We start from the raw sequence: 56,309 nt of genomic DNA, 5'->3' as shown, positions 1-56,309 counted from the left end.
GCTTTCGCCGACCTTGAGACGATCCCGGGGGAGCATCGGCGCCAGCGTTTCGCTGGCGGTCAGCGTGGTCTCGAAGGTGCGCAGATTGCGGTTGTTGATGCCGATCATCGGCGAGCGCAGGTTCAGCGCGCGTTCCAGCTCCGGCTGGTCGTGGATTTCGATCAGCACATCCATGCCCTGGTCGATGGCGGCGTCTTCGATGTCACGCGCCTGCGCATCGTCGAGTGCTGCCATGATGATCAGGATGCAATCGGCGCCATGGGCGCGGGCCTCGACCACCTGATAGGTGTCGAACATGAAGTCCTTGCGCAGCACCGGCAGTTTGGTCGCGGCGCGCGCCGCGACCATGAAGTCGAGATGCCCTTCAAAGGACGGCGTATCGGTCAGGACCGAGAGACACGCGGCGCCGCCGGCCTCATAGGCCTTGGCCAGCGTCGGCGGATCGAAGTCCTCGCGAATGAGCCCTTTGGACGGCGAGGCCTTCTTGATTTCGGCGATCAGCGCGAACTCGTTCTTGTCGAGCTTCTTGTGGATCGCGGTCATGAAGCCGCGCGGCGCCGGCGCAGTCTTGGCCAGCGCTTCGATGGAAGCGATGGGATGGGCGCGTTTCGCCGCCGCGATTTCTTCACGCTTGTAAGCTTCGATCTTGGTCAGGATGTCGGACATCGTCGTCTCACAGGTTGGCGTTGGAGACGGCGACCAGTCGCTTCAGCTTCTCCAGCGCCGCGCCGCTGTCGAGCGACTTCTGACCGAGTGCCACGCCTTCCTTCACGTCCTTGACCTTGCCGGCCACGATCAGGGCCGCGGCTGCATTGAGCAGCGCGACGTCACGGAAGGCGCTCGGCTTGCCATCGAGCACGGCCTGCAGTGAGGCGGCGTTCTCCTGGGCGTCGCCGCCCTTCAGGGAATCCGGACCGGTGCGCGGCAGGCCCGCGTCCTCGGGCGAAATCTCGAAGCTGCGGATATTGCCGTTTTCCAGCGCCGCCACGAAGGTCGGGCCGGTGAGGGTGATCTCGTCGAGGCCATCGGAGCCGTGCACCACCCAGGCGGATTCGGAACCGAGATTCTTCAGCACCTGTGCCAGCGGCAGCACCCACTGCCGCGAGAACACGCCAACCATCTGCCGGGTGACGCCGGCGGGATTGGACAGCGGCCCAAGCAGATTGAAAATCGTGCGGGTGGCGAGCTCGACACGGGTCGGGCCGACATTCTTCATGGCCGGATGATGCGCCGGCGCGAACATGAAGCCGATGCCGGTTTCCTTGAGGCAGCGGCTGACGTCGTCGGGCGTGAGGTCGATCTTGACGCCAAGGGCGGCCAGCACGTCCGCCGCGCCGGAGCGCGACGACAGCGCACGATTGCCGTGCTTGGCAACAGGCACACCGCAGCCGGCGACGATGAAGGAGGCGCAGGTCGAGACATTCACGGAGCCGGAGCCGTCGCCGCCGGTACCGACCACGTCAACAGCGCCGGCCGGTGCGTCGACCCGCAGCATCTTGGCGCGCATCACCTCAACTGCGCCGGTGATTTCGTCCACGGTCTCGCCGCGCACGCGCAGCGCCATCAGCAGGCCGCCCATCTGCGAAGGCGTGGCTTCGCCCGACATCATGCTGTCGAAGGCCGCCGAGGCTTCCTCACGCGAGAGGGAGGCGCCGGTCGCGACCTTGGCAATGATTGCCCTGAGATTGTCCATCGGATGCTTTCAGAGTGATGCACATGTCATTGCAGGCGACATCTGCGACGAAGCCATCCAGCCTTTGCTTGTTGCTTCTGGATGGCTTCGCTGCGCCCGCAATGACGACGTGGGTTTCCTAATTGGTGTTGCTGTTCGCGGCACCAGTGGCGATCGCAACGGCTTCCGCGTTGATCTTGGTGCCGATCTGCGTCTCGAGCCTGGTGACATACTGCGCGACTTGTTCGTCGGTCAGCCCGCGCTGCAGCGTCTCCTTGAGCTTCTTGGCATCTTCGGATGCCATATCAACCGCAGGCGCGGTGACATCGGTGATCCGGTAGACGATCCATTCCGACGGCGTGGCACCCTGCGCCTGTCCGGCCGAATCCTTGACGCCGCGGAATACGGACTGGATGACGCCGGCCGAGAGAGCCGGATCGCTCGCGTCGCGCTTGAATGGCGCGGAGGTCACGACCTTGAGTCCGGCTGCCGCGGCTTCGTCGGCGAGCTTGGCGCCGCTTTCGAGCTTCTTCGCCATATCGACGGCCTTGTCGCGCAGGCGCGTGGTGATCTGCTCTTCGCGCCAACGCGCCTCGACCTGCGGCTTCACTTCGTCGAGCGTGCGGTCGCGCGCCGGCGTAACACCGAGCACGTCGTACCAGATGTAACCGCCACCGGCCTGCAATGCGTCGTTGTCGACGCCGACATCGCTGTTGAAGGCCTGGGTCACGACGTCCACACCCGTGGGCAGGCCGGCAACGGGCTGGCCGTCGGGGGTGCGACCGGAGCGATCGACCGCCTCGATGGTGACGGCAGTGAGACCGAGCTTCTTGGCTGTATCGACGACATTGGCTCCGCCACCGCGTTCGTCCTCGATCTTGTTATGCATGTCGGACACGACGGCGCGGGCGCGCTCGATGGCGATATCGCGCTTCAGGTTGGCGGCAACGCTGTCATAGCTCGGCGTCGTGCCGGCCTGAACCTTGCCGACCTTGACCAGCGTCACGCCGAACCGTCCGGTGATCGGCTGGCTGATGCCATCCGGTGCCAGCGAGAAGGCAGCATTGGCGACGGAGGGATCGATGATGCCTGCTTTGGCAACCATGCCGAGATCGATGTCGGAGGCGGACAGGCCGCGTTCCTTGGCGAGGTCCTCGAACTTGAACGTATCGTTCAGCTTGGCGCGGCCGGCTTCAGCGTCCGCTGCATTCGGGAAGACGATCTGCGAGATCTGGCGCTGTTCCGGCGTGGAGAGTTTGTCCTTGCGTTCCTCGAACACTTTCCTGGCGTCGTCGTCCGACACCGTCGACCACTTCGCCATCTCGTCGGGCGTCAAAGCGAGGAAGGCAATCTTGCGATATTCGGGGGCGCGGAACTGGGTCTTGCGCTCGTCGAAATAGGCGGCGAGGGCTTCGGGCGAGGGCGCCTCAATGGCCCCGGCCTGCGCAGCATCGAGCTTCACGTAGTCGATGGTGCGGGTCTCGTTCTGATAGCGGCTCAGTGCCTCGATCATCGTTTTCGGCGGCTCGACGCCTGACGTGACCGTGCCGGCGATCTGGCGGCGCAGAGAGACCTTGCGCTGTTCGGCGATGTAGCGCTGTTCGGTGAAGCCCAGCGAGCGGATCAGCTGCTGGAAGCGCGGCGCATCGAAGCCGCCGGTCGGGCTCTGGAAGTTCGGATCCGCAATGATCTGCCGCATCACCTCGGCGTCGCCGACACCGAGGCCCTTGCGACGCGCGTCCTCGTCGAGGGCGGCTTCGGCGACGACCTGCTGCAGAACCTGGCGGTCGAGCCCGAAAGCACGGGCCTGATCCGAGGTCAGCGGGCGGCCGAACTGGCGGCCAATCTGCTGCAGCTTGTCGTTATAGAGCTGGCGGAACTGCTCGGTCGTGATCTCGGTTGAGCCGATGGTGGCGAGCTTGGATTGCCCATAGCCCTTGAACGCGTCGGCGATACCCCAGATGCCGAAGCTGACAATCAGCACGCCCATCACGACGGCCATAATCGTCTTGCCAATCCAGTTGGATGAGGCTTTGCGCATTCCTCGAAGCATAGGGTCTTCTTATCTGTCAGGAGGGGAATCGGCTCGCACCAGCAGCCCATGGGGCCGGAGGGCGTCGCCAAATAGGAGGCGCATCATAAAGTGGCAAAAGCCCGGTCGCAACCGGCTGGGGCGGGGCGGATTGAAGCGGTTTCCGGCGCTACCGCGAGGCATTAGCGGCCTATGGAACTTTCCGGCCCGCTGCTGCTTTGTTGAGCGGGCGTTCAGGCCTGCCGGGAGACATCATGCGCATCGGTTGGCGATCGGGAGTTGCCGCCTGCGGCATCTGGATGGCGCTCGCGCCGGCAGGCGCGCAGCCAAATCCGGCGATGCAGAAGCCCACGGTGACGGAGTCGACGAATTCGCAGCCGACAACAGAAACGCCGCCACTTCCCGGCGCCAATAGTTTCACTGAAGGTCAGGCTCGCAAGTCGTTGGAGTCACAAGGCTATGTCGACGTGTCGCCGCTGGTGAACGACAGCCAGGGGATCTGGCGCGGCACTGCGATGAGCGGATCCAAGAAGGTCCATGTCAGCGTCGACTACAAAGGCAACGTCTCGGCGAAGCCGGAATGACCGTGGGGATAGCGCGATGAGCAAGGTGACGATCTCCCGGCTGTTCGACGACTACGCCGACGCGCAGAAGGCCGTTATCAACCTTCGTGAAGCCGGTGTGCCCGAGGACGACATCAGCATCATCGCCAACAATGCCGACAAATGGTACGCGCCCGACTATGCCGCGGGCGCCGGCAAGGGCGCCGCGATCGGTGCCGGTTTTGGCGGGGTCGGCGGACTATTGGCTGGCCTCGGACTGCTGGCGATTCCCGGACTCGGACCGGTCGTGGCTGCCGGATGGCTGGCAGCGGCCGCAGCGGGCGCCGTGGCCGCGGGCGCCGCTGGTGGCGTGATCGGGATGCTGGCCGAAGCCGGCGTCGCCGTGAACGATGCCGAGGTCTATGCCGAGAGCATCCGCCGCGGAGGTAGCCTCGTCAGTGCCAAGGTGGAGGCGGCCGACAGGGACAGGCGGGAGGCGCTGCTGCATCCATCCTCGGTCGATATCGCCCAGCGCCGCAGCGACCTGGCCGCAACGGGCTGGAGCAAGTTCGATCCCTCGGCCCCTGACCTCACGGCTGACCAGATCAAGCAAGAGCGCGGGTTGCGGGTCTCCAAACCTGCCTGAACTCCAAGCCTGCCTGAACTCCAGGTCGGCTTGAGCTGATGGATCGCCTCTGTTAGCTCAGATAACCTCTTTCAAATGACAGGATATCCTCATGACTGATGCCGTTCGGCCGCTGATCGCGGGCAACTGGAAAATGAACGGCCTCATGGCGTCGATGACCGAGTTCGAAGCGATGCTGCGCGGTGCGCCGGATGTGCTGGACAAGGCCGATCTGCTGGTCTGTCCGCCGGTCACGCTATTGGCGACGTTTGCGTCGAAGGCATCGAGCTTCGGTCAAGAGGGCAGCCATGTCGTCTCAGTTGGGGCGCAAGATTGTCACAAGAACGTCTCAGGAGCGCATACCGGCGATATCGCGCCCGAAATGCTGGCTGATGCCGGCGCGACCGCTGTTATCGTTGGACATTCCGAGCGCCGCGCCGATCACGGCGAGACCGATGCCGTGGTTCGTGAAAAGGCACTGGCCGTCTGGCGCGCCGGGCTCACGGCGATCGTCTGTATCGGCGAGACCCAGGCCGAACGTGATGCCGGCAAGACCCTCGACGTCTGCGGCACCCAGCTGAAAGGCTCGCTGCCGGATGATGCCACCTCGGGCAATCTGATCGTGGCCTATGAACCGGTCTGGGCGATCGGCACAGGATTGACGCCGACAGCCCAGGATGTTGAGCAAGTTCATAAGTTTATCCGGGATCGTTTGACTGAACGCTTTAAGAACGAGGGGGACTCGATCCGGATCCTGTATGGCGGTTCGGTCAAGCCATCCAACGCCAGGGAGTTGATGGCGGTTCCTCATGTGAACGGTGCGCTCGTGGGCGGCGCCAGCCTGAAGGCCGCCGATTTCCTTGCGATCGCGGCGGGCTGTCCTTAACTAGCTCGAATTGTTGGACTACGCGGGAAGCAATGCCAGCTCTGGGAGCGTTCCCTTCACATGGGAGCGTTCAAAGGCTGGCCCCTCCGGGGGTGACAATCCCCCGGTCGATCGTGTAGACACCGCTGGATTCAAACCCCGCAAGCCATGACTGCAGCCGGCGATCGGCGCTGCGTGCTTGCGATGGAAGGACACGATGCAAAGCGTCATTATCGTTATCCACCTCATGATCGTCGCGGCTCTGATCGGGACGGTGCTGCTGCAGAAATCCGAAGGCGGCGGCCTGGGCGTCGGTGGCGGCGGCGGTGGCGGCTTCATGTCCAGCCGCGGCACGGCGAACCTTCTGACACGCACCACCGGCGTTCTTGCGGTGGGCTTCTTCCTGACCAGCCTGTTCCTCTCGTGGCTCGCGACCTATGAGCGCAAGCCGACTTCGATCCTGCCGGGCTCGACCGCGCCGGTGTCGCAGCCGGGCTCGCCGCTGGCTCCGCCAACCTCGGGCGGCCTGCTGGATACGCTGAAGAAATCCGACGAACAGCAGGCTCCTGCAGCCCCGGCACCGCCACGCTCGCAATAAAGCAGAGGCGCCATGCAGGACGGGGACTACCGTCCTGCATCAGCAGATCCCATCAAGGGGCTGCAATCATTTCGTTTTTCAAGTCACCCACAGCCTCACCGATTCTCGGCTGACGGCTGCGATTCGTTTTGGCGAATCGGTTTCGGAGCCTTAAAGGTTAAGTCCCATGGCGCGGTACATTTTCATCACCGGCGGCGTGGTTTCCTCGCTCGGTAAAGGTCTGGCTTCAGCGGCGTTAGGCGCGCTGTTGCAGGCGCGTGGCTACAAGGTCCGGCTTCGCAAGCTCGACCCCTATCTCAACCTCGATCCCGGGACGATGTCGCCGTATCAGCACGGCGAAGTGTTCGTGACCGATGACGGCGCCGAGACCGATCTCGATCTCGGCCATTATGAGCGTTTCACCGGACGGCCTGCCACCAAGCAGGACAACATCACCACCGGGCGAATCTATCAGGACATCCTCACCAAGGAACGTCGCGGCGATTATCTCGGCGCCACCATCCAGGTGATCCCGCACGTCACCAACGCCATCAAGGACTTCGTTCTGTCGGACAATGACGGCTACGACTTCGTGCTGGTCGAAATCGGCGGCACCGTCGGCGACATCGAAGGCCTGCCGTTCTTCGAAGCTATCCGCCAGTTGCGCAATGACCTGCCGCGCGGCGACACCGTGTTCGTGCACCTGACGCTGCTGCCTTACATTCCGAGCGCCGGCGAGTTGAAGACCAAGCCGACCCAGCATTCCGTCAAGGAGCTTCGCTCGATCGGTATCCAGCCCGACATCCTGCTGTGCCGCTGCGATCGAGATATTCCCAAGGAAGAGCGCCGTAAATTGGGGCTGTTCTGTAACGTCCGCGAAAGCGCCGTGATCGAGGCGCGCGACGTCGACAACATCTATGCGGTGCCGGAGGCCTATCACGTCGCCGGGCTCGACGACGAAGTGCTGGCCGCATTCGGCATGACGCCGAAGGCGCTGCCCGAGCTGAAGACCTGGAACACCATCAACGAGCGTATCCGCCATCCGGAAGGCGCGGTGACCATCGCCATCGTCGGCAAATATACCGGCATGAAGGACGCCTATAAGTCGCTGACCGAAGCGCTGTCCCATGGCGGCATCGCCAACAAGGTGAAGGTCAATCTCGACTGGATAGAGAGCGAAGTCTTCGAGAACGAAGATCCGGCGCCGTTCCTCGAACACGTCAACGGCATCCTCGTGCCCGGCGGCTTCGGCCAGCGCGGCGCCGAAGGCAAGATCCGCGCAGCGCAGTTCGCCAGGGAGCGCAACGTGCCGTATTTCGGCATCTGCTTCGGCATGCAGATGGCGGTGATCGAAGCCGCGCGAAACCTTGGCGGCATCAAGGACGCCAACTCCACGGAGTTCGGCGAGACCAAGGAGCCGGTCGTCGGCCTGATGACCGAATGGCTGCGCGGCAACGAACTCGAGAAGCGCCACAATGCGGGCGATCTCGGCGGCACCATGCGTCTCGGCGCCTATCCGGCGACGCTGACCAAGGGCAGCAAGGTCTCGGACGTCTATGGCGGCGCCACCGAAATCTCCGAACGCCATCGCCATCGCTACGAGGTCAACACGGCCTACAAAGACCGTCTCGAAAAGCATGGGTTGAAGTTCTCCGGCCTGTCGCCGGATGGCGTGCTGCCGGAGATCGTCGAATACGAGAACCATCCGTGGTTCATCGGTGTGCAGTATCATCCCGAGCTGAAGTCGCGCCCGTTCGAACCGCACCCGCTGTTTGCGTCCTTCATCAAGGCTGCGGCGGCGCAGAGCCGGCTGGTGTGAGACCGGAGGAGCGGATTTGGCGAAGCTGTAATCCGCCGTCGGCGTGTGTGGGACGGAAGGATGGCGGATCACGCTTCATCAATCCGCCCTACGACCGAGTTGCCCATGTCGCTGCGCTCATAAGGGCTGCGCAGACTGCCGATTGATCGGCAGAAACCAATCATGCGAATGATCCCTGAGGCGTCGGTCTTCTGACCGGCCGAACGGACAGAGGGATGATCCATGCGCGCTTTCTATCACCCGGATCAGGCAATTCATTCGCCGCAGCAATTCATGCGTTACGGCCGCTTCGTGCCCATCAAGGATTCGCCGGTTCGCACCGAACGACTGATCGGCGCTTTGGCGCGGCACGAGATCACGCCTGAAAAGCCGGCGGAGTACGGCACTGCGCCCGCGCTGACGGTGCATACGCCGGCTTACGTACGCTTCTTGGAAACCGCGTGGGATAATTGGGCGCAACTGCCTGACCACGGACCGGAAGTGTGGCCGCAATATTTCCCGTATTGGAGCGGACGCCCGGAAGAGGCTGCACGGCGGGATTGCCCGGCAACCGGATTTATCGCTCAGGTGGGCTGGTATCTCGGCGATCTGTCGGTGCCGATGGGCCCCGATAGCTGGCGTTCCATCCTGCGCTCGTCGGAAACAGCGGTCACTGGCGCAGACGCTATCGTCGGCGGGGACCGCGCTGCCTATGCGCTGTGCCGGCCGTCGGGCCATCACGCGCGCGCCGATCGCGGCACAGGCTTCTGCTACCTGAATAACAGCGCGATTGCCGCGCAGCGATTGCGCAGTCGCTTTGGAAAGGTGGCGATCATCGATGTCGACGTTCATCACGGCGATGGCACGCAGCAGATTTTCTATAATCGTCCAGATGTGCTGACGATCTCGATCCACGGCGACCCTACGAATTTCGTGCCGTTCTATACGGGCTATGCAAGCGAGACCGGCCATGGTGCCGGCGAGGGCTTCGATCTCAATCTGCCCTTACCGCCCGGTGCCGGTGGCGCTGAGATGAATGCAGCGCTCGACACGGCGATCGAACGCGTTCGCGCATTTGGCGCCGATGCCCTTGTCGTGGCGCTCGGCTTTGATGCCCATCGCGATGATCCGATCGGCATCCTGAAGCTTGACGCAAAGGACTTCGGGAGCGTCGGCACCAAGATGCAATCGCTGGGTCTGCCGACGCTCATCGTTCAGGAGGGCGGATACGGCATCGATGCGATCCAGGACTGCCTCGATTCCTTCCTGACTGGCTTCAGGCAAGCGTAGTTCGGATGGGATCGCGTAGGGCGGATTACGCTTCGCCCCACGGCTCAGCCACAGGTTTCAGCTCTCGAAGAATACAAACGCCGCCCAGACCGACGGGTCTTTGGCGGCTGTGATCTTGCCCTGGATCGCTTCGATGCGGACCTTCCGGAGGGCGCTGGCGTAATCGAGTTTCTCGTCGGCCAGCACCTGATAGAACCGCGCCATGAAGTTGGCGGTGCCTTCGTCTGCGACCTCCCACAATGTCAGCAGCGAACGCCGGGCGCCGGCGATGGCAAGGGCGGTGGGCAAGCCGCGCACGCTGCCAATCCGGCTGGGATCGCCGAGCGCCGTCTGGCAGGCGGATAGCACGACAAGGTTGGCCGACGACAAATCCCAGTTCATCAGCTCGTGCGCATAAAGTACGCCGTCATTGTCGTCGCGCTGCGGCGGGCGGCTGAGATTGGGGCGCGAGGCAACGAGGCCGCTGCGCCAGAGCGCGTCGGTGCGGTTGGAGGCGGTCTTGTAGAAGCCGTGGGTGGCGAGATGGATCAGGGACGCGCCTTTGGCGTCGGCGCGGATCGTCGCTTCGCCGCTGTCGCTGCCCGAGAGGATGGTAACGACAAGGTTGCGCTTCTTCAGATCGGCGCTGACCGTATCGACTTCGGTCTTCGTCGAGGGTAGCTCATTGGCGGCGCCGGCATAGTCGAGCCCGCCGACCAACAGCGCCTTGTCGCCCGATGCAAGCCTGTTGTCGTTGTTCGCAAAGAACAGCGCGTCGGCGCGCGTCATGATCCGGGTGTCGTAAATCTCGTCGAGATAGCGGCCGCCCGCATCCTGCAGCATCGCGAAGGGCAGGCTGTAGAGTTCGGCATCGGGGACAAGAAACAGTCGTTTCACGTCGGCGAGCTGCGGTTTCAGTGGTCCGAGCAGCGTGTCATGGAGGCGACGGAAGAGCTTTGCGTGATCTGGCGCCGTCGCATCGACTGCGAGGAAGCTGTCGAGCGGGCCGAGATCGACCAGTGCTGGCGCAGTGTCGTGGCGGCGGATCACGGCCTGCAGCCGCATCTCCGGTTTTGGCGCGATCGGATTAACGCGGTTGCGGCGGCCGCTGACGAAGAAGTCGACCAGCGCGTCGCTGCGTTCGAGCTTGCTTTCTATTGAAGGGAGCTTGAGATCGATCGGCGCCTTGTCACCCGTCTTCGCCGCAAGCGCCTGCCGCGCGTCCTGCAACTGCCTGAGCACGTCGCGCGCGTCGTCATCGATCTTGCCCGACGACAGCAATTCCTGCTGCTGGCCGGACAATCGCAGCACGGTCTGTGCCAGTGCCTTGGTGGCGTCGTCAGGCAGCCGGTCGGCCGTCAGGCGCAGCATGGTGCGTTCGCCATCTTCCATCGTCTTCCAGCGCGACACTGCGTCGGCATAGGCGATGGCCGCGGCTGGTTCGACCAGTGCGTAGCGCCCGAACTCATACAGGATATCATCGGCCAGCTTGCGCATGGTCTCGGCGACGTAGCGGTTACCGGCGGTGCCGACCTCGCGCAGCATCCAGCGGAACGCCTGCTGCTCGACATCCTTGAAGGTCGCCAGCGTGTCCTTGTCGCCGCGCTTCATTCGAGTCATCGCGACACCGAGCAAGGCATCGAACGTGATCGGATGCTGACGCGCAATGGTCGTCTGCGAACGGTGATAGGCGTCGATCCGCAGCGCCAGCGCGCGGTCGGTCTCGCCACGTGTCTCATACTGATCGGCAGCGAGTTGTGCCGCCTTGATGCGCAGGAGATCCGGTGCGCCGCTCCAGTCCTTGACCTTGGCCATGGCTTCCAGATCTGGGCGGCTCATCTCCTGGTCGGGATGGAAATAGGCTTTTGTATAGGCGATCCAGACATTGGCCTGCTGGACATGTTCAGAGCGGGGATCGGCGAGTTCGGTCGCGCAGCGCTTTTGCAAGTCGAGCGCGCGGAGCGTTTCGGCTTCGTTGCCCATGGCCAGATGGTTGAGCGCGAGATTGCTGGCGCTCACCAGCGCCTGGATGCTGCCATAGCCGTAATGCGCGATGCGCTTGCGCAGCAGTGGTTCGTCGATCCCCGCGGCGACGTCGGGATGCCCGACCATGCGCAGCGCTTCGGCATAATTATTCTCGGTGCGCCAGGTCAGCGGCTCCCGGTCGCCGAGTGCCTTTCGCGCGTTGAGGTAAGTCTCTTCGGACAGATTGAGGCCGGATGCGACGGCGCCGTTATTGGTCAGCAGCGTCGCGAGGATGTCGCCGCCGGCAATGTCCTGTGCTGAATTCGGGCCGTATTCCGCGCGCATGCGCTTGCGGGCTTCGGTCGCCACGGGAATGCCGAGATTATATTGATTGCTGCGTTCGAGGAAGCGCGCGTATTCGAACCAGAATGTAACCGCATCGCGGCCGCCGTCGCGTGCGGCGCGGGTCTTGGCCGCTTCGGCAAAAAGCTCCGACGCGGTCGCGTTGTCGCGCCGCCGCTCGAACGAACTGGCGGCATTGAGATAGGCCGTGATTGTGAGGCTGTGATAGTTGCTCTGCGTGACCTCGCGGAGCGCATTTTTCAGCCGGTCGCGGCCGCTGCCGTCGTTGCCTGTGCGCAGCGCGTTGAACGCATCCTGGATCTTTGCCGTGAGTTCACGCTCGCCGGGTGCGCGGCTGTTTTGCGCTTCGGCGACAGGGGTGAGGACTGGCAGCACGATGAGGCCACCGGCGATAGCGATGGCCAGCCGGCCGGCAACGCCGGCTGCCCATTGCGCCCGGGATGACAAAGACATCTCCGGCAAGTCCTACTTGCAGCCCGATGTGCTGTCTCCGGCACGGGCCATCGGCTTGCCGTTGATGAACACGCCAGTGCTGCCCGAGATGGTCTTGCCGCCGCACTCGGTGCTGCCGCCGACGACGGCCGCAGGCTTGCCGCTAATGTAGACGCCCTTCGCACCCTCGATGATCTTGCCGTCGGTGGTGGTGTCACCGACGCGTGCCGCCGGCTTGCCATCGACCATCACGCCGGTGGCGCCCGACGTGATCTTGCCGGGCTGTTGAGCGGCGGCAGACACGGTCAGTGCCATCACGGTGATTAGCGACAGAAGGGGCTTTTGCATGGTCGATCCAAGTCGGTTGCGTCACAGGCGGCATGATGTAAGCCTGACGTTGCGCAGGCAAGGGACGATGCCGCAACAAGCCATGCGTTAGAGTCTTTCAAGGCTGACAAAAAGGGAAGGAACCAAGCCGATGATCTATGAATTACGCGTCTATCGCTGTTTGCCGGGACGGTTGCCGGCGCTGATCAAGCGATTTGAATCTGTCACATTGAAGCTCTGGGAGAAGCACGGCATCCGGCAGTCCGGTTTCTTCACCACCGTGATCGGCGAATCCAATCAGGAGCTCACTTACATCCTCAAATGGGAATCTCTCGCAGAGCGCGAGAAAGTCTGGACCGCGTTCATGACCGACCCGGAGTGGATGTCGGCGCGCGCGAAGTCCGAAGAGGACGGCCAGATCGTCGGCAATATCGTCAGCCAGCTGCTGGCGCCGACTGCCTTCTCGGCGCTGAAGTAAGCCTGGTCCCGGGGGCAGGCCGGTTCGCCCGGTGCTGAGGCCGTCCTGGTCGGATTGGAGGCGGCTCCCGCCGCAACCCTGATATTCCGACCGGCGGGATGGGCCTGATCCGGCTTGCATCCCGCCCGGTCCTGCGGTCATGGTCTCGCACGAAAAGGAGACCATTTTGACCGCATCGTCCACAGCCGCGCCCGTCGTCGCACTTGGCAATGTCCGCTTCGGCAATGCTCTGCCGATCTCGCTGATCGCCGGGCCATGCCAGCTCGAAAGCCGGGCGCATGCGCTCGAAGTGGCGCAGGCACTGAAGGAGATCGCGACGCGGCTCAAGATCGGCCTTGTCTTCAAGACCTCGTTCGACAAGGCCAACCGCACCAGCGCCTCCGCGGCGCGCGGCATCGGCCTCGATGATGCTCTGCCGATCTTTGCCGAGATCCGCGAGACGCTCGGTCTGCCGGTGCTGACAGACGTGCACGAGAACGATCAATGCGCCCGTGCCGCCGAGGCGGTCGACGTGCTGCAGATCCCGGCGTTCCTGTGCCGGCAGACCGATCTGCTCCTGGCCGCGGCCGCGACCGGCAAGGTCGTCAATGTGAAGAAGGGCCAGTTCCTGGCGCCCTGGGACATGGCCAATGTCGTCAGCAAGCTGACATCGTCGGGCAACGACAGGGTGCTGGTCACCGAGCGCGGTGCGTCGTTCGGCTACAACACGCTGGTCTCTGACATGCGGGCGCTGCCGATCCTGGCGCGGACCACCGGCGCGCCGGTGATCTTCGACGCCACCCATTCGGTGCAGCAGCCGGGCGGCAAGGGGACGTCCTCGGGCGGCGAGCGCGAATTCGTGCCAGTGCTGGCGCGTGCGGCCGTGGCCGTCGGCGTGGCCGGTGTCTTTATCGAGACCCATCCCGATCCGGACAATGCGCCGTCCGATGGACCGAACATGGTGCCGCTGCGCGATTTCGAGGCGCTGGTGAAGAACCTGATGGCGTTCGACGCACTGGTCAAAGAGACGGCGGCCAAGGCCTGATCATGCAGCCCTCTGCCGCGGCGCTGGTGGCGCGCTGATGCCTCCGGTCCTCAATATCATCGCATTGGCATCCTTTGCCGCCGCGTTGTCGATGCGCGCGCTGGATCCGGTGCTGCCGCATGTCGCCGACGATTTGTCCATCACGGTGGCAATTGCCGCCGGTCTGGCATCCGCACTGGCCTTCACCTTCGCCATCGTGCAGCCGGCGCTCGGTGCTGCCGCCGACCTGTTCGGTAAGCCTCGACTGATGATCGTCTGTCTGGTGCTGCTCGGCATCGCCAATATTCTCGGCGCGATCACCACCGACTATCCGCTACTGCTGGCGACACGCGTTCTGGCTGGCATCGGGGCAGGCGGGGTGTTTCCGGTGACCCTCAGCCTGACCAGCGATCTGGTCGGGCCGAAGCTGCGTCAGGTGGCGCTGAGCCGCGTGATGGCCGGCGCCATGACCGGCAATCTGCTGGGTTCGACTGCATCCGGCGTAATCGGCGATTTCTTCGGCTGGCGCGGTGTGCTGGTCATCCTCGGCGGCCTCGCGATCGTCGCATCGGTCGCGGTGGCGTATGGCTTCAAGGGCGCCGCGATCATCAAGCCGACCGTGAAGGCCGACTTCGGCAAGCTTGCCCAGGGCTACAAGGTCATTTTCCGTAATCCGAACACGCTGATCGTTTACAGCGCCGTGTTCATTGAGGGCTGCTGCATCCTCGGCCTGTTTCCCTATATTTCGTCGTTCCTGTTCGACCGCGGCGTCACGAGTCTCTCGATCGCGGGCCTCGTGATCGCCTGCTTTGCCGTCGGCGGCCTGTTTTATACGGCGACTGTGTCGCGCATGCTGGCGCGCCTCGGCATCAACGGCATGATGATCTATGGCGGCATCGTGATCGCGATCCAGCTTGCCGCCACCGCCTTCAGCCCGAACTGGCAGATCCAGGCACTGAGCCTGCTGCTGATGGGCTGGGGCTTCTACATGCTGCACGGCTCGCTGCAGATCTTCTCAACGGAGCTCTCGCAGGAAGCCCGCGCCAGCGCCATGTCGCTGCACGCCTTCTGCTTCTTCATGGGCCAGTCCGTCGGCCCGATCGCCTATGGCTTCGGTCTGGCGCACGCCGGCAAGATGCCGACGCTCCTGATCAGCGCCGCGATTGTCTTTGCGCTCGGATTTGCAGCGGCAAAGCTGCTGAAATCGACCAAGCCGGCGGATGCGACGGTAGTGCGATAGAGCGCAGACGCTGAACGCATTCTACGGCCTAGTTGGTTGGGGTTGCGAGCATGTTCAGCAAGTTTTCCGGCCAAACGATATCCGTTGTCTGCCTGAGTTCGTCCCTCGACCACCACCGGTGATCGGCAATCACTTCGGCTTCCTGCGGGGTCCATTCAAGACGGGACGGAGTGGCTCCGTCCGATGTCACGAGATAATATTTCTCGAACGAACTAACATATTCGCCATCGGGCATTTGTAGACTGAACTCTCGGTCCGCCACAGGCTCACCGACTGTATCGCGGATCAAGCCCGTTTCTTCCCGGAGTTCGCGAATGGCAGCGTCATGGAAGGTCTCACCTTCCTCTAAACCTCCGCCCGGTGTTGCCCAATAATCCTGGCCGGCGAGGGCACCTGATTTGTGAATAAAACGGAAGAGCAAAACGCGCCCGTCGTTGTCGATGACGAGCAGACGCGCGGATTTGCGCTGGCGCATGCTTGGATCTTCCGTTGTTTCCCTTTCGGGCTGAGGTTTCATCCCCGCCCGCGATACGGAGCGACGCCTTGCTCGGGGACCCAGACGCCCTTGGGCAGCGTTCCGGTCTGCCAGAACACGTCGATGGGGATGCCGCCGCGCGGATACCAGTAACCGCCGATGCGCAGCCATTTCGGCTTAATGGTGGAGGCGACGCGCTTGCCGATCTCCACGGTGCAATCCTCGTGGAAGGCACCGTGATTGCGGAACGAGGCGAGATACAGCTTGAGCGACTTCGACTCGACCAGCCACTGGCCGGGCACATAGTCGATCATCAGATGGGCGAAATCCGGCTGGCCGGTGATCGGGCACAGCGAGGTGAATTCCGGAGCCGTGAAGCGCACCACGTAATTGGTGTCCTTCTGCGGGTTCGGTACACGGTCGAGCTTGGCCTGTTCGGGGGAGGTCGGCCATTCCACAGCGCGGCCGAGCTGCAGGTCATCTGGCAATTTCGGGGATTTGCGGGGTGTTTTTGACATAAATATCTCCGTTATGGCGGTTCATAGCCAATCCCGGGCCAGTCGTCACGTCAGGCGGGGTTTTCCCGCCGGGAGGCTTGCTGTAGAAGCGGCGCCAACGACCCACCCCCAGCACAAAGAGGGCATTCATGACCGCCATCGTCGACATCATCGGCCGCGAAATTCTCGATAGCCGCGGCAATCCCACGGTTGAAGTCGACGTCGTCCTCGAAGACGGGTCGATGGGCCGCGCCGCGGTTCCGTCGGGTGCCTCCACCGGCGCCCATGAGGCGGTCGAGCTGCGCGACGGCGACAAGTCCCGCTATCTCGGCAAGGGCGTGCAGAAGGCGGTCGATGCCATCAATGGCGAGATCTTCGACGCCATCGGCGGCATGGACGTGGAGAACCAGGTCCAGCTCGACGAGATCATGATCGAGCTCGACGGCACCCCGAACAAGTCGCGCCTCGGCGCCAATGCGATCCTCGGCGTCTCGCTGGCCGCCGCCAAGGCGGCTGCGGAATCCTTCGATATGCCGCTGTATCGCTATGTCGGCGGGACCTCGGCCCGCACGCTGCCGGTGCCGATGATGAACATCATCAATGGCGGCATGCATGCCGACAATCCGATCGACTTCCAGGAATTCATGATCATGCCGGTCGGCGCCTCCTCCTTCGCCGAAGGCCTGCGCTGCGGCGCCGAGATCTTCCACACGCTGAAGGGCGAGCTGAAGAAGGCCGGCCACAATACCAATGTGGGCGACGAAGGCGGCTTCGCACCCAATATCGGTTCGGCCGAAGCGGCGCTGGACTTTGTGATGGCCGCCATCACCAAGGCTGGCTACAGCGCCGGCAAGGACGTGATGCTGGCGATGGATTGCGCCGCCACCGAATTCTTCAAGGACGGCGCTTACGTCTATGGCGGCGAGAACAAGACCCGCAACATCTCCGAACAGGCCAAGTATCTCGCCCAGCTCGTCGCCAACTATCCGATCGTCTCCATCGAGGACGGCATGTCGGAAGACGATATGGACGGCTGGAAGCAGCTCACCGACCTGATCGGTTCGAAGTGCCAGCTGGTCGGCGACGATCTGTTCGTTACTAACGTCACGCGTCTTGCCGATGGCATCAAGAACGGCCGCGCCAATTCGATCCTGATCAAGGTCAACCAGATCGGCTCGCTGACCGAAACGCTGAGCGCTGTCGAGATGGCCTACAAGGCGGGTTATACCGCGGTGATGTCGCACCGTTCGGGTGAGACTGAAGATTCCACGATCGCGGATCTCGCCGTCGCCACCAATTGCGGACAGATCAAGACCGGCTCGCTGGCACGCGCGGATCGTACCGCCAAGTACAATCAGTTGCTGCGCATCGAGCAGCAGCTCGGCACCCAGGCGAAATATGCCGGCAAGGCCGCACTGAAAGCTCTCGCGTAAAGCGCAAGCGCGGCCTTCGGCCGAGCAAGAAATTACGCGATCAACGCCGTTCGCTGAAATAGCGGGCGGCGTTTTTCATTGAATGACCCTGACCGCGTAAGCCTACAACGAGGTTCAATTTGTAGACGTCATCATGATACCCCATTGCGGTCGCGAAGGTATCACGTTGCGGGTTCAGCCTTCTCCAGGCAATGCCGATGGAGAGCGCGAATGCCCAACATCTTTAAGGTCCAAGGTTTCGGTGCACTGTCGGAGTGGAATGGACAGTTCTCCAGTGCGTCGGCCGATCAGGCGTTTCAGGCCATGGCGTCCCTCGGATCGAATTCGATCGCGCTGACGACGCGGATATGGACCGATAGCCGTACGGGCAATGACGTGCTCGCCGTGCCGGCCAAGACCGAAAGCGACGCAAGCCTGCTGGCCGGTTTTCAGAAGGCCCATGCCGCCGGGCTGGATGTTGTCTTCAAGCCGGGCATTACAGGTCTCGACGGCACGATCTCGCATAGTCTGGCGCCGTCGGACGTCGATGCCTTCTTCGCGTCCTACAAGGCCGAGATCGTTCACCTGGCTGAAATTGCAGAGCAGGGCGATGTCGCCAGTTTCGCCATCGGCAATGAGATGAGCAGCCTTTCGGGCGATGCCTATCGCAGCTACTGGGTCGATATCATCTCGGCCGTGCGCGGCGTCTATCATGGCGAAGTCACTTACGCGGCGGCAACCGACGAGGCATCCAAGGTCAGCTTCTGGGACCAGGTCGATACGATCGGCATCAACGCCTATCCACCCTTGACGGCTAGCACCACGCCGACGGTGGACGATCTCGTATACGCCTGGAATGAGGTGCCGTACAATCCGTATTACGCGAAAGCATTCGGCTATCAGTCGCCCGTCGATTTCTTTCACTCGCTGGCGTTGGAATACGGCAAGCCGGTGCTGATGACCGAGGTCGGCTATCGCAGCATCGACGGCACCGCGATAAATCCGGGCGGCGGATCATCGAAGGCACCTGCGGATCTCGCCGAGCAGGCCGATGCCTATAATGCGTTCTTTCAGGTCTGGAGCGCGCATGGCGGCAGCTGGCTGAAAGGCGTGGAGTTCTGGCAGTGGGACCTCAACAACTTCTATTCGGAGACCGGCTATTCGGTCATGGACAAGCCGGCGCAGGATGTGGTGGCGCAATATTTCCATGGGACAGGAGCAACGCCGGGCATCACCGTCACGGGCTCGTCGATCGGCGATACGATTGATCTCGGAGGCGGCAACGACGTCATCTTCGGTGGACTCGGGCATGACGAGATCTATGGCGGCGCCGGGAACGATATGATTGTCGCCGGTGCCGATACTGCGGGAAAGCTCGCAACGACCACCATCACGCTGACGGGCTATGGTTCGGTGGTGAACGGAATCGGCGCGCAGGCGCAGGTTCTGGTCAATGGCCAGCCGGTTTCGGGCGTGCTTGAATTCACGCCCGCGAGCGATCCGTCCGGCTATCAGACCTACACGGTCACTTTCGACAATCCTGCTAGCATCTCCAGTGTCGCGATCAATCTCGCAAATTCCGAGCCCGGACGCGCGCTGCATTTCAAGGACATCGCCATCAATGGCGTCGATCTGGTGCCGGCCGACGGCACCAATGCCAGCTCACCCGGCTCGTTCGATCTCTATGTCCGCAGCATCCAGTTCGACACGGCCAAGCATCAGGACTGGTTTTTCGGTGCCTCAAGCGACAACGACGTGGTGCGCGGCGGTGACGGCGATGACTACATTGCTGGCGGGATCGGCAATGACATCATCAATGGCGGCAATGGTACCGACACCGCGGTATTCTCCGGCAACGTGGCCGACTACAGCATCAATCGCAGTGGCGTTCAGACGATCGTCACTGACAGCGTCGCCGGTCGCGACGGCACTGACTATCTCACCAATACGGAATTTTTGAAATTCGCAAATGCCAGTATTGCCGTCGATACGCTCGGCCAAGCACTTGCAAGCAGCACTGGCAACGAGAACTTTGCTTTCAGCCCGACGTCCGGCCACACGACGTCCGCGCACACGGAGGTGCAGAATAGTGCGCAGGGCGAGGGCGCTGCGGAAGTCGCTCTTGCTCAGGTCCTGACGGCGTCCAGCCATCCCGTCGCGGCCGCGCCGGCACCGGACGACGCTCTCGGCACACACGATGCCGCGCTCGTGCCGGCGACGCCTCCATCGCATCATGATGTGCTGATCGTCTGAGGATTCCGGACGGCCAAAACAATTCAGCCGAGGTGACGATCACCTCGGCTGAATGCGTTTCGATATTTGCTGCGTATTATTGCGGAGCAGCCGAGACCTGCGCAGGCTTCGGCGCCGCCGGCTTGCGGCGAATACCGCCGCCGGTCACGGCCATGACACGGGCAATGGCCTGACGCTGCAGGCTGTCGTCCTTGTCGATCGAGAAGTGGTTGGTGGTGGCGTTCTCGTTGACGTTGGCAAGCTTGCCCTTGAAGCGGGGATCCGCAGACACCGCGCGCCCCCAGCCGGCAGGTACGTAATAGTTCACGATCTGCTTCACATTGTTGGGGACGGCATCGGGCGCCACCGGATCGAAGTTCACGATCAGCGCCACCGGGATGTTGTACTGCGCGAGCTTGCGGGCAATCGAGATGGTCACGTCGGCACCGGCCGAGTGGCCCATCAGGATGATCGGTTCGCGGTTACCGGCCTTGTACCGGGCGATCATGTCGTCTGCCTGGCCGCTCCACAGCGTGTGATTGCTGACCGAGGAGGCGACGCCGGCGGCTTCGAGCTTGTAGGCGATCTGATCCATGCCGAGCGAGAACACGTTCATGAGGCCACGATAGAGATAGACATGGCCGGGGCGACGGCCGGGCGCCGCATCGGCATCCCCGGAACTCGCGAGTGAGGCCACAAAGAGCGACGACAGAATCAGCAAAACGGCCGCTGGAGAGGTCCACGACGGCCGTTTGAAGCCCTTGAGAGCAATCGACATAGTGCTTTCTTTCTTCGAAAAAACCCGCGACATGTTCAGACATAAGACCCTGCCGTCAATCACAGTCCTGCCTCGATTCCCGGAATTGTGATGAAGGGGGTTGCGAAAGAGCGGCTGTGTGACCTGAGGGCGACAAAATCCTGCCGGACGCTAGCGTTTTGGGCATGGGCAGGTTTGTCGGCGCGGGCGAATTTGCTATGCACCGGATCAGAACGGTGCGTGATGCACTCGGGAGCGAACGGACGATGATCGCGCGGCGACATGTCTTTCACATTGGCGGCTACGACCCGATTCTGCCGGACACGCAGCTTGAGCGGTTCCGCCGTTCGCTGTCGAGTTTCGAGAAGACGTGGAGCGTGTCCGCGAAGGCGTCTGGCGTGCTTGACGCTACGGATGTGAGCGCATCCTGGCGGGCCGAGACCTCCGGACCTAACTGGAAGACCGAAACCACCTACGAAATGCTGCGCTGGGATGACCTGATCCTGCAGGATCACACCCGAAGCATGCTGTCGCGATTGGGCGCCGCCTTTGTTACGCTGGGCGACTGGCTGATGACGGGAACCCTGTTCCGCTTCTTCTATGCGAGCTGGAAATATGCCGGCTTCTTCCTGTTCTCCTATCTGTGGATCGCGGGCTTTGCTGCATCTGGCGCAGCGGTGGGCTATGGGCTGACCTGGCTGCTTGGCATGAATGGTGCCGCCGCATGGATCGCTGGCGCAATTGTCGCTGCTGCCGTCTTCACGGCGCTGCTGCACCATTACGGCTGGCGCAAGCCGATCAATCATGTGTTCGACGACTGGATCTTCTCGCGGCAATATGTCCATGGCCAGCGGCCAAAGATGACGGCGCGCGTTGATGAATTCGCGGGGGTGATCGTGGCCCGCGCGCAGAAGGCCGATGTCGACGAGATCGTCATCGTCGGGCATTGCCTTGGTGCGGCATTGGTGATGGAGGCGGTGGCCCGCGCACTCGCGCTCGACCCGGATCTGACGAAACATGGCCCGACCATCTGCGTGATGACGGTGAGCGCGACCATCCCGAAATTCGCGTTGCATCCGGCCGGAAAGAGCGTACGCGCAGCAACGCGTCTCGTCGCCGACACGCCGGCGATCCGCTGGACCGAATATCACGCCCGCGACGACGTCATCAGTTTCTACCGCTTCGATCCGGTGACCTTGAAACGCCGCAGTCGCGATCGCGACGAGGGCAGGCCGAACATCCGGCGCGTCCAGATGCATGCCATGATGGGCATGGAACAGTTCAAGCGCTATCGCTTCAACTTCATGCGCATTCACTATCAGATGGTGATGGGCAACCAGTGCCGCGCGCCCTACGACTATTGCATGGTGATCTGCGGTCCTCTGCCGTTTGACGAGATCACCGCGGGCGAAGGCGGCCTCAAACGCTTCGGTGCGGATGGCGCGCTGCTGGACATGCCGCTGTCCAAGATCACATCCTCTCAATCGCAAGCCGGGGCATCCGTGAATGCCGCATGATGGCCTGATCGGACGACAATGACCGCGTCACTTCTTGGAACATATGTCTGGGCGATCGGTCTGATCGCCTGGTTCATCATTCGCTATCCTTATGCGCGCAAGGCCCGCCGCACGGCGACGCTGCGTGCGGTCGGCTGGAGCCGTGAACGCATCCTGCTGGCGATCGCCACCATCGGCCTATTCGTGGTACCGCTGATCTGGCTGGTGACCGGCTGGCCGGCCGCGCTGAACTATCAGCTGAATTATGTGGCGGTCGTGATCGGCGGCGCACTCTATGTGCTGTCGCTCTGGCTGTTTCGCCGCTCACACAAGGATCTCGGCCGGCAGTGGTCGGCCAGTCTGGAAATCCGCGAGGCTCACCAGATCGTGCGTGCCGGCGTCTATCGCAGCATACGCCATCCGATGTATGCCTCGTTCTGGTTGTGGGCACTGGCGCAGGCATTCCTGCTGCCGAATGCCATGGCCGCGCTGGGCGGGCTGGTCGCGATCGCGATCCTGTTCTTCACCCGCATCGACTATGAAGAGCGGATGCTGATCGAGGCATTCGGCGACGACTACCGGGCCTATATGCGTGAAACCAAGCGTATCATTCCGGGCATCTACTGACGCGGCACCAGACCGCCGGACAGATTGAGGGGACCGACCATGACTGACATCACATCCGGACTTGAACTGCGCTCGCTCATCAAAAGCAGCGGAGAACTGGAAATCTCGCTGCAGCAGGTGGCAATCCCGGCGCCGGGCCCCGACGAGGTCGTCGTGCGCATCGAGGCCGCGCCGATCAACCCGTCGGATCTCGGTCTCCTGCTCGGCGCCGCCGATCCGGCGAGTGTGAAAATTTCAGGCTCTGGCACGTCCTCGGTTGTCACCGCGACCGTCCCGCAAGCCAATATGAAAGCGATGGGCGGCCGTCTCGACGAGTCGATGGCGGTCGGCAATGAGGGCGCCGGCACGGTGGTGAAGGCCGGATCGTCCGAGGCCGCGCAAGCGCTGCTCGGCAAGACCGTCGCGATGATCGGCGGCGCGATGTATGCGCAGTATCGCGTCATCAAGGCCAAGGAATGTCTGCCGCTGCCCGAGGGCACGACGGCCACCGAGGGCGCATCCTGCTTCGTCAACCCGCTGACCTCGCTCGGCATGGTCGAGACCATGAAGCGGGAAGGGCACACGGCGCTGGTGCATACGGCCGCCGCGTCCAATCTCGGCCAGATGCTCAACAAGATCTGCCAGAAGGACGGCATCGATCTCGTCAACATCGTTCGCAGCGAGGAGCAGGAGAAACTGCTGCGCGGCATCGGCGCGAAATATGTCTGCAACTCGACGTCGCCGACCTTCATGGAAGATCTGACAGCCGCATTGATTGCCACCAATGCCACGCTGGCCTTCGACGCCACCGGTGGCGGCAAGCTGCAGGGCCAGATACTGCAGGCGATGGAAGTCGCCGCCGTCAAGGCGATGAAGGTCTACAGCCGCTATGGCTCGACGACCCACAAGCAGGTCTACGTCTATGGCCGGCTGGATCTCCGCCCGATCGAATTCGTCCCCGCCGGGATGGCCTGGGGCATGGGCGGCTGGCTGCTGTTTCCGTTCCTGCAGAAGATCGGTGCCGCCGATGCCGCCAGGCTCCGCGCCCGCGTGGTCGCCGAACTCAAGACTACCTTCGCCAGCCACTACACCAAGGTGATTTCGCTCGAAGGCGTGTTGCAGCTCGACAATCTCCGGGCCTATGCGAAGCGCGCCACCGGCGAGAAGTATCTGATCAATCCGAACATGCCGGGATGACACTTGCCGATCAGTCTGCCGGCGTCGTCACGGATGGCGCGCGGCTCTTGCTGCGCCATCCGCCGTATCTGTACTACATGGTGTCGCGCAGCTTCTCGCGCTTCGCGTCGCAGATTGCCGCTGTCGCGGTCGGCTGGCAGATCTATGATTTGACCGGCAGCGCGTTCCAGCTCGGCATGGTCGGCCTCGCGCAATTCGTGCCGATGCTGGCGCTGGTCTTCGTCGCCGGCCATATCGCCGACCGCTACGACCGCCGCCGCGTGGTGCAGATCTGCCAGACGCTGCAGGGGCTGACAGCGATCCTGCTCGCCTGGGGCACCTATGCCGGTTGGATTACGGTGCCGCAGATTTTCGTGGCGCTGGTGGTGATCGGCGCGGCGACGGCGTTCGAGGCGCCGGCCGGCTCGGCGCTGCTACCCGGCGTCGTACCGGAAGGTCGCCTGCAAAAAGCGACGGCACTTTCCACCGGCGTGTTTCAGGTGGCGATGATTTGCGGCCCCGCGCTCGGCGGCATCGCGTACGCGCTGTCGCCGTCGACGCCCTATGTGCTGATGGCGGCATTCTGGCTGATCGGCGGCGCGCTCAACAGCGCCATCAAACTGGCGCGCGAGGTCGCGGTGAAGGATCCGCCGTCGCTGCGGACATTGTTCGCCGGCGTGGGCTTCGTACGCAGCAATCCCGCCATCCTCGGCACCATTTCGCTCGATCTGTTCGCGGTGCTGCTCGGCGGCGCCACCGCGCTGCTGCCGATCTATGCGCGCGACATCCTGCAGACCGGTCCGTGGGGCCTGGGCCTCATGCGCGCGGCGCCGGCGGTCGGCGCGCTGCTGACGACCATCGTGCTGACGCGCTGGTCGATCAATCGCCGGGTCGGCATGCGGATGTTCCAGGCTGTCATCATCTTTGGCCTCGCGACAGCGGTGTTCGCGGTGTCGCAATGGTTGTGGTTGTCGGTGGCCGCACTCGCCGTGCTCGGCGCCGCCGATACGGTCAGCGTAGTGATCCGCTTCTCACTGGTGCAGCTCGCGACCCCGGATGACATGCGCGGCCGGGTCGGCGCGGTGAACTACCTGTTCATCAATACCTCAAACCAGCTCGGCCAGTTCGAGAGCGGCGTCACCGCCGCATTGTTCGGCACTGTGCCCGCTGCCTTGATCGGCGGCCTCGGCACTGTCGCCATCGCGCTGCTCTGGATGCGGCTGTTTCCGACATTGCGCAATGTCGAGCGGCTGGAGTAGGGGCGTCAGCGCTCGGCGAAGGCCAGTTTGGCACCGAGCGCGGCAAACGCGCCGGCAAAAGTGCGTCGCATCCAGGTCAGCACCCGTGGCCGTGTGATGACGTGGTTGCGGATCGACGCGGCGAACAGGCCGTAGAGCGCGAACACCACGAAGGTCATCAGCATGAATACCGCGCTAAGCAGCAGCATCTGCGACAGCGGATGCGCCTCGTCAGCACTGATGAACTGCGGCAGGAAGGCGAGGAAGAAGATCGACAGTTTCGGATTGAGGATGTTGATCAGGATCGCCGTGGTCGTGACCTGCAGCGCGGACTGCGCGCTGTCGTCAGTCTCGACCTTCAGCGTGCCATGCTCCTGTAGCGTCTTCCAGGCCATATAGAGCAGGTAGGCGACGCCGACATATTTGAACACCTGAAACGCCAGCGCGCTGGTGTGTAAGAGCGCGGCGAGGCCGAGGATAGCGGCGGCCATATGCGGAACGATGCCGAGCGTGCAACCGAACGCGGCGACGACGCTGCTGCGGCCTCCGCGCGAAAATCCGGTTGCCAGTGTGTAAAGGGCGCCAGTGCCCGGCGACGCCACCACGATCAGCGAGGTGATGAGAAATTCGATGGTCACGATGATGGCTCCGGCTTGCAAACTTGGATCGTCAGAATGTCGCTTGCGATCCTGTCAGGCAAGCACGTCGTCAGTTGCACACCTCGACATTGGTGAGGCCGATGCGCATGTCGCGCGACACCAAGCGGCAGCCGGGACGCACCGGACGGCAGCCGGCATTGTCGCAGACGATCTGGCCGGACGGCTGTGCGCGCGGCGAGCGGGCCTGAATTTGCGGGCGATCAAGCTCATCGCGCACGCGGCGCGGTGCGTTGCGTTTGGCCTCGTTGCGGTTGCGCTTCTTCTCACATTCATTGTCGTCATTCAGGAACGTGCCGGCGCGGCATACGATTTTCACGCAGCGGTCGCCGTCCGCCTCTGAACCATGCGCACAGACCAGCGGGCAGACCCGTGCAGACTTGGCCTTGATCGCCTCGAGCGCATCGGTGCTGGCCGCCTTGGCATCGAACTTGGTCGAGGCGTAGCGATTGAAGCGCTCAAGCGACTTGCGGGAAGCCACAGTCCATGAGTTGTCGACTGATCCCTGCAGGCAGCCCACCCGCTGAAGCTCGACCTGGACCTGACGGGGTAGATCGGCTGGCGCGGGTGTTCGGGGCACATCGGCCGTGGGGGCGGGGAGCGTCGCCAACTGCGGTCCGGCGGCAGGCGTGTCCGGCTTGCCGGCATCGACCCTGGCTTCCACTGCCGCACGGGCGCGCTCGCCGGCGGCAGCGCGTTCCTGCTCGGCGGTCTTGAGTTTCTCGGCAGCGATCCGGGCATCCTCGGCGGCCTTGGCATCGGCCGCTGCCTTGGTCTGTTCGGCCTTCCTGGCGCCTTCGGCAGCCAGACGGGCCTTCTCTTCAGCGGCGAGGCGGGCTTTCTCCGCAGCAGCGGTATGGGCGTCCTCGGCTGCGAGCTTCGCGAGTTGGGATTTCGCCAGCGACGCATAGAAGCCGTCGGGGTGCTGGGTCAGGAACGCGTTCCAGCCGTCTCTGGTCGCCAACTGCAAAGCCAGCTCGTAGTCGCGGCGGGTTTCGGCCTGGACACTGACGGCGGGCGACGTGGCGACGGCAGCCACCGGGACCAAAGGCACATCGTCGCCGCCGAGTGAACCGTAGACATAGGGTTCCTGGCGGTTGCTGGTGGTCTTCATGACGTCATCGCGGACGAAGCCAAAGGCCTTGCGCAGGTCGAGGCCGGGCGTCGCGATATGGCGGACGAGCGCGGCCGTGAAGGGGCTGTTCTTACTGTCGCCATCCAGCGCCGTCGAGCCGGCCTTGGCCGAATAGGCGATCAGTGTGTTGGGGCTGGCCGGCTCCACCTTGGCGAGGCCGCGGGTGATCGCCCGGGATGCCGTGGTGCGCTTCATGTTCTTGACGAAGGGGTTGTCGCGGCAGGCATCGAGGATCACCAGCCGCAGCTTCCTGGCTGGCTCGATGGTGACGAGGATGCGTTCCAGCGAGAATGCCTCGTCATAGACATCGGTGTCGCGCTCCAGCAGCGCGTCGACCGGAATCAGGTAATTGGTGCCATCGACCTCGATGCCGTGGCCGGCGAAATAGACCAGAGCAACGTCCGCATCGCGCGCCTTGTCCGCGAAATCGCGCAAGGCCCGGCGCATCTCGGTCGCCTTCAGATCCCGTCGGGCTTCGACAATGTCGAAATTCGCGGTCTTCAAGGTCTCGGTCATCGCTGCAGCATCGTTGGCGGGATTGGCGAGCTTGACGACGTTCTGGTAGGCCGAATTGCCGATCACCAGTGCGACGCGCTTGTCGGCGGCTAAGGCCGACTGACTGAGCAAGCTCAAGGCGAAGACTACGGAAGCCACAAGACCGAGGTTGCGCATCGGAAGCCCCGCAAATTGCGACGGTCGAATTTGAACAGCCTGGCCAGACGTCGCAGATCAGTCGGGACTGGCGTGCGTGGTTTGTCTTACGTGGTTTGTCGCGCAGCACTCTCCGAAGGTTCGATCACAGCGGCGCTCCGGGCGTCATCCATTTGAGCGATATCAGCATAGCGAAGATGTGTTTGGGCGGGCGAGGCGGACGTGCCGGTTCGGCACGATTACGGCCGTCAAATACAATCCATGCACTTGCATCTTTTACCGGGATAGGTGACAGGTTCCAGATGCGCTCCGCGCTTTTTGGAAGCAGTTATTCAGGGGATATCTCATGGCCACCTACAGCGTTGCCGTCATTGTCGGCAGCCTCCGCAAACAGTCATTCTCGCTCAAGGTTGCGAATGCACTCGCCCAGCTGGCGCCGCCTTCGCTCAAGCTGAACGTCATCACGCTGAACGAGCTGTCATTCTTCAATCAGGACCTGGAAGCCGCGCCGCCGGCCGACTGGGTCAAGTTCCGCGAAGCGATCCAGGCCTCGGATGCGGTACTGTTCGTCTCTCCGGAATATAACCGCTCCGTTTCGGGTGTTCTGAAAAACGCCATCGACGTCGGTTCGCGGCCCTATGGCAAGAGCTCGTTCCTCGGCAAGCCCACCGGCATCGTGGTTAGCTCGCCCGGTCCGATCGGTGGCCTGGGTGCTGCCCTTAGCTTGCGCCAAACCCTGCCGGGGATTGTCGGTCCCATCATGCAACAGCCTGAAATCTATCTGAATGCCGTCGGCGACGCGTTCAGCGAACAGGGCGAGATCGTCAAGGAATCGATCCGGCCGGTGCTGCAGGCCTATATCGACGCCTTCGCCGCCTGGGTCGACAAGCTGAAGAAATAACCCGCGCAAATTCATGTTGCGGCCCGGTTGTTAGGTTCGCCTTAACCGGGCCGTCGCATTTTCGGGAATGGTCAAGCATACCCGCCTCAAATCGATCCTCACCGGGCTCGTGCTCTATGCACTGGCGGCGATGATGATCAGCTATTTCGGGGTCAATGCCTATACCGGCAAATATGGCCTCAACGCCCGCCAGGAGCTCGACCAGGAGATCGTCGCGCTGACCTCCGAACTGGTACAATTGAAGAAGGAACGCACCAAGGCCGAGCAGCGCGTGGCGTTGCTGCGATCTGGTGGACTCGATCCCGACATGCTCGACGAGCGCGCGCGCTACCAGCTCGACTACGCGCATCCGCGCGACCTCGTGAAGGTCATCAAGCCAAACTAAGATTCTCTCTTCGGCGGCGAGTCGTCCTCGCATGAAGCAACACAGCTTTGCATCAAAGCTATGGATTGCTCGCGCCTGCTCATCGTGACGGCAACGTGACCACGACACGCGCTTTCATTCCTCAAATTACAAAACCGATCCAATTCGATTTCGAAAGTTTCGCGCTTTCGCTGCAGTGCGAAACAACCGTGTGGCATTCCGCGCGACGCAATCCCTTTCAAGCCGCAAGCACTTGGAGTAGGAAGGGCCATTCACTCTCGCATCCGGAATTTTCATGGCCGCACCGAAGAAAAGCGTCGCTCCCGCAGGGCAGGCAACGAGCAATGGCGCAACCCCGTCATCGCCGCCAGATTTCACCCGCGATCAGGAGATGCACGCGCTTCGCGACATGCTGCTGATCCGGCGTTTCGAGGAGAAGGCTGGCCAGCTCTATGGCATGGGCGCGATCGGCGGTTTCTGCCATCTCTATATCGGTCAGGAAGCCATCGTCGTCGGCATGCAGATGGCATTGAAGGATGGCGATCAGGTCATCACCGGCTATCGCGACCACGGTCACATGCTGGCCTGTGGCATGGACGCCAAGGGCGTCATGGCCGAGCTCACGGGGCGCAAGGGCGGCTACTCCAAGGGCAAGGGTGGCTCCATGCACATGTTCAGCCGCGAGAAGAATTTCTATGGCGGCCATGGCATCGTCGGTGCGCAGGTGTCGCTCGGAACGGGTCTCGCTTTTGCCAACCGTTATCGCGGCAATGATCTCGTCAGCCTCGCTTACTTCGGCGACGGCGCGTCGAACCAGGGCCAAGTCTATGAGAGCTTTAACATGGCGGAGCTGTGGAAGCTCCCGGTGATCTACATCATCGAGAACAACCGCTACGCCATGGGTACCTCGGTGACGCGCTCCTCGGCTCAGACCGACTTCTCCAAGCGCGGCATCTCCTTCAACATTCCGGGCGAGCAGGTCGACGGCATGGACGTCCGCGCCGTGAAGGCCGCCGGTGACCGTGCGGTCGCCTGGTGCCGCGCCGGCAAGGGTCCGTTCATTCTGGAAATGCAGACCTATCGCTATCGCGGCCACTCGATGTCCGATCCGGCCAAGTACCGGACCCGCGAGGAAGTAGACAAAGTTCGCCACGATCAAGACCCGATCGAGCAGGTGCGCAACCGTCTGCTGGCCGCTGACGTGACCGAGCAGGACCTCAAGGCGATCGACGCCGAGGTGCGTGACATCGTCAACGCATCGGCGGATTTCGCGCAGCAGGACCCTGAGCCCGATGCATCCGAACTTTACACCGATGTGTACCGCTAAGCGCGCGGCTTAAAGACCGATCTGGAGTTATAATGGCCATTCAAGTTCTGATGCCCGCGCTGTCCCCGACCATGGAGAAAGGCAACCTCTCCAAATGGCTCAAGAAGGAAGGCGACACGATCAAGTCCGGCGATGTGATTGCCGAAATCGAGACAGACAAGGCGACGATGGAAGTCGAAGCGACCGATGAAGGGACGCTCGGCAAGATCCTGATCCCGGAAGGGACCAACGACGTCGCGGTCAACACGCCGATCGCGACCATCCTCGCCGATGGCGAAGACGCATCTGCCGCGGCGAGCGCACCGGCCCCCGCGAAGCAGGAGAAGGCCGCAGAATCCGCGCCGCCTGCCGCGGAAGCCAAATCCGCTCCGGCTCCGCAGGAAGAGGCTACAGCGCCAGCAGCTCCGACGGCTTTGATCCAGCCCGATCCCGAAATTCCTGAAGGCACCGAGATGGTGACCATGACCATCCGCGAAGCGCTGCGCGACGCGATGGCCGAGGAAATGCGCAGGGATGAAGACGTCTTCATCATGGGCGAGGAAGTCGCCGAATATCAGGGCGCCTACAAGGTGACCCAGAACCTGCTGCAGGAATTCGGCGCACGCCGTGTCATCGATACGCCGATCACCGAGCACGGCTTCGCCGGTGTCGGCGTCGGCGCGGCGATGTCCGGCCTGAAGCCGATCGTCGAATTCATGACCTTCAACTTCGCCATGCAGGCGATCGACCAGATCATCAACTCCGCTGCCAAGACACTCTACATGTCCGGCGGCCAGATGACCTGTCAGATCGTGTTCCGCGGCCCGAATGGCGCTGCGGCGCGCGTTGGCGCGCAGCACAGCCAGGACTACTCGGCCTGGTATTCGCAGATCCCGGGTCTGAAGGTCGTCGCGCCCTATAGCGCCGCCGACTACAAGGGCCTGCTCAAATCTGCAATCCGCGATCCGAACCCGGTGATCTTCCTCGAAAACGAAATGCTTTACGGGCATTCCGGCGAGGTGCCGAAGCTCGACGACTACATCGTGCCGATTGGCAAGGCCAAGGTCGCACGTGTCGGCAAAGATGTGACGCTGATCTCGTGGTCGAACGGCATGACCTATGCCCTGAAGGCTGCCGAAGAACTCGCCAAGGAAGGCATCGAGGCGGAGGTCATCGACCTGCGCACGCTGCGTCCGCTCGACACCGACACCATCATCGAGTCCGTGAAGAAAACATCGCGTGCCGTGACGGTGGAAGAAGGCTGGCAACAGTCGGGTGTGGGAGCTGAAATCGCCGCACGTATCATGGAGCACGCCTTCGACTATCTCGATGCGCCGGTGGCGCGCGTGTCGGGCAAGGACGTGCCGATGCCTTACGCCGCCAATCTTGAAAAGCTGGCGCTGCCGTCAGTGGCTGACGTCGTGGCTGCGGCCAAAGCCGTCTGCTATCGGTGAACCATGGCAGGTCCGAAGGAACAGCCATTGCCGCCGGATGTCATGGACCGCGAGGACGCCACCGAGGTGTTGCGCGCATTCGTGCTGGATGGCGGGCTGTCCATCGCCTTCATGCGTGCCTTCGAGGAGCCCGACATGTGGGGGCTCCTGCTGGTCGATATCGCGCGCCATGCCGCACGCGCCTATGCGCGTGAGGCCAACTATTCCGAGGACGAGGCGCTGAACCGCATCGTCGAAATGTTCGAAGCTGAAATCGCGCGTCCGACTGACATGGGCAACACCACGCCGCGGTCGCAACAAGGTCACTGACAATGCCAATCAACATTCTGATGCCTGCGCTGTCGCCCACCATGGAAAAGGGCAACCTTGCCAAGTGGCTCAAGAAGGAGGGCGACAAGGTCAAGTCTGGCGACGTGATCGCGGAGATCGAGACGGACAAGGCGACGATGGAAGTCGAAGCCGTCGACGAAGGCACCATCGCCAAGATCCTGGTGGCGGAAGGTACGCAGGATGTTGCTGTGAACGCCGTCATCGCGGTGCTCGCCGCCGACGGTGAGGACGTGAAGGCCGCGAGTTCGGGGGCAGGGGCTGACAAGCCGAAGCCCGCGCCTGCTGCCGAAGCTCCAGCGCCGAAGCCTGCAGCTGCTGCACCTGCGCCGGCTGCTGCTTCCGCAGCGAAAGCACCGGCAGCGGCCGCTACGCCAGCTCCGCAGCCGGCCGCTGCACAGAGCAATGGCGTGCGCGTATTTTCGTCACCGCTGGCGCGTCGTCTCGCCAAGGACGCCGGCATCGAACTCGGCCGCATCAACGGCTCGGGTCCGCATGGTCGCGTGGTCGCTGCGGATGTCGAGAAGGCGAAGTCCGGTCAGGGCCTCAAACCAGCAGCCGCAGCTGCCGGCGCTCCCGCAGGTGCAACTGGAGCGATCGGTGCGCCTGCAATGTCCGATCAGCAGATTCTCGGGCTGTACGAGCAGGGCGCTTACGAGAGCGTGCCGCATGACTCGATGCGCCGCACGATTGCGCAGCGTCTCACCGCCGCGACCAACTCGATGCCGACCTTCTATCTCACCGTCGACTGCGATCTCGGCAAGCTCTCCTCCGCGCGCGAGGAGATCAACGCTGCCGCCGGCAAGGACAAGGACGGCAAGCCGCTCTACAAGCTCTCGGTCAACGATTTCGTCATCAAGGCGATGGCCATCGCGCTGCAGAAGATTCCGGAAGCGAACGTGTCGTGGACGGAAGCGGCGATGCTCCGTCATAAGCATTCGGATATCGGCGTCGCGGTGGCGCTGCCGTTCGGCCTGATCACGCCGATCATCCGCCAGGCCGAGATCAAGTCCATTTCGGCAATCTCCAACGAGATGAAGGAATTGGCCGCGCGCGCCAAGGCCAAGAAGCTCAAGCCCAACGAATACCAGGGCGGTGCGTCATCCGTGTCCAATCTCGGCATGTTCGGCATCAAGGACTTCACGGCGGTGATCAATCCGCCGCAGTCGTCGATCCTTGCGGTTGGCACGGGCGAGGAACGGGCCGTGGTGCGCAACGGCCAGATCGTCGCTGCAACCATCATGAGCGTGACCCTGTCCTGCGACCACCGCGCCATCGACGGCGCGCTCGGCGCGGAACTGATCACGGCGTTCAAGAAGCTGATCGAAAATCCAGTGATGATGGTGGTGTGACGCGGCGTCACGGGACAAGTCGATGAAGTTGTTCGGCATGGTCTTGCTGGCGGGTTTTATCTCGCTGATTTGCGGAGTGGCGGTTACGTCAGCGGCCTCGTCGATCATGCCTTGTTACAGCGACAAAGCCGGTTGCGGTATGGGCGAAGCCTACCGGCTGTTGTTCGTGCCCGGATACGTGCTGCTCGCAATGATTGGTTTTGGTATCGCGGCACCTGGCAAGCATCGCGAACGCGCGTTGAAGCTCGCGATGTTGGTGTTGGTACTGGTGGCGGTGTTTGTGATCGCGCTCGGGATGGCGTCGGATGCAAATTCGGGGCGGTCTCCAAATGCGGGCGACCTCATCGATGCAGTACAGATGTCGGTCTCGTACTGGGTCGTCGTCATCGTGCAATGGCTAATGCTGCGGCGTTACCTGCGTTTGCGCGAGGCCGAACGGGAAGCAATATCTTGAATCGCCGCAAGCGCGGCAACGCGTGTTTGAGTTGAACGGGAGCCACAATGGCCGATACATCTTTTGACGTCGTCGTGATCGGTTCCGGTCCCGGCGGTTACGTGACGGCGATCCGCGCCGCACAGCTCGGCTTCAAGACGGCGATCGTCGAGAAGGCCTATCTCGGCGGCATCTGCAATAACTGGGGCTGTATCCCGACCAAGGCGCTGCTGCGCTCGGCGGAAATCTATCACTACATGCAGCATGCCAAGGATTATGGCCTGTCGGCGGACAACGTGACGTTCGACATCAAGGCCGTGATCGCGCGCTCGCGCGGCGTCGTGAAGCGCCTCAGCGGCGGCGTCGAATACCTGATGAACAAGAACAAGATCTCGGTCATCTGGGGTGAAGCGACCCTGGATGCGCCGGGCAAGTTCACTGTCAAGAAGACGGAAGCCGCAGCACCCAAGGGCGCGATCGGTGCGGGCAGCTACACTGCGAAGCATATCATCGTCGCCACAGGCGCTCGGCCGCGCGTGCTGCCGGGCCTCGAGCCCGACAAGAAGCTGGTCTGGACCTATTTCGAGGCGATGAACCCCGACAAGATGCCGAAGTCGCTGCTGGTGGTCGGCTCCGGCGCCATCGGCATCGAATTCGCGTCGTTCTACAAGACCATGGGCGCCGACGTGACTGTGGTCGAGGTGCTGCCGCAGATCCTGCCGGTGGAAGACGCCGAGATCGCGGGTTTCGCCCGCAAACAGTTCGAGAAGCAGGGCATCAAGATCATGTCCGGCGCGAAGGTAACCAAGCTCGACAAGAAGTCGGATTCGGTCACCGTGACCATCGAGGATGGCAAGGGGGCTACCCAGCAACTCACCGTCGATCGCGTCGTCTCGGCGGTCGGTGTGGTCGGCAATATCGAAGGCTTTGGCCTCGAGAAGCTCGGCGTGAAGACCGAGCGCGGCTGTATCGTGATCGACAAATACGGCAAGACCAATGTGCCCGGCATCTATGCCATCGGCGACGTCGCCGGTCCGCCGATGCTGGCCCACAAGGCCGAGCATGAGGGCGTGATCTGCGTCGAGGCGATCAAGGGGATGAACCCGCATGCAATGGACAAGTCGCTGATCCCGGGCTGTACCTATTGTCACCCGCAGGTGGCCTCGGTCGGTCTCACCGAAGCCAAGGCCAAGGAAGCCGGCAAGGACATCCGCGTCGGCCGCTTCCCCTTCGTCGCCAATGGCAAGGCCATCGCCCAGGGCGAGGACCAGGGCATGGTGAAGGTGATCTTCGACAAGAAGACTGGCCAGCTGCTCGGCGCCCATATGGTCGGCGCTGAGGTCGTCGAGATGATCCAGGGCTTTGTGGTCGCTATGAATCTGGAGACCACGGAAGAGGAACTCTTCCACACCATCTTCCCGCATCCGACCATCTCGGAGACGATGAAGGAAGCCGTGCTCGACGCCTATGGGCGCGTGCTGAATACGTAGTCGGAAGCATTTCCGATCGATAATTTTGATCGCCGCATCGTGAAGTTGCGGCGGGCTTACGTTCCGGTCTCCCGACGTTATCTGCCGTCAAGGTCAGATGCGAATGCGTCCAAGGCGCAAAGTGCTGTCATTTCCGAGTGACGCTAAATTCAGGGAGCTTTTCATGAAAACAACGATCACCACTGCCGCGGCTTCGGCCCTCATTGCTCTGATAATGTCCGGTGCCGCCACTGCGTCAGAGCAGCGCTCTGCACACCGGCATGCACAACCGCAGGCCGTCACAACCTATGGCGACTCACGCGATGCCTTCGCCTATTACCCGGGCTGGGGCCGTGATCCCGTGCTCGTCCGCGGTGTTTATCCCGGGCTGGTCTACGGTGGTGCCACCTCGGCGCCCGCCGGACGTTGAGATCGGCAACGGATGGAAAAGTCGGCCTTGCGCTGACTTTCCGGTAACGCGGCAGCGATTCTAGCCTCGCTCAAAAGGGTTGCCGGTGCGCCACAAATGTTGCTTGGTTGCCACAGTCCCTCAAGATTTAACCCTGTCGTGCTGTGGGTATTGCAACCGCCGCTATTTGGCCACACGCCTTCGTGAAATCATTTCTCGACAGCCAGAAGGCTGGAGCGCTTCGAAGATCGACGGGATGTCAGTGGGACTGTCCCGGATCGCCGAAGCGGCCTGAGAAACCAGGTTCGCGATGGACGTCAAGACGAACATCAAGTCGCATTTGCCGAGCCGTCATATGACGGAGGGCCGGGAGCTGGCGTTGCGTGGCGCGCTCCCGTCCGCGATGAGTCTGGCTATGTCACAAGGCGAACAGCCCGTTGCCGGCCAAGTGCTGCGCGCGGAAGAATCTCGTGCTGTCGAAATCTTCAAAAAGACACCATATGGCACCGATTTGAAGCGGCTGAGCCGTTATGTCGCCAAAGACATATTGGAAGTTGCTGACATACCGTTGCTGAAGACGACATTGCTCGATCACAGCCGGTCGCGGGGAGCGTGCCTCACTGCGACGGGGCAGATGATCGCGGAGAAAATGAAGCCCGTGACGCGGAATTCCCATCAGGACGTCATTCGTTCTGCCGACAAGCCAATCGCCATTGGCGGTGACGCAGTCGGATCGAAGGGGAATCTGGCTCCTGACACCTTCCAATCGATGGGCGGTAGCACCATCGGGCGCGAAACCGGTGAGGGCTGCCTTAACGTAAAATTGACGGACAAAGAATTGGCCGCGCACCCGACCAAACGGAAGCGTCGCGCGACTAACCATATGTCAGGGACGCTGTGGACATATGCCCAGCAGGTTGGATCGGCCATTGGTTGCGCCGTGACCCAAACCGGCCGGGCCCACGAGAAATACTGTTATGCGGATAGTTGAGCGTACCATTTTTGTAGCGTTTGCTTTGGGTGCCGCGTCAGTGGCCGCGCCGGCGTTTGCCTTTGATGGTGCGCCCGTTGGCAGCAGCGACGCAGCCCTGCCGGTTGTAACGACCATTCCCGGTGCTGCGCCGGTCTTGAAGAAGTCCGCCAAGCCCGATACCTCGCTGACCGCTCTTCAGTATGCCGCCGAAGGCGGTCATCCGATTGCCCAGTGGAAGCTCGGCCGGATGTATGCCGACGGTAACGGTGTGGCACAGGACGATCTGCGCGCCTTCGAATATTTCAGCCGTATCGCCAATGCCCATGCGGAGGACTCGCCGTCCGCGCCGCAGGCGACCATCGTCGCCAACGCCTTCGTGGCGCTCGGTCGCTACTACCTCGACGGTATCCCGAATTCGAAGATCAAGGCCGACACTGAACGCGCACGTGAGATGTTCTCCTACGCCGCATCCTATTTCGGCAATGCCGATGCGCAATACGATCTGGCCCGGCTGTATCTGAAGGGCATCGGTACCCCGCGCGACACCAAGTATGGCGCCCGCTGGCTGGGCCTTGCTGCGCAGAAGGGCCAGCACCAGGCGCAGGCGTTGCTCGGCCAGATGCTGTTCAACGGTGAATCGCTGCCACGGCAGATGGCGCGCGGCCTGATGTGGCTGACGCTGGCCCGTGACAATGCCGGCCCGGACGACACCTGGATCCGCGACAGCTACAACAAGGCCATCGCCAAGGCCTCCGAAGACGACCGTGCGATGGCGCTGCAGATGCTTGAACACTGGGTGTCCGGCAAACGGGACTGAGGGTTGTCCCGGACTAAGCGACCGTTTCCGAGCGCGATTACCTCACACTCGACTGTCGTCACCCGGCTTGACCGGGTGACCCAGTAATCGCCGGCCTTCATTATTATCAACGAGTGCTCGCGTCAGGCGCCGCCTCGGAACATTGCCCCGGGCGTTTGCTGGATCGCCCGGTCAAGCCGGGCGATGACGGTTTGTGTTTGGGGAGCGCTTGGCGACCGGCCTTTACGCCGCTTCAAGATCCAGATCGACCCACACCGGCACGTGATCGCTCGGCTTCTCCCAGGCGCGCACATATTTGTCGATCCCGACGTCGATCAGCTTGTCGCTGGCCTGCGGCGATAGCAGCAGGTGGTCGATGCGGATGCCCCAGTTCTTCTGCCAGGCGCCGGCCTGATAATCCCAGAACGTGTACTGGCCGGGCTCATCGGTGACGGCGCGCAGGGCGTCGGTCATCCCCAATCCGAGCAGGGTTTGGAAGCTCGCGCGGGTTTCCGGCTTGAACAGCGCGTCATTGATCCAGGCCGCCGGATTATAGGCGTCGGCCGCCGCCGGGATGACGTTGAAGTCGCCGGCGAGAATCAACGGCTCCTCGGTCTTCAGCCGCAGCTTGGTGAATTCCTGTAGTCGCGACATCCATTTCAGCTTGTAGGGATACTTCTCGGTGTCGACCGGATTGCCGTTCGGCAGATACAGGCAGGCAACTCTGACCACCCCGGATTTCAGCGACACTACGCCTTCGATGAAGCGGGCATGAAGATCCTCGTCATCGCCCGCCAGCCGGGGCGTGGCTTCCTCCAGCGGATATTTCGAGAGCAGGGCGACGCCGTTGAACGTCTTCTGGCCGTGGGTGACGACATTGTAGCCGAGCGCCTCGATGGGCTCGCGCGGAAACGCCTCATCGAGGCATTTGATCTCCTGCAGGCAGACGATGTCCGGTGAGCAGTCGCGAAGCCACGTCACCAGATGGTCCAGCCGCTGGCGGACAGAATTCACATTCCAGGTGGCAATTCTCATCTGATGGGATTCCGGTAACAACAATGGCAAAAATACGTCAACGTGGCATACCATCATCCCTGCCAACATGATAAGCTTTAAGCCTAAAGCGCACAGACGCTGTCTTTAAAGCTGCCATGGGCGGGAAACGGGGGCGACCCGATCTTCTGTACCAGGTGACATGGACCATATGAAGAAACGCACATCGATCGCTCTACTCGTTCTCGTCGGCGCTGCCGCGGTTGCGGCCTACACGACGCGCTCCTCGTGGACCGGTGGCAACACCAATGCACAGGCCCCGCAGCGCGCGCGGATCGTTGCGGTCGAGATTGCCAAGGCGGAACGCAAACCGGTTCCGGTCGATGTCGATTCGATCGGTACAGTAACGCCGATTTCAAGTGTCGCGCTCAAGTCGCGGGTGGAAACCACCATCACCTCGGTGCATTTTGAAGACGGCGCCAAGGTCAAGGAAGGCGATCTGCTGTTCACCCTCGATTCGCGGCAGATTGATGCCCAGATCGAGCAGGCCGAAGGCACGCTGGCCCGCGATCAGGCCCAACTGGCCGGTGCGGAACGCGACGTGCGGCGCTTTACGGATCTGATCGGCAAGGGCGCGACTACGCAGGTCAGCGTCGACAATGCCAAGACCCAATCCGACATCCTGGCCGGAACCATCCGGGCCGATCAGTCGGCGCTCGACAATCTCAAGGTCCAGAAGAGCTACACCATCATCCGCGCGCCGTTCTCCGGCCGGATCAGTGCAGCCAATGTGAAGGTCGGCAATTTCGTGCGCCCGGCCGATACGGCGCCGCTCGCCACCATCAATCAGATGGCTCCGGTCTATGTGTCCTTCGCCATTCCGCAGCGTGTGCTTGGCGATCTGCGCGAAGCGATGGCGGCGGGATCGACCTCGGTCATTGCGACCATCCCGAACAGCGGCCGTTCTGAAACCGGCAAGGTGGCGATGGTGGAAAACACTGTGGATTCCACCACCGGCATGGTCACTGTGCGCGGCATCATGAGCAATCCGAACGAAACCCTGTGGCCGGGCATTCTGGTACAGACCAAGTTGATCGTGCGCACCGAGGACGGCGTTGTTGTGCCCACCGTGGCCGTGCAGCGCAGCCAGACCGGGAACTTCGTCTTCATGGTGAAGGACGGCGTCGCCCGTGTTCAGCCTGTCGAAGTCGATCGGACCTTCCAGGGGATTTCGGTGATCTCGTCGGGTTTAAAAGGGGATGAGGACGTCGTCGTTGACGGCCAGCTCTTGCTGACACAAGGCACACGGGTCGAAGCCCGGGCCCGCAAGGCCGGGGCATAAAACATGACCCTCTCGGAGCTCTGCATCCGTCGCCCTGTGATGACCACGCTCATCACGGCGACGATCATCGCGTTTGGCATTTTCGGTTTCCGGCTGCTGCCGGTGTCGGCGCTTCCGAAAGTGGACTTTCCGACCATCGCGGTGACGGCGACCCTGCCAGGCGCCAGCGCCGACACGATGGCGGCCTCGGTCGCCGGCATCATCGAGCGTCAGCTCTCGACCATCGCTGGTATCTCTTCGATGTCGTCGAGCTCATCGCAGGGAACGACCCAGATCATCATTCAGTTCGATCTTAACCGCAATATCGATGCGGCGGCGCTGGACGTGCAGACTGCGCTGACGATCGCACAGCGCCGGTTGCCGATCGAAATGACGATCCCGCCGAGTTTCCGCAAGGTGAACCCCGGCGATTTCCCGGTGCTGTTCATTGCGCTGAGTTCATCGACGCTGCCGCTCTCGGCCGTCAACGAATTTGGCGATATCACCATCGGGCAGGCGCTGTCGCAGATTCCCGGCGTGGCGCAGGTGCTGATCTACGGCACGCAGAAATTCGCCATTCGCGTCCAGGCCGATCCCGAAGCTGCGGCGGCTCGCGGGTTGTCGCTGGAAGATATCCGTACGGCGGTGTCACGTGCGAACTCCTCGACGCCGGTCGGAACTCTGAACGGACCGAAGCAGGACATCTCGCTGCAGGCATCCGGACAGATGTCCAAGGCCGCCGACTATGGCCAGGTCGTTGTTGCATGGCGCAACGGCTCGCCGGTCAAGCTGAACGAAGTCGCCAAGATCTATGACGCCGTCGAAAACGACAAGGTCGCGACCTGGTTGAATGGCGAGCGCGCCATCGTGCTGGCGATCCAGAAGCAACCCGACGCCAACACGGTCGCTGTGGTTGACGGCGTCCGCGCCAAGTTGCCGTCGCTGCGTGCGCAATTGCCGCCATCGGTCGAAGTCAATATGATGATGGACCGCTCGATCTCGGTCCGCGAAGCCGTCGCCGACGTCGAGGAGACATTGCTGATCGCCGTAGTGCTGGTGATCTTCGTGATCTTCCTGTTCCTGCGCTCAGCCTCAGCGACCTTGATTCCCGCACTGGCGGTGCCGATCTCGATTTTCGGCACATGCGCCGCGATGTATATGCTGGACTACTCCATCAACAACATGACGCTGCTGGCGTTGACCCTTTCCGTGGGCTTCGTGGTCGACGACGCCATCGTCATGCTGGAGAATATCGTCCGGCACATCGAACTCGGCATGAAGCCGTTCGATGCGGCCCTGAAGGGCGCGCGCGAAATCGGTTTCACCATCGTCTCGATCACCTTCTCGCTGATCGCGGTGTTCATTCCCGTGCTGCTGATGGGCGGCATTGTCGGCCGCGTGTTCCGTGAATTCGCGGTGACGATCGCGGTGGCGATCATCGTCTCCGGCTTCGTGTCGCTGACGCTGACGCCTATGCTCTGCGCGCGCGTGCTCAAGGCGCACAATCCCGAGCACAAGGAAAATTTCATCCTGCGCGGTTTCGAGCGCATATTTGCGGCTTGGCTGCGCGGTTACGAATGGGCGCTCGATCGCGTACTGGCACACAAGGGCATCATGCTGGTGGTGACACTCGCGACCCTCGGCGGCACCGTTTATCTCTACAACATCGTACCAAAGGGCTTCTTCCCGCAGGAGGATACCGGGTTCCTGACCGGTACGACCGAAGCCGCAACCGATACGTCCTTCGAAGCGATGAGTGCGCGGCAGCAGGCGCTCGCCGATCTGCTGAAATCCGATCCTGCCGTCGAATACATCAACAGCACCGTGGGCTCCGGCGGTCCGAATGCGACGGCGAATTACGGTCGTCTGTTCGTTGCGCTGAAACCGCGCCAGGATCGTGATCCCGCACAGGTGGTGATGACGCGGCTGCGCCAGAAGTCGTTGGCCGTTCCTGGCTTGCAGGCCTTCTTCCAGAGCATCCAGAATCTGAACATCGGCGGCCGACCGTCGAAGAGCCAGTATCAATACGTGCTTCAGGGCAGCGACACCGACACGCTGTATCGCGTATCGCCGGAGATGCGCGACCGCATCGCCAAGGTGCCGGGCCTGCTCGATGTGACCACCGACCTCTACATCAAGAACCCGCAGATGACGGTCGATATCGACCGCGAAAAGGCGGCGGTCTACGGCGTCACCGTCGATCAGGTTCGTAACCAGCTCTATAATGCGTTCGGCTCGCGTCAGGTCGGCACCATCTATATGCCGACCAACGACTATCAGATCATTCTGGAAGCACAGCCGCAGTTCCGGATCGATCCGAGCGACCTCTCCAAGCTCTATATGAAGACGTCGAACAATCAGACCATTCCGCTGAGCGCGGTCGCGCGTCTGGTGCCAACGGTCGGGCCGCTGCAGATCAACCATCAGGGTCAGCAGCCGGCGGTGACGATCTCGTTCAACTTGGTGCCCGGCTATTCGCTGGGCTATGCGGTAGACCAGATCACGCAAATCGAGGCGGATTCCAAACTGCCGGTGACCATCGCCACCGGCTTCTCAGGCACGGCGCAGGTGTTCCAGGATTCGTTGCGCGGGCAGGGCGTGCTGATCCTGGCTGCCGTATTCGCAGCTTTCGTGATCCTCGGCATCCTCTATGAGAGCTTCATCCATCCGATCACGATCATCTCCGGCCTGCCATCCGCGGGTATCGGCGCGATCCTGACCTTGATGCTGTTCAAGATGGAAATGTCGGTCATTGCCATGATCGGCATCGTCATGCTGGTCGGCATCGTCAAGAAGAACGCGATCATGATGGTCGACTTCGCACTCGAGCGTCGCCGCGTCGGCCTGTCGGCCGAACACGCGATCCGCGAAGCCGCGCTGCTGCGTTTCCGCCCGATCATGATGACCACTTTCGCGGCCATCTTCGGCACGCTGCCGATCGCGCTCGGTGCCGGTGCCGGCGCCGAATTGCGTCAGCCACTTGGCGTCGCGGTGGTCGGCGGTCTGTGTGTCTCGCAATTGCTGACGCTGTTCATCACGCCGGTCATCTACATCTATCTCGATCGCATCGACCGCAAGCTGAAGCGCAAGCTGCAGCCGCAGCTCGACGAAGAAGACCACGACGATCGTCCCCGCGTCGTGGCGGCGGAATAGGGTGTCTTAATGCTGGTGAGAACACTCACTGCGGCCGCCTTGCTGGCCGCACTCGTTGTCGCGCCGGTCCGTGCCGACGATCGGATCGAAATCTTCGACGCCCATATGCATTACAACTGGGAGCCGAAGCCGTATTACCAGCCCGACGAAGTGCTAGAGGTTTTCAGGAAGAATCGCGTCACCGGCATTCTCGCCACCAGCCGCCCGAACACCGGCACCCATGTGCTGATGGACGGCAAGGCCAGCGGCAAGGCAGGCGATCTGCAGGTCGTGCCGTTCATCCGGCCGTATCGCGTGCGCGCCGATATCGGCAGCTGGTTCAACGATCCCGTAATCTTCGATCTCGTGCAGGAGGAGTTCAAGCGCGGCTACTATCGCGGTGTCGGCGAATTCCATCTGACCGGCAAGGCGGCCGATACCGAGATGGTCAAGAAGACCGTCGACTTCGCGGTCGCCAACAATCTCTATCTGCACGCACATGCGGACGATGAGGCCGTCGAAATCCTGATGCGGCATAATCCGCGCGCGCAGATCATCTGGGCGCATACCGGCTTTAGCCTCGCGCCGGATCGGGTTGCGGCGATGCTGGTAAAATATCCAAAGCTCTGGGGTGAGTTATCCTATCGCAGCGGCATCGTGGATGGATCAGGCAGACTGACGCCGCAATGGCGCGTGCTGTTTGAGCGCTACCCCGATCGCTTCCTGCTGGGCTCCGACACCTGGGTGCCGGAACGCTGGGCGAGCTATGGCGACATTATGGATGGCTATCGTGCCTGGCTGGCGCAACTGCCGCCGGCGGTCGCCAGGCAGATCGCGCACGGCAATGCCCGGGCGCTGTTCGCCGAGAAATAGACCGATCTAAATGAGCCGAATAGAGGTCAGATCGAGAAGCTGGTCCCGCAGCCGCAGGACGCCGTCGCGTTCGGATTGACGACGCGGAACGAGGCGCCGATCAGGTCATCGACGAAGTCGAGTTCGGAGCCGGCCAGGAACGGTGCTGAGGAGGGGTCGACCAGCACCACGGCGCTGTCACGTTCGATCAGGATGTCGTCGTCCGCCTTGGCGCGCTCAACGTCGAACTTGTACTGGAAGCCGGAGCAGCCGCCGCCTTCAACCGACACGCGGAGCATGGCGCCGTTGCCTTCGGTCTTGAGGATCTCGCCGATCCGGCGCGCAGCACGCGCGCTGACGGTGAGGGGGGCCTCGGTGACTGCAGTGTCGGTCATATCTGGCTCTCCGGGCAGGATTCGAACCATTTGAATCTGCCGCTCCCCATAGTTAAGTGCGGCAGGCTCAGGAATCAATTGGATCAAGGATAAACACGCCGTGTCGGTCGGAATGGCTGCTCCCCGCGCACCCTATGCCTGCGACCCCGATCGCAGCCGTGGACGGCTGTTTTCCGAGGCTCCGAGCCGGACCCGCAGCGCGTTTCGCCGGGATTGCGACCGGGTCATCCACTCGACTGCGTTTCGCCGGCTCAAGCACAAGACCCAGGTCTTCGTGTTCCATGAGGGCGATCATTACCGCACCCGTCTCACCCACACGTTGGAAGTGGCGCAGATCGCCCGCGCCGTGGCCCGGCAACTGGGCCTCGACGAGGACCTGACCGAGACCCTGGCGCTGGCCCATGACATCGGCCATCCGCCGTTCGGCCATGCCGGCGAGCGGGCGCTGGACGCCTGTCTCGAGGCCCATGGCGGTTTCGATCATAACGCCCAGACCCTGCGCCTCGTCACGTCGCTGGAGCATCGGTATCCCGAGTTCGATGGCCTCAACCTGACCTGGGAAACCCTAGAAGGCATCGTCAAACACAACGGGCCTCTGACCGACGCGTTAGGCGCGCCGGTCGGACGTTATGCCACTCACGGCGTGCCATTCGGGATCACCGAATATGACCGCACCTTAGATCTGGAGCTGTCGAGCTTCGCGTCAATGGAGGCTCAGGTTGCGGCGATTGCAGATGATATCGCCTATGACGCTCACGACATCGACGATGGGTTGCGCGCCGGGCTGTTCACCGTCGATGACCTCAAGGCGATGCCGCTGACGCAAGACATGATCGCCAAGATCGACACGCGCTATCCCGGTCTCGACGAGAGCCGCCGCGGCGCCGAACTGGTGCGCGAGCTGATTTCCTATCTGATCGGAGCGGTCGTCGGTGAGACGGAACAACGACTAGCCGCGGTGTTGCCGAAATCCGCGGAGGACATTCGCCGCTGCGGGCGCAAGCTCGTCGCGTTTCGTGCCGACGCGGCAGAAGCCGAGGCTGGGATCAAGGCCTTCCTCTGGCAGCACATGTATCGCCATGAGCGTGTCATGCGGGTGATGGTCGAGGCGGAATGCCTGGTTACCGACCTGTTCGCACGCTATCAGCGCGCGCCCGAGGATCTGCCGCCTGAATGGCTGCCCCCTCAAGGCGCCGAGCCGGAATCGGAGGGCGAACAGGCGCGCCGGATCGGCAATTTCATTGCCGGGATGACCGACCGTTTTGCCATTACCGAGCATATCCGGCTCTTTGACTCGACCCCCGAATTGCGTTAGGCGAAGGCTTCTAAGTGCCTTTCGGGGCTACAGATTTCGGTCCTTGCCCACTTGGCGGATCGGCCGTCAAAGAATTGGCGGAACGCCCCCGAAACCGCTATTCCATCCTGATGCAATCCTGCCGGAATCCTCCGGCGCAAGCTGGTTCCCGTATCGCCATGGCCTCGACTGTTCCGACCCCGCATCTGTTCGCCAACGTGCTCGCGCGCGTTCACGCGATCTGCAAAGCCCTCGTCAGTGAAGGCGTGTTGCCCGCCGGCATCGATCTGTCGCGCGTCGTCGTCGAGCCGACCAAGGATGCGTCGCATGGCGACATGGCGAGCAATGCCGCGATGGTGCTGGCGAAAGAGGCGAAAGCCAAGCCGCGCGATCTGGCTGACGCTATCGCTGCGAAGCTGCGCGAAGACGATCTGGTGACGTCGGTGGATGTCGCCGGACCCGGCTTCATCAATCTCACGCTGAAGTCGTCCGCCTGGGCCGATGCGCTGCGCACGGTGTTGCGCGACGGTGCCTCGTATGGCCGGAGCGCGGTTGGAGCTGGTGAGAAGGTCAATGTCGAATACGTGTCGGCCAATCCGACGGGACCGATGCATGTTGGCCATTGCCGCGGCGCCGTGTTTGGCGATGCGCTGGCGAGTCTGCTCGATTGCGCCGGTTATGACGTCACCCGCGAATACTACATCAACGACGCCGGTGCGCAGGTCGACGTACTCGCGCGCTCGGCACATCTGCGCTACCGCGAGGCGCTAGGCGAAGCTATCGGTGACATTCCGGAAGGCCTGTATCCCGGCGACTATCTGGCGCCGGTGGGGCAGGCGCTCGCGGCTGAGCACGGCGCTGCTCTGAATCAGATGCCCGAGGACAAGTGGCTGCCGATCACACGCGCCAAGGCCATTTCCATGATGATGGAGATGATCAAGGGCGATCTCGCCGCGCTGAACATCTCCCACGAAGTGTTCTTCTCCGAGCGCTCGCTGATCGCAGGCAGCACCGATATGGTCGGCGCGACCATCGATTTCCTGCGCGCCAAGGGCGACGTCTATGAGGGCCGGTTGCCACCGCCGAAGGGCAAGCCGATCGACGATTACGAAGACCGCAAGCAGACCCTGTTCCGCGCCACCGCCTATGGCGATGATGTCGATCGCCCGCTTCTGAAGTCGGACGGCGGCTACACGTATTTTGCGTCCGATATCGCCTATCACAAGACCAAGTTCGACCGCGGCTTCCTCAACATGGTCGACGTCTGGGGCGCCGATCACGGCGGCTACATCAAGCGTGTGCAGGCGGCGATCAAGGCGGTGACGGCAGGGAAGGCTGAGCTCGACGTCAAGATCGTGCAGCTTGTGAAGCTGCTGCGCAACGGCGAGCCGGTGAAGATGTCGAAGCGCTCCGGCGATTTCGTTACCCTGCGCGAAGTGGTCGACGAGGTCGGCTCCGACGCCGTGCGCTTCATGATGCTGTTCCGGAAGAACGACGCGGTGCTGGATTTTGACCTCGCCAAGGTGATCGAGCAGTCCAAGGACAATCCGGTTTTCTATGTCCAGTACGGGCATGCTCGCGGCCATTCGATCTTCCGCAATGCGCGGGAGATGCTGGCCGACCTGCCTCTGGAAACCGAGGCGCGCATTGCCTATCTAAAAGACGCGGTGATGGAGCGGCTCGACGATATCGCCGAGCTGGGCCTGATGCGGCAGTTAGCATTGTACCCACGGATGATAGAATCTGCGGCCACGGCGCATGAGCCGCACCGCATAGCTTTCTATCTGTATGATCTCGCCAGCGAATTTCATGCGCTCTGGACGCGCGGACGGGATATGCCTCATTTACGCTTCATTATCACTAATGATGCAGAACTTACCAAAGCGCGATTGGCACTCGTCCAGAGCGTCGTCTCAGTCCTGGCTTCGGGCCTCGCCGTTCTCGGCGTCACCGCACCGGACGAGATGCGGTAGACAGGGGACGGCCGCTCACATGGGGATCTGTGGGTGGTTCTTGATAGCAGCTGTTTCGTTTGAAAAGCGGGTTGGCGGCTTTCCCGAAGGGGATGCGACATCACAATGGCTAATCGATACCAGAACCGACCTTTCCCAGCGGATGACGATTACGGCCGCGACGCTCAATCGCGGACGAAGGGCGAGGGCGATCCGCTCGCCGAACTCGCGCGGCTGATCGGGCAGACCGACCCGTTCGCGAGCAACAGCCGCCCTGCGCCCGCGCCGCGCCAGGCTGAACCGGCCTATCAGGACGAGCCGGAATATGAGGAAGAACCCGCGCAGCCCGGCCCGCCGCCATGGATGCAGCGTGCAGCAGCCCACGAGCCGCAGCAGCAGGAGTTCGAGAATCTTCATCCCGTGCAGCGTTACGGCGCTCAGCATCAGGAGCCGCAGCATCTGCAGCCGGAGGCCGATTATCATCAGGCGCCAGCATTTGCCGCGCATACGGATCATCAGGCGCAGGATTATCAGGGCCAGTACGACCAGGCTCACGCGCCGCATGATCCCAATCGTTATGACGATGCGCTGTATGGCCACGCCGATGGCACACAGGCCCAGCATCCGCACGATGATCAGTATCAGGATGATCCCTACGCCTATCAGGACGGTTATGCCGAGCAGGAAGAGGCGCCGAAGCGCCGTGGTGGCATGGGGACCGTCGCCATCGTGCTGGCGCTGGCCGTAGTGGGTACCGGTGCTGCCTTCGCCTATCGTACATTTATGGGGTCGGCGCGCACCGGCGAGCCGCCTGTGATCAAGGCCGAACCCGGTCCGAACAAGATCGTCCCGCCGTCGGCGACAGCCGCGACCGACGGCAAGCCGATCCAGGATCGTCTCGGCGGCGCAGCCCCCGAGCGGCTGGTGTCGCGCGAAGAGCAGCCCGTCAACGTGCAGGACGCCACCAAGGCTGGTCCGCGGGTGGTGTTCCCGCCGCTGAATCAGAACGCCAACCCGCCATCGACGGCCAGCGTCTCGCCATCCAACAAGCCGATGGTCGGCAATGGCGCGATGCAGGGCGATGAGCCTCGCAAGATCCGTACTTTTGCCGTCAAGGGTGACCAGTCCGACGCCGGGGCCACACCGGCGGCCCGTCAGGCGCCGGCCCGCATCGCCGCTCCGGCAGCGGTTCCTGCAGCTGCGCCCGCTGCGGCACCGCGCGCGACCAATGCCAATGCCAACGCATCGGCCAATGCCCCGATGTCGCTGTCGCCGCAGGCCGCGCCTCCGGCTGCAGCCGCTCCTCCGGCGCCCTCCCGTATGGCCTCGACCAACCCGACCCAGCAGGCGGCTCCAGTCGCCTCCGGCGGTGGCTATGTGGTCCAGGTATCGTCCCAGCGGTCGGAGGGCGATGCCCAGGCGTCGTTCCGTGCCCTGCAGACCAAGTTCCCCTCGGTGCTGGGATCGCGTGCGCCGTTGATCAAGAAGGCCGACCTTGGCGACAAGGGGACCTATTATCGGGCCATGGTCGGACCGTTCGGTTCGCAGGACGAAGCCTCACAGGTCTGCGGGAACCTGAAATCTGCCGGCGGACAGTGCGTCGTCCAAAGGAATTAACGGCCGTTTCCTTGACCCTGGGTGTTGATGGGGGCTAATCGGCCCCATGAGCACACGCGCATTCATCACCGGTGTATCTGGGCTGGAGCTGACCGCTGAAGAGCGCGCATTTCTGCGTGCGGAACGACCGTGGGGGTTCATTCTCTTCAAGCGTAATGTCGATAATCCCGCCCAAGTTGCTCGACTTGTAGAAGAATTGCGCAACACGACCGGTGATCTCGATGCGCCGGTCCTGATCGATCAGGAAGGCGGTCGAGTGCAGCGCCTGGGGCCGCCGCATTGGCCGGTCTATCCGCCCGGTGCCGTGTTCAGCGCTCTCTACGATGCCGAGCCGGAAGCAGGTCTCAGGGCGGCCTGGCTCAGCTCACGGCTTATTGCGAGTGACCTTGTGGACCTCGGCATCACCGTTGATTGCCTGCCGCTGGCAGACGTCCCCGTGGAGGGCGCTGATGCCGTGATCGGCAATCGCGCCTACGGCACCGAGCCCGGCAAGGTCGCGATTATTGCCCGCGCCGTGACCGACGGTCTGTCGCAAGGTGGCATTCTACCGGTGCTCAAACACATTCCCGGCCATGGTCGGGCCACGGCCGACACCCATTTCAAATTGCCGATCGTGGATAACGCGAAGAGTGAGCTCGAAGCTTCTGATTTCGAAGCATTTCGTCCGCTCGCCGACCTGCCCATGGCGATGACTGCACATGTTGTGTTTAGCGCTCTGGACGCCACCCAACCGGCCACGACTTCTGCGACAATCATCGAACAGGTGATTCGCGGCAGTATCGGGTTCCAAGGTTTGTTGATGAGTGATGACGTGTCCATGAATGCTCTGGCGGGATCGATCGCGGAACGTACGCGGGCAATCGTCAGCGCCGGGTGCGACATGGTCCTGCATTGCAACGGCAAGCTGGACGAGATGCGCGACGTTGTCAGCGAGACCCCGGTTCTGGCTGGGAAGGCGCTTGAGCGCGCTAAGGCGGCTCTTGCTGCTCGCCGTCAGCCGGAGCCGTTCGACCGTACCGCCGGCCGCGCCGAACTGGACGCCTTGATCGCTCGAGCAGGAGCTAGTGCATGAGCGCTGAGATTTTGTCGTTTGAAACCGGCCTGCCGGCAGAGGTCGTTCCCGATGACGAGCCGTCGCTGGTCGTCGACGTCGAAGGCTACGAAGGCCCGCTCGACCTGCTGCTCGCGCTTGCGCGGCAACAGAAGGTCGACCTGCACAAGATTTCGATCCTCGCGCTGGCCGACCAGTATCTGCTGTTCATCGAAGCCGCGCGGAAGATCCGTCTGGAACTGGCTGCCGACTATCTGGTGATGGCGGCGTGGCTGGCATTCCTGAAGTCGCGCCTGCTGCTGCCGGATACGACGGTGCCGGGCGAAGGCCCGAGCGCCGAGGATATGGCGACCGCGCTGGCCAACCGGCTGCGCCGCCTCGAAGCCATCCGCGAAGCCTCGAACAGGCTGATGACCCGGCCGCAGCTCAACCGCGACATCTTTCCGCGCGGCGTTCCCGAGTCGATCGCCGAGGTGAAGCATCCGCGCTTCACGGCGACGCTTTACGACTTGCTGTCGGCCTATGCGACCCAGCGCCAGGCTCGCGTGCTGACGCGCGTCCATCTCGCCAAGCGCACCGTCTGGTCGCTGAGCGAAGCGCGCGCCTCGCTGGAACGGTTGGTCGGCATGGCCGAGGACTGGAGCCGCCTCGACGAATATCTGCTGGCTTATGTAGCCGACCCCGCGCAGCGCGCGACGGTGATGGCCTCGAGTTTTGCAGCTGCGCTTGAACTGGTCCGTGAGGGCACGCTCGACCTCAGCCAGAAAGAAGCATTCGCGCCTTTGTATTTCCGCAAGCACATCGCCCAGCCTGTGCAGGTGGAGCCGGAAGTTCCGGCCGAGTAAGTGGAAGAAGGAGATCCAGACATGGCAAGCCTCGCCGAGAAACGCATCGACGATGTCGAGGATCAGATCGTGCAGTCCGAGGGACAGACCGAGGTCCAGTCGGAGGCGCGCCCCGAAGAATTGCGCCTGCTTGAAGCGCTGCTGTTCGCGTCCACCGAGCCTCTCGACCAGTCCGCACTGGCCAAGCGCATGCCGGATGGTGTCGATATCAAGGCGGCACTGGCGCAGTTGCAGGCCGATTACGCCATGCGCGGCGTCAATCTGGTCCGTGTCGCCAATAAGTGGACGTTCCGCACCGCCGGTGATCTGTCCTGGCTGATGACCCGCGAGACCACCGAAACCCGCAAGCTGTCGCGTGCGGCGATCGAAGTGCTCGCCATCGTTGCCTATCACCAGCCGGTGACCCGCGCCGAGATCGAAGACATTCGCGGCGTCATCACCTCCAAGGGCACGCTCGACGTGCTGCTGGAGACCGGCTGGATCAAGCCGCGCGGCCGGCGCAAGACGCCGGGCCGTCCGCTGACTTTCGGCACCACCGAGAGCTTCCTGTCGCAGTTCAGCCTGGAGGCACTCGGCGATCTGCCGGGTCTTGAGGAACTCAAGGGCACAGGCCTCTTGGATTCGCGGCTGCCGTCCGGCTTCAGCGTGCCCAATCCGTCTGACGATCCGACGCTCCGCGAGGACGAGGATCCCCTGGAAGGCGGCGAGCTGGAGCTGGCGCTGTCGGCGCCCGATCCGGAATTCCCGGAACTGCAACTCAAGGAACCCGAAGCCGGGACTGTCGGATATGCTGGTGAGGCCCAGGCATTTGCCGAGGCCAAGGCCGAATTCACTGAAACGACAGATGTCGTGGAGCCAGAGAGCGAAGCGGCCGAGGTCGCGGAACTTGAAGCGCGCGATCTCGACGTGATCGAGCCCGAGCAAGGCGAGGCCGAAGCGGCTGAAGTCGCAGAGCCCGAGTCGGGTGAAGACGAGACCGCTGAGCCCGAAACGGCCGAACTCGACGACGATTCCGACGACGCGGAAGACGACGAGCTCGACGAGGACGATCAGGACGAAGATGAGCCGGATGACGCTGAGCCGGACGCAACCGACCGGGACAACGACCGCAAGCACTGATCGCGGCATTAACGCTCGCGGCATTGCGCCGCGACATCCGCGATTCCACGAGGGTTAAGTCCTTGTTTTTGACACCCCCGCAGCCTACGTTCCGGTCAGATCAGGCCGGGCGACTGGCCGCGTGTTTGGAGGGTTAGCAGGATGGGTTCACTCAGCATTTGGCACTGGATCGTCGTGATCGGAGTGGTCCTGCTGTTGTTCGGGCGCGGCAAGATTTCCGACCTGATGGGCGACGTTGCGCAGGGCATCAAAGCCTTCAAGAAGGGCATGGCGGACGACGACAAGCCGGCAGACAAGCCGACCGAGCCGGTTCGCACCATCGACCAGACCCCGCCGGCGCCGACCGCCAACCGTACGGACGTCGGCAGCAAGGTTGTCTGAGGTTCCGAAGGGATTGTCCTTGGGGATCGCGGCGGCCATTGAAGGAGACGCGGGCACATCCAGCCCCGCGTGAGCGGATTTTTTCATGTTCGACATCGGGTGGAGTGAACTGGTCGTCATCGCGGTCGTCGCGCTGATTGCCATCGGCCCGAAGGAATTGCCCGGCGTGCTGCGCATGGTCGGGCAGTGGATGGGCAAGGCCCGCAAGATGGCCTCAGAATTCCAGGGCCAGTTCAACGAGGCGATGCGCGAAGCCGAAATGGCCGACGTCAAAAAGGCCTTCGACGACGTGAAGGATGTCGCTTCCGGCTTCACCACCAACAACATCATGACCTCGCTGACCAAGGACGTCAGTGACGCCATGGCCATCGACAAGGCTGACAATCTCGACACGCCTCCGGCCGTGCCCACCACGCCCGAGCCGCCTACACCCGAGACCTTCGTTGAGGCCGAGACGCATGCGCAGGAAACTGCTGCAGTGAACGAACCCCTGGCCATTACCCGGGAAGTGCAGCCGTCGCCGGTCGAAACTCCCGCTGCCGCCCATGATGGCGCAGCAGCCCCCGACGCGGCCAGTCCCGATGTTCTGAAGGACGCCAAAGCGTCATGAGTGCCGAAGATATCGAAGCCTCCAAGGCTCCCTTGATGGATCACCTGATCGAGCTGCGGTCGCGGCTGATCAAAGCGCTGCTCGCATTTGCCGTGGCCTTCATCTTCTGCTTCTTCTTCGCCAAGCAGATCTACAACGTCCTGGTCTGGCCGTTCGTCTGGGTCGCCGGCCCAGAGAATTCGAAGTTCATCTACACCGCGTTGCTGGAGTACTTTCTGACCCAACTCAAGTTGGCGATGTTTGGCGCCGGCTTCATCTCGTTTCCGGTAATTGCCGCGCAGATCTACATGTTCGTGGCGCCCGGCCTCTACAAGCACGAGAAGGGCGCGTTTCTGCCTTACCTGATCGCGACGCCGTTCTTCTTCGCGCTGGGCTCGCTGCTGGTCTATTTCCTCGTGCTGCCGATGCTGATCCGGTTCTCGCTGGGCATGCAGCAGACCGGAAGCTCCGATACCGCGCAGATCGCGCTGCTGCCCAAGGTAGGCGAATATCTCTCACTGATGATGTCGCTGATCTTCGCCTTCGGAATCGCCTTCCAGCTCCCCGTCATCCTGACACTGCTTGGCCGCATCGGCATCCTCACCTCGAAGCAGCTGCGCGAAAAGCGCCGCTACTTCATCGTCATCGCTTTCGTTATCGCGGCCGTGCTGACGCCGCCCGATGTGATCAGCCAGGCCTCCCTCGCGATCCCGCTGCTGATCCTCTACGAAGGTTCGATTATCGCGGTCAGCATGGTCGAGAAGAATGCCGCCAAGGCCGCTGCTGCCAAGGCTGCGGCGGGGACCGGCACGGACGTGACGCCGGCTGAGTAGGGGCGTCGCCTCCTTGCAATCACAACCTCGGCAATCTACTTTGGGTTGTGTTTGGTCTTGTGCTGGGGAGGTGATTGTGGCCTTTGCATTTGATACACTCGGCTATTCGAAGCGTCTCCGCGAAGCGGGGATCGCGGATAAGCAGGCCGAGGCACACGCTGAAGCGGCACGGGATTTCATCATGACCGAGCTAGTGACGAAATCTGACTTGCTTGGAGTGAAGTTGGACCTGGAGTCTAGATTGCTTGCCACACGGAATGATTTGCAGGCCGCTATCGAGAAATCTTCACTGCAGATGACGTTACGTCTTGGCGGCATCGTCGCGGTTGGCATCGGTATATTAGCGGCTCTCCAGCGCATGCATTAACGGGCCGCTGGCCCATTTCATGTTCCAAATGCCAGCTATTCGGGGTACTCAGAGCCGCTTTCGCTCAGGAATCCCGTCATGCACGACATTAAATTGATCCGCGACAATCCCGAAGCTTTCGACGCTGCGCTGAAGCGGCGGGGACTGGCGCCGCTGTCGGTATCGCTGCTGGCGATCGATGAAGCGCGCCGGACCGCGATCCTTGCGTCCGAGCAGGCGCAAGCCCGGCGCAATGCGGCCTCGAAGGAAATCGGTGAAGCCAAGAAGACCAAGGACGAGGTGCGCGCCAATGCGCTAATGGCCGAGGTCACCGAACTCAAGACAACGATGCCGGCGATGGAAGCCGCGGTGAAGAACGCCGAGGATAAGCTCAAGGTCGCGCTTGCCGAAATCCCGAACCTGCCGCTCGACGACGTGCCTGAGGGTGTCGACGAACACGGCAATGTCGAGCGTCATCACTTCGGCGCCAGGCGCAACTACGCGTTCACGCCGAAAGCTCATTACGATATCGGCGAAGCCTTGGGCTTCATGGATTTCGAGGCCGCGGCCAAACTCTCGGGCGCACGCTTCGTCGTGCTTAAGAAAGGCCTTGCACGGCTGGAGCGTGTCATCGGGCAGTTCATGCTCGATCTGCATACGAATGAGCATGGCTACACGGAAGTGAACCCACCGCTCTTGGTTCGCGACGATGCGATGTTTGGCACTGCGCAGCTTCCGAAGTTTCGCGATGATCAATTCGCCGCCGGTGCGATCGGTAGTGAAGGGCAGGGTTACTGGCTGATCCCGACCGCCGAAGTCCCGCTGACGAATCTCGTTCGTGAATCCATCCTTGAAGAAAAAGAGCTGCCGCTGCGTATGACGGCGCTGACGCCGTGCTTCCGCGCCGAGGCTGGTGCTGCCGGCCGCGATACGCGTGGCATGATCCGCCAGCACCAGTTCACCAAGGTCGAATTGGTTTCGATCACCACGCCTGAGGAAAGCAAGAACGAGCATGAGCGCATGCTGTCCTGCGCCGAGGAAGTGCTGCGCCGGCTTGGCCTGCATTACCGCGTGATGACGCTGTGTACTGGCGACATGGGTTTTGCTGCGCAAAAGACCTACGACATCGAGGTCTGGATGCCGGGCCAGGGCGACGGCGGTGCTTACCGCGAGATTTCGTCCTGTTCGGTCTGCGGCGATTTCCAGGCGCGTCGCATGGATGCGCGCTCGCGCGGGCCGGATGGCAAACCGCGCTTCGTGCACACTCTGAATGGTTCGGGCACCGCCGTCGGTCGCGCGCTGATCGCCGTGATGGAAAACTATCAGCAGGAAGACGGCTCGATTGCCGTGCCGGATGTGTTGCAGCCTTATATGGGCGGGCTCAAAGTCGTCCAGGCCGGCTAGGCGTCGTCGCGCGCCAGCCGCTCAGGCGCGGCTGGCTGTGACCAGCGCGCATTTGGCTTTCTCGGCTTTTATGTTGACAAAGCCCATATGCGTCATCGGAAACGCCTTGCGGCTCTTCGTGCTGACGGTCTCCGCGATGACGCGGCGCCGCTCCGTCACATAGCGCCCATCCCTGCTGCGGAAGGCGCAGGCGATTTCGAGGTCCTTGACCGGATAGTCATTGGCGTTGCGGACTGTGAACGTCATCAGCGCCCTGGAGCCGAGGCCGCCGCGGCGAAACGATTGGCGGGAGAGGCTGAGACGGTTGAGCTCCGCGGCGTCGGGGACGCTGACGAGTTGTGAAGGAGTGGGTTTGGCAAAGTCCTCCTCACTCAACTCGTCGGGCATAGTTGCCACTACCGCCGTCTTGAGGGTGAGATCGGGCTTGGTCTCGGCCAATCTGGGAAGCAGCAGCCACCCCGTCAGGGCGACAACCGCGATCGCCGGCAATCCGATGATCAACACCCGTTCGAGCTGTTTCGCCATCTCCGTCGCCCTGTGGGGCGCTGCGACCAAGGCCATCCAGGTCGAGCGCGCATGCTTCAGACGCAACTGGCACTCACCTACCTAAGTTAAAAATCCCGGCGCCGCCGAAATGTTCCGGCTCGCGGGAAAAATCGCCTTCGAGACAGCCTCGGCAGCGCACGAGCAGCGCCCAAAATGGGGGTGGCAAAAGCGGGCACATGCTGGCAAAAACCGGTGCCGGCCAGCGGCCCTCCCGATCGAAAAGGCACCTCACGAATGCGCATTCTCTGCACCAATGACGACGGCATTCACGCCCCCGGCCTGAAGATCATCGAGCAGATCGCCAAGGAATTGTCCGACGACGTCTGGGTGGTGGCG

General features: G+C 62.4%; 55 protein-coding genes (2 of these 55 running past the window's edge). 41 read left to right on the top strand and 14 right to left on the bottom strand.

Annotated features, from left to right (window positions below):
* The 3 genes from trpC to AB8A23_RS21860 all read right to left on the bottom strand — a co-directional run.
* Positions 1–666, bottom strand: partial view of an indole-3-glycerol phosphate synthase TrpC gene (gene trpC, locus AB8A23_RS21870; protein ID WP_439058237.1) — the 5' portion only. 141 nt of this gene lie to the left of the window's left edge; the window shows 666 of its 807 coding nt (coding positions 1–666); the start codon lies at positions 664–666; its stop codon lies off the left edge, out of view.
* 7 nt (positions 667–673) lie between these two features.
* Entirely contained in the window at positions 674–1,693 is a 1,020-nt protein-coding gene (gene trpD / locus AB8A23_RS21865) for an anthranilate phosphoribosyltransferase (RefSeq protein ID WP_089264520.1), read from the bottom strand.
* A 118-nt stretch (positions 1,694–1,811) separates the two neighbouring features.
* Positions 1,812–3,725 (bottom strand): SurA N-terminal domain-containing protein, encoded by a 1,914-nt coding sequence (locus AB8A23_RS21860; protein WP_439058238.1) that lies wholly within the window; start codon positions 3,723–3,725, stop codon positions 1,812–1,814.
* A 233-nt stretch (positions 3,726–3,958) separates the two neighbouring features.
* Here AB8A23_RS21860 and AB8A23_RS21855 point away from each other — a divergent pair, with 233 nt between their 5' ends.
* From AB8A23_RS21855 to AB8A23_RS21835, 5 genes are all read left to right on the top strand, one after another.
* On the top strand, positions 3,959–4,288 hold the full coding sequence (locus tag AB8A23_RS21855) for a hypothetical protein (RefSeq protein WP_439058239.1): 330 nt from the start codon (positions 3,959–3,961) through the stop codon (positions 4,286–4,288).
* A 16-nt stretch (positions 4,289–4,304) separates the two neighbouring features.
* Positions 4,305–4,892 (top strand): general stress protein, encoded by a 588-nt coding sequence (locus AB8A23_RS21850; RefSeq protein ID WP_439058240.1) that lies wholly within the window; start codon positions 4,305–4,307, stop codon positions 4,890–4,892.
* A 91-nt stretch (positions 4,893–4,983) separates the two neighbouring features.
* Complete coding sequence (gene tpiA / locus AB8A23_RS21845) at positions 4,984–5,757, top strand: triose-phosphate isomerase (protein WP_439058241.1); 774 nt, start codon at positions 4,984–4,986, stop codon at positions 5,755–5,757.
* A gap of 196 nt (positions 5,758–5,953) precedes the next feature.
* The gene (gene secG, locus AB8A23_RS21840) at positions 5,954–6,334 is read left to right on the top strand and encodes a preprotein translocase subunit SecG (RefSeq protein ID WP_089264515.1); all 381 of its coding nucleotides are present in this window, start codon (positions 5,954–5,956) and stop codon (positions 6,332–6,334) included.
* A gap of 166 nt (positions 6,335–6,500) precedes the next feature.
* The gene (locus tag AB8A23_RS21835) at positions 6,501–8,132 is read left to right on the top strand and encodes a CTP synthase (protein WP_068730833.1); all 1,632 of its coding nucleotides are present in this window, start codon (positions 6,501–6,503) and stop codon (positions 8,130–8,132) included.
* Between the two features lie 68 nt (positions 8,133–8,200).
* Here the strand turns inward: AB8A23_RS21835 and AB8A23_RS21830 are convergent, their stop codons facing one another.
* Positions 8,201–8,356: a hypothetical protein gene (locus tag AB8A23_RS21830; RefSeq protein WP_158596801.1), complete on the bottom strand. Its 156-nt coding sequence runs from the start codon at positions 8,354–8,356 to the stop codon at positions 8,201–8,203.
* Here AB8A23_RS21830 and AB8A23_RS21825 point away from each other — a divergent pair.
* On the top strand, positions 8,355–9,401 hold the full coding sequence (locus tag AB8A23_RS21825) for a histone deacetylase family protein (protein WP_175367068.1): 1,047 nt from the start codon (positions 8,355–8,357) through the stop codon (positions 9,399–9,401). The two genes, AB8A23_RS21830 and AB8A23_RS21825, sit on opposite strands and share 2 nt — an antisense overlap.
* Positions 9,402–9,458: 57 nt before the next feature.
* On the opposite strand, the gene AB8A23_RS21820 is transcribed toward AB8A23_RS21825, so the two are convergent.
* Together AB8A23_RS21820 and AB8A23_RS21815 are read right to left on the bottom strand one after the other, a co-directional pair.
* Positions 9,459–12,161, bottom strand: coding sequence for a CHAT domain-containing protein (locus tag AB8A23_RS21820; RefSeq protein ID WP_439058242.1), 2,703 nt, complete (start codon positions 12,159–12,161; stop codon positions 9,459–9,461).
* Between the two features lie 12 nt (positions 12,162–12,173).
* Entirely contained in the window at positions 12,174–12,488 is a 315-nt protein-coding gene (locus AB8A23_RS21815) for a PAAR domain-containing protein (RefSeq protein ID WP_439058243.1), read from the bottom strand.
* 130 nt (positions 12,489–12,618) lie between these two features.
* On the opposite strand from AB8A23_RS21815, the gene AB8A23_RS21810 reads away from it, so the two are divergent.
* The 3 genes from AB8A23_RS21810 (at position 12,619) to AB8A23_RS21800 (ending at position 15,188) form a co-directional block, all read left to right on the top strand.
* Positions 12,619–12,945, top strand: coding sequence for an NIPSNAP family protein (locus tag AB8A23_RS21810; protein WP_116663548.1), 327 nt, complete (start codon positions 12,619–12,621; stop codon positions 12,943–12,945).
* 139 nt (positions 12,946–13,084) lie between these two features.
* The gene (gene kdsA, locus AB8A23_RS21805; RefSeq protein ID WP_439058244.1) at positions 13,085–13,969 is read left to right on the top strand and encodes a 3-deoxy-8-phosphooctulonate synthase; all 885 of its coding nucleotides are present in this window, start codon (positions 13,085–13,087) and stop codon (positions 13,967–13,969) included.
* A gap of 37 nt (positions 13,970–14,006) precedes the next feature.
* A complete protein-coding gene (locus tag AB8A23_RS21800; RefSeq protein WP_439058245.1) occupies positions 14,007–15,188 on the top strand; it encodes an MFS transporter in 1,182 nt (393 codons plus the stop codon).
* Between the two features lie 28 nt (positions 15,189–15,216).
* Here AB8A23_RS21800 and AB8A23_RS21795 read toward each other — a convergent pair whose 3' ends face one another.
* Both AB8A23_RS21795 and queF read right to left on the bottom strand, forming a co-directional pair.
* Positions 15,217–15,663, bottom strand: coding sequence for an NUDIX hydrolase (locus AB8A23_RS21795; protein ID WP_439058246.1), 447 nt, complete (start codon positions 15,661–15,663; stop codon positions 15,217–15,219).
* A 38-nt stretch (positions 15,664–15,701) separates the two neighbouring features.
* Positions 15,702–16,181, bottom strand: coding sequence for a preQ(1) synthase (gene queF / locus AB8A23_RS21790; protein ID WP_439058247.1), 480 nt, complete (start codon positions 16,179–16,181; stop codon positions 15,702–15,704).
* 128 nt (positions 16,182–16,309) lie between these two features.
* On the opposite strand from queF, the gene eno reads away from it, so the two are divergent.
* Positions 16,310–17,593 carry a phosphopyruvate hydratase gene (eno, locus tag AB8A23_RS21785; RefSeq protein ID WP_175367062.1) on the top strand — a complete coding sequence of 428 codons (1,284 nt, stop codon included), beginning with the start codon at positions 16,310–16,312 and terminating at the stop codon, positions 17,591–17,593.
* Between the two features lie 210 nt (positions 17,594–17,803).
* The gene (locus AB8A23_RS21780) at positions 17,804–19,825 is read left to right on the top strand and encodes a glycoside hydrolase family 113 (RefSeq protein ID WP_439058248.1); all 2,022 of its coding nucleotides are present in this window, start codon (positions 17,804–17,806) and stop codon (positions 19,823–19,825) included.
* A 76-nt stretch (positions 19,826–19,901) separates the two neighbouring features.
* Here the strand turns inward: AB8A23_RS21780 and AB8A23_RS21775 are convergent, their stop codons facing one another.
* Positions 19,902–20,582, bottom strand: a complete 681-nt coding sequence (locus AB8A23_RS21775) for a hypothetical protein (protein WP_089264505.1) — start codon at positions 20,580–20,582, stop codon at positions 19,902–19,904.
* 215 nt (positions 20,583–20,797) lie between these two features.
* On the opposite strand from AB8A23_RS21775, the gene AB8A23_RS21770 reads away from it, so the two are divergent.
* Genes AB8A23_RS21770 through AB8A23_RS21755 form a run of 4 tightly spaced genes read left to right on the top strand, consistent with a single transcriptional unit; the run spans position 20,798 to position 25,098 of the window.
* Entirely contained in the window at positions 20,798–22,078 is a 1,281-nt protein-coding gene (locus tag AB8A23_RS21770; RefSeq protein ID WP_439058249.1) for a hypothetical protein, read from the top strand.
* Positions 22,079–22,096: 18 nt separating this feature from the next.
* On the top strand, positions 22,097–22,684 hold the full coding sequence (locus AB8A23_RS21765) for a protein-S-isoprenylcysteine O-methyltransferase (RefSeq protein WP_439058250.1): 588 nt from the start codon (positions 22,097–22,099) through the stop codon (positions 22,682–22,684).
* Between the two features lie 39 nt (positions 22,685–22,723).
* Positions 22,724–23,860: a zinc-binding dehydrogenase gene (locus AB8A23_RS21760; protein WP_439058251.1), complete on the top strand. Its 1,137-nt coding sequence runs from the start codon at positions 22,724–22,726 to the stop codon at positions 23,858–23,860.
* The gene (locus AB8A23_RS21755; protein ID WP_120289940.1) at positions 23,857–25,098 is read left to right on the top strand and encodes an MFS transporter; all 1,242 of its coding nucleotides are present in this window, start codon (positions 23,857–23,859) and stop codon (positions 25,096–25,098) included. The genes AB8A23_RS21760 and AB8A23_RS21755 overlap by 4 nt, the downstream gene beginning before the upstream one ends.
* Before the next feature lie 5 nt (positions 25,099–25,103).
* Here the strand turns inward: AB8A23_RS21755 and AB8A23_RS21750 are convergent, their stop codons facing one another.
* Positions 25,104–25,715, bottom strand: a complete 612-nt coding sequence (locus tag AB8A23_RS21750) for a LysE family translocator (protein WP_439058252.1) — start codon at positions 25,713–25,715, stop codon at positions 25,104–25,106.
* Between the two features lie 70 nt (positions 25,716–25,785).
* A complete protein-coding gene (locus AB8A23_RS21745; protein WP_439058253.1) occupies positions 25,786–27,540 on the bottom strand; it encodes a caspase family protein in 1,755 nt (584 codons plus the stop codon).
* A 325-nt stretch (positions 27,541–27,865) separates the two neighbouring features.
* Here AB8A23_RS21745 and AB8A23_RS21740 point away from each other — a divergent pair, with 325 nt between their 5' ends.
* The 11 genes from AB8A23_RS21740 (at position 27,866) to AB8A23_RS21690 (ending at position 37,324) form a co-directional block, all read left to right on the top strand.
* Entirely contained in the window at positions 27,866–28,420 is a 555-nt protein-coding gene (locus AB8A23_RS21740) for an NADPH-dependent FMN reductase (RefSeq protein ID WP_089264500.1), read from the top strand.
* A 67-nt stretch (positions 28,421–28,487) separates the two neighbouring features.
* On the top strand, positions 28,488–28,805 hold the full coding sequence (locus tag AB8A23_RS21735) for an FtsB family cell division protein (RefSeq protein ID WP_068730817.1): 318 nt from the start codon (positions 28,488–28,490) through the stop codon (positions 28,803–28,805).
* Between the two features lie 274 nt (positions 28,806–29,079).
* Positions 29,080–30,111: a pyruvate dehydrogenase (acetyl-transferring) E1 component subunit alpha gene (pdhA, locus tag AB8A23_RS21730; protein WP_068730816.1), complete on the top strand. Its 1,032-nt coding sequence runs from the start codon at positions 29,080–29,082 to the stop codon at positions 30,109–30,111.
* Between the two features lie 32 nt (positions 30,112–30,143).
* Positions 30,144–31,544 (top strand): pyruvate dehydrogenase complex E1 component subunit beta, encoded by a 1,401-nt coding sequence (locus AB8A23_RS21725; protein WP_439058254.1) that lies wholly within the window; start codon positions 30,144–30,146, stop codon positions 31,542–31,544.
* A 3-nt stretch (positions 31,545–31,547) separates the two neighbouring features.
* Positions 31,548–31,853 carry a DUF5076 domain-containing protein gene (locus AB8A23_RS21720; protein ID WP_068730814.1) on the top strand — a complete coding sequence of 102 codons (306 nt, stop codon included), beginning with the start codon at positions 31,548–31,550 and terminating at the stop codon, positions 31,851–31,853.
* 2 nt (positions 31,854–31,855) lie between these two features.
* The gene (locus AB8A23_RS21715) at positions 31,856–33,223 is read left to right on the top strand and encodes a pyruvate dehydrogenase complex dihydrolipoamide acetyltransferase (protein WP_439058255.1); all 1,368 of its coding nucleotides are present in this window, start codon (positions 31,856–31,858) and stop codon (positions 33,221–33,223) included.
* Between the two features lie 22 nt (positions 33,224–33,245).
* Positions 33,246–33,677 carry a hypothetical protein gene (locus tag AB8A23_RS21710; protein WP_175367052.1) on the top strand — a complete coding sequence of 144 codons (432 nt, stop codon included), beginning with the start codon at positions 33,246–33,248 and terminating at the stop codon, positions 33,675–33,677.
* A gap of 47 nt (positions 33,678–33,724) precedes the next feature.
* Entirely contained in the window at positions 33,725–35,146 is a 1,422-nt protein-coding gene (gene lpdA, locus AB8A23_RS21705; protein ID WP_439058256.1) for a dihydrolipoyl dehydrogenase, read from the top strand.
* A 163-nt stretch (positions 35,147–35,309) separates the two neighbouring features.
* Complete coding sequence (locus AB8A23_RS21700; protein ID WP_120289930.1) at positions 35,310–35,555, top strand: hypothetical protein; 246 nt, start codon at positions 35,310–35,312, stop codon at positions 35,553–35,555.
* Positions 35,556–35,844: 289 nt separating this feature from the next.
* Complete coding sequence (locus AB8A23_RS21695; RefSeq protein ID WP_439058257.1) at positions 35,845–36,525, top strand: hypothetical protein; 681 nt, start codon at positions 35,845–35,847, stop codon at positions 36,523–36,525.
* Entirely contained in the window at positions 36,512–37,324 is an 813-nt protein-coding gene (locus AB8A23_RS21690) for a tetratricopeptide repeat protein (RefSeq protein WP_093758718.1), read from the top strand. Before AB8A23_RS21695 ends, AB8A23_RS21690 begins: the two co-directional genes overlap by 14 nt.
* A 222-nt stretch (positions 37,325–37,546) precedes the next feature.
* On the opposite strand, the gene xth is transcribed toward AB8A23_RS21690, so the two are convergent.
* On the bottom strand, positions 37,547–38,338 hold the full coding sequence (gene xth, locus AB8A23_RS21685; RefSeq protein WP_093758717.1) for an exodeoxyribonuclease III: 792 nt from the start codon (positions 38,336–38,338) through the stop codon (positions 37,547–37,549).
* A gap of 169 nt (positions 38,339–38,507) precedes the next feature.
* Between xth and AB8A23_RS21680 the strand changes: the two genes are divergently transcribed.
* The 3 genes from AB8A23_RS21680 to AB8A23_RS21670 are packed head-to-tail and all read left to right on the top strand — an operon-like array spanning position 38,508 to position 43,622.
* Positions 38,508–39,638, top strand: a complete 1,131-nt coding sequence (locus AB8A23_RS21680; RefSeq protein WP_089264722.1) for an efflux RND transporter periplasmic adaptor subunit — start codon at positions 38,508–38,510, stop codon at positions 39,636–39,638.
* Between the two features lie 3 nt (positions 39,639–39,641).
* A complete protein-coding gene (locus AB8A23_RS21675; RefSeq protein WP_092142516.1) occupies positions 39,642–42,770 on the top strand; it encodes an efflux RND transporter permease subunit in 3,129 nt (1,042 codons plus the stop codon).
* Positions 42,771–42,779: 9 nt separating this feature from the next.
* Complete coding sequence (locus AB8A23_RS21670; RefSeq protein ID WP_184516294.1) at positions 42,780–43,622, top strand: amidohydrolase family protein; 843 nt, start codon at positions 42,780–42,782, stop codon at positions 43,620–43,622.
* Positions 43,623–43,648: 26 nt separating this feature from the next.
* Here the strand turns inward: AB8A23_RS21670 and erpA are convergent, their stop codons facing one another.
* Positions 43,649–43,996: an iron-sulfur cluster insertion protein ErpA gene (gene erpA, locus AB8A23_RS21665; protein ID WP_093758714.1), complete on the bottom strand. Its 348-nt coding sequence runs from the start codon at positions 43,994–43,996 to the stop codon at positions 43,649–43,651.
* A 100-nt stretch (positions 43,997–44,096) separates the two neighbouring features.
* On the opposite strand from erpA, the gene AB8A23_RS21660 reads away from it, so the two are divergent.
* From AB8A23_RS21660 to serS, 11 genes are all read left to right on the top strand, one after another.
* The gene (locus AB8A23_RS21660; protein WP_439058258.1) at positions 44,097–45,311 is read left to right on the top strand and encodes a deoxyguanosinetriphosphate triphosphohydrolase; all 1,215 of its coding nucleotides are present in this window, start codon (positions 44,097–44,099) and stop codon (positions 45,309–45,311) included.
* A gap of 158 nt (positions 45,312–45,469) precedes the next feature.
* Positions 45,470–47,263: an arginine--tRNA ligase gene (gene argS / locus AB8A23_RS21655; protein ID WP_439058259.1), complete on the top strand. Its 1,794-nt coding sequence runs from the start codon at positions 45,470–45,472 to the stop codon at positions 47,261–47,263.
* A gap of 105 nt (positions 47,264–47,368) precedes the next feature.
* On the top strand, positions 47,369–48,859 hold the full coding sequence (locus AB8A23_RS21650; RefSeq protein WP_439058260.1) for an SPOR domain-containing protein: 1,491 nt from the start codon (positions 47,369–47,371) through the stop codon (positions 48,857–48,859).
* A gap of 46 nt (positions 48,860–48,905) precedes the next feature.
* Positions 48,906–49,931 carry a beta-N-acetylhexosaminidase gene (gene nagZ / locus AB8A23_RS21645; RefSeq protein WP_439058261.1) on the top strand — a complete coding sequence of 342 codons (1,026 nt, stop codon included), beginning with the start codon at positions 48,906–48,908 and terminating at the stop codon, positions 49,929–49,931.
* Entirely contained in the window at positions 49,928–50,755 is an 828-nt protein-coding gene (locus AB8A23_RS21640; protein ID WP_093758709.1) for a segregation and condensation protein A, read from the top strand. The genes nagZ and AB8A23_RS21640 overlap by 4 nt, the downstream gene beginning before the upstream one ends.
* Positions 50,756–50,776: 21 nt before the next feature.
* The gene (gene scpB / locus AB8A23_RS21635; RefSeq protein ID WP_439058262.1) at positions 50,777–51,874 is read left to right on the top strand and encodes an SMC-Scp complex subunit ScpB; all 1,098 of its coding nucleotides are present in this window, start codon (positions 50,777–50,779) and stop codon (positions 51,872–51,874) included.
* A 141-nt stretch (positions 51,875–52,015) separates the two neighbouring features.
* On the top strand, positions 52,016–52,255 hold the full coding sequence (locus AB8A23_RS21630) for a twin-arginine translocase TatA/TatE family subunit (RefSeq protein WP_068730798.1): 240 nt from the start codon (positions 52,016–52,018) through the stop codon (positions 52,253–52,255).
* Positions 52,256–52,340: 85 nt separating this feature from the next.
* Positions 52,341–52,865 (top strand): Sec-independent protein translocase protein TatB, encoded by a 525-nt coding sequence (gene tatB, locus AB8A23_RS21625; protein WP_120289910.1) that lies wholly within the window; start codon positions 52,341–52,343, stop codon positions 52,863–52,865.
* Positions 52,862–53,677, top strand: a complete 816-nt coding sequence (tatC, locus tag AB8A23_RS21620) for a twin-arginine translocase subunit TatC (protein ID WP_089264481.1) — start codon at positions 52,862–52,864, stop codon at positions 53,675–53,677. The genes tatB and tatC overlap by 4 nt, the downstream gene beginning before the upstream one ends.
* 76 nt (positions 53,678–53,753) lie before the next feature.
* A complete protein-coding gene (locus AB8A23_RS21615) occupies positions 53,754–54,044 on the top strand; it encodes a hypothetical protein (protein ID WP_089264720.1) in 291 nt (96 codons plus the stop codon).
* Positions 54,045–54,122: 78 nt separating this feature from the next.
* Complete coding sequence (gene serS / locus AB8A23_RS21610; protein ID WP_439058263.1) at positions 54,123–55,427, top strand: serine--tRNA ligase; 1,305 nt, start codon at positions 54,123–54,125, stop codon at positions 55,425–55,427.
* Between the two features lie 21 nt (positions 55,428–55,448).
* On the opposite strand, the gene AB8A23_RS21605 is transcribed toward serS, so the two are convergent.
* Positions 55,449–55,952 carry a hypothetical protein gene (locus AB8A23_RS21605; protein WP_175367040.1) on the bottom strand — a complete coding sequence of 168 codons (504 nt, stop codon included), beginning with the start codon at positions 55,950–55,952 and terminating at the stop codon, positions 55,449–55,451.
* Positions 55,953–56,207: 255 nt separating this feature from the next.
* Here AB8A23_RS21605 and surE point away from each other — a divergent pair, with 255 nt between their 5' ends.
* Positions 56,208–56,309, top strand: partial view of a 5'/3'-nucleotidase SurE gene (gene surE / locus AB8A23_RS21600; protein ID WP_175367039.1) — the 5' portion only. The gene runs 666 nt beyond the window's last position; the window shows 102 of its 768 coding nt (coding positions 1–102); the start codon lies at positions 56,208–56,210; the stop codon falls past the right edge of the window.

It is taken from the genome of Tardiphaga sp. 619_E2_N8_4, assembly GCF_051810905.1.
Lineage (GTDB): Bacteria > Pseudomonadota > Alphaproteobacteria > Rhizobiales > Xanthobacteraceae > Tardiphaga > Tardiphaga robiniae.
The sequence above is the reverse complement of the archived record's forward strand: the minus strand, read 5'-3'. Positions and strand labels throughout refer to the sequence as shown.

Bases quoted from the DNA above. Each gene is read 5' to 3' on its own strand.
- AB8A23_RS21725 (WP_439058254.1), top strand. From the start codon at position 30,144: ATGGCCATTCAAGTTCTGATGCCCGCGCTGTCCCCGACCATGGAGAAA.
- AB8A23_RS21810 (WP_116663548.1), top strand. From the start codon at position 12,619: ATGATCTATGAATTACGCGTCTATCGCTGTTTGCCGGGACGGTTGCCG.
- AB8A23_RS21700 (WP_120289930.1), top strand. From the start codon at position 35,310: ATGAAAACAACGATCACCACTGCCGCGGCTTCGGCCCTCATTGCTCTG.
- lpdA (WP_439058256.1), top strand. From the start codon at position 33,725: ATGGCCGATACATCTTTTGACGTCGTCGTGATCGGTTCCGGTCCCGGC.
- scpB (WP_439058262.1), top strand. From the start codon at position 50,777: ATGGCAAGCCTCGCCGAGAAACGCATCGACGATGTCGAGGATCAGATC.
- serS (WP_439058263.1), top strand. From the start codon at position 54,123: ATGCACGACATTAAATTGATCCGCGACAATCCCGAAGCTTTCGACGCT.
- AB8A23_RS21760 (WP_439058251.1), top strand. From the start codon at position 22,724: ATGACTGACATCACATCCGGACTTGAACTGCGCTCGCTCATCAAAAGC.
- AB8A23_RS21740 (WP_089264500.1), top strand. From the start codon at position 27,866: ATGGCCACCTACAGCGTTGCCGTCATTGTCGGCAGCCTCCGCAAACAG.
- AB8A23_RS21825 (WP_175367068.1), top strand. From the start codon at position 8,355: ATGCGCGCTTTCTATCACCCGGATCAGGCAATTCATTCGCCGCAGCAA.
- nagZ (WP_439058261.1), top strand. From the start codon at position 48,906: ATGAGCACACGCGCATTCATCACCGGTGTATCTGGGCTGGAGCTGACC.
- AB8A23_RS21675 (WP_092142516.1), top strand. From the start codon at position 39,642: ATGACCCTCTCGGAGCTCTGCATCCGTCGCCCTGTGATGACCACGCTC.
- AB8A23_RS21680 (WP_089264722.1), top strand. From the start codon at position 38,508: ATGAAGAAACGCACATCGATCGCTCTACTCGTTCTCGTCGGCGCTGCC.
- AB8A23_RS21860 (WP_439058238.1), bottom strand. From the start codon at position 3,725: ATGCTTCGAGGAATGCGCAAAGCCTCATCCAACTGGATTGGCAAGACG.
- AB8A23_RS21695 (WP_439058257.1), top strand. From the start codon at position 35,845: ATGGACGTCAAGACGAACATCAAGTCGCATTTGCCGAGCCGTCATATG.
- AB8A23_RS21800 (WP_439058245.1), top strand. From the start codon at position 14,007: ATGCCTCCGGTCCTCAATATCATCGCATTGGCATCCTTTGCCGCCGCG.
- AB8A23_RS21715 (WP_439058255.1), top strand. From the start codon at position 31,856: ATGCCAATCAACATTCTGATGCCTGCGCTGTCGCCCACCATGGAAAAG.
- AB8A23_RS21795 (WP_439058246.1), bottom strand. From the start codon at position 15,663: ATGCGCCAGCGCAAATCCGCGCGTCTGCTCGTCATCGACAACGACGGG.
- AB8A23_RS21690 (WP_093758718.1), top strand. From the start codon at position 36,512: ATGCGGATAGTTGAGCGTACCATTTTTGTAGCGTTTGCTTTGGGTGCC.
- kdsA (WP_439058244.1), top strand. From the start codon at position 13,085: ATGGTCTCGCACGAAAAGGAGACCATTTTGACCGCATCGTCCACAGCC.
- tpiA (WP_439058241.1), top strand. From the start codon at position 4,984: ATGACTGATGCCGTTCGGCCGCTGATCGCGGGCAACTGGAAAATGAAC.
- AB8A23_RS21835 (WP_068730833.1), top strand. From the start codon at position 6,501: ATGGCGCGGTACATTTTCATCACCGGCGGCGTGGTTTCCTCGCTCGGT.
- tatB (WP_120289910.1), top strand. From the start codon at position 52,341: ATGTTCGACATCGGGTGGAGTGAACTGGTCGTCATCGCGGTCGTCGCG.
- AB8A23_RS21850 (WP_439058240.1), top strand. From the start codon at position 4,305: ATGAGCAAGGTGACGATCTCCCGGCTGTTCGACGACTACGCCGACGCG.
- AB8A23_RS21775 (WP_089264505.1), bottom strand. From the start codon at position 20,582: ATGTCGATTGCTCTCAAGGGCTTCAAACGGCCGTCGTGGACCTCTCCA.
- eno (WP_175367062.1), top strand. From the start codon at position 16,310: ATGACCGCCATCGTCGACATCATCGGCCGCGAAATTCTCGATAGCCGC.
- queF (WP_439058247.1), bottom strand. From the start codon at position 16,181: ATGTCAAAAACACCCCGCAAATCCCCGAAATTGCCAGATGACCTGCAG.
- AB8A23_RS21765 (WP_439058250.1), top strand. From the start codon at position 22,097: ATGACCGCGTCACTTCTTGGAACATATGTCTGGGCGATCGGTCTGATC.
- AB8A23_RS21710 (WP_175367052.1), top strand. From the start codon at position 33,246: ATGAAGTTGTTCGGCATGGTCTTGCTGGCGGGTTTTATCTCGCTGATT.
- AB8A23_RS21830 (WP_158596801.1), bottom strand. From the start codon at position 8,356: ATGGATCATCCCTCTGTCCGTTCGGCCGGTCAGAAGACCGACGCCTCA.
- AB8A23_RS21820 (WP_439058242.1), bottom strand. From the start codon at position 12,161: ATGTCTTTGTCATCCCGGGCGCAATGGGCAGCCGGCGTTGCCGGCCGG.
- AB8A23_RS21630 (WP_068730798.1), top strand. From the start codon at position 52,016: ATGGGTTCACTCAGCATTTGGCACTGGATCGTCGTGATCGGAGTGGTC.
- AB8A23_RS21755 (WP_120289940.1), top strand. From the start codon at position 23,857: ATGACACTTGCCGATCAGTCTGCCGGCGTCGTCACGGATGGCGCGCGG.
- AB8A23_RS21605 (WP_175367040.1), bottom strand. From the start codon at position 55,952: ATGGCGAAACAGCTCGAACGGGTGTTGATCATCGGATTGCCGGCGATC.
- xth (WP_093758717.1), bottom strand. From the start codon at position 38,338: ATGAGAATTGCCACCTGGAATGTGAATTCTGTCCGCCAGCGGCTGGAC.
- AB8A23_RS21815 (WP_439058243.1), bottom strand. From the start codon at position 12,488: ATGCAAAAGCCCCTTCTGTCGCTAATCACCGTGATGGCACTGACCGTG.
- trpD (WP_089264520.1), bottom strand. From the start codon at position 1,693: ATGGACAATCTCAGGGCAATCATTGCCAAGGTCGCGACCGGCGCCTCC.
- AB8A23_RS21670 (WP_184516294.1), top strand. From the start codon at position 42,780: ATGCTGGTGAGAACACTCACTGCGGCCGCCTTGCTGGCCGCACTCGTT.
- AB8A23_RS21640 (WP_093758709.1), top strand. From the start codon at position 49,928: ATGAGCGCTGAGATTTTGTCGTTTGAAACCGGCCTGCCGGCAGAGGTC.
- AB8A23_RS21720 (WP_068730814.1), top strand. From the start codon at position 31,548: ATGGCAGGTCCGAAGGAACAGCCATTGCCGCCGGATGTCATGGACCGC.
- AB8A23_RS21650 (WP_439058260.1), top strand. From the start codon at position 47,369: ATGGCTAATCGATACCAGAACCGACCTTTCCCAGCGGATGACGATTAC.
- AB8A23_RS21780 (WP_439058248.1), top strand. From the start codon at position 17,804: ATGCCCAACATCTTTAAGGTCCAAGGTTTCGGTGCACTGTCGGAGTGG.
- AB8A23_RS21735 (WP_068730817.1), top strand. From the start codon at position 28,488: ATGGTCAAGCATACCCGCCTCAAATCGATCCTCACCGGGCTCGTGCTC.
- argS (WP_439058259.1), top strand. From the start codon at position 45,470: ATGGCCTCGACTGTTCCGACCCCGCATCTGTTCGCCAACGTGCTCGCG.
- AB8A23_RS21855 (WP_439058239.1), top strand. From the start codon at position 3,959: ATGCGCATCGGTTGGCGATCGGGAGTTGCCGCCTGCGGCATCTGGATG.
- pdhA (WP_068730816.1), top strand. From the start codon at position 29,080: ATGGCCGCACCGAAGAAAAGCGTCGCTCCCGCAGGGCAGGCAACGAGC.
- erpA (WP_093758714.1), bottom strand. From the start codon at position 43,996: ATGACCGACACTGCAGTCACCGAGGCCCCCCTCACCGTCAGCGCGCGT.
- tatC (WP_089264481.1), top strand. From the start codon at position 52,862: ATGAGTGCCGAAGATATCGAAGCCTCCAAGGCTCCCTTGATGGATCAC.
- AB8A23_RS21745 (WP_439058253.1), bottom strand. From the start codon at position 27,540: ATGCGCAACCTCGGTCTTGTGGCTTCCGTAGTCTTCGCCTTGAGCTTG.
- secG (WP_089264515.1), top strand. From the start codon at position 5,954: ATGCAAAGCGTCATTATCGTTATCCACCTCATGATCGTCGCGGCTCTG.